53 protein-coding genes, 1 tRNA gene and 1 riboswitch (2 of these 55 running past the window's edge) are annotated in these 56,080 nt (G+C 71.4%); of the genes, 30 read left to right on the top strand and 24 right to left on the bottom strand.

Annotated elements, in window-relative coordinates; translation table 11 throughout:
* The 3 genes from J1M46_RS08395 to J1M46_RS08385 form a co-directional block, all read left to right on the top strand.
* Nucleotides 1-220, top strand: the final stretch of a protein-coding gene (locus tag J1M46_RS08395; RefSeq protein ID WP_206447401.1) for a DNA polymerase III subunit delta'. The gene continues 929 nt to the left of window position 1, outside the view; only the last 220 of its 1,149 coding nucleotides appear in the window; the start codon falls outside the window, past its left edge; the stop codon is at nt 218-220.
* Nucleotides 221-269: 49 nt separating this feature from the next.
* Nucleotides 270-1,835: an alpha/beta hydrolase gene (locus J1M46_RS08390; protein WP_206447400.1), complete on the top strand. Its 1,566-nt coding sequence runs from the start codon at nt 270-272 to the stop codon at nt 1,833-1,835.
* Nucleotides 1,836-1,993: 158 nt separating this feature from the next.
* The gene (locus J1M46_RS08385) at nt 1,994-3,796 is read left to right on the top strand and encodes a DUF222 domain-containing protein (protein ID WP_206447399.1); all 1,803 of its coding nucleotides are present in this window, start codon (nt 1,994-1,996) and stop codon (nt 3,794-3,796) included.
* A gap of 40 nt (nt 3,797-3,836) precedes the next feature.
* Here the strand turns inward: J1M46_RS08385 and J1M46_RS08380 are convergent, their stop codons facing one another.
* On the bottom strand, nt 3,837-6,251 hold the full coding sequence (locus J1M46_RS08380; protein WP_206447398.1) for a phosphoketolase family protein: 2,415 nt from the start codon (nt 6,249-6,251) through the stop codon (nt 3,837-3,839).
* A 139-nt stretch (nt 6,252-6,390) separates the two neighbouring features.
* Between J1M46_RS08380 and J1M46_RS08375 the strand changes: the two genes are divergently transcribed.
* The 4 genes from J1M46_RS08375 (at nt 6,391) to J1M46_RS08360 (ending at nt 11,000) form a co-directional block, all read left to right on the top strand.
* Nucleotides 6,391-6,463, top strand: a tRNA-Thr gene (locus J1M46_RS08375).
* Between the two features lie 121 nt (nt 6,464-6,584).
* Nucleotides 6,585-7,157: an isochorismatase family protein gene (locus J1M46_RS08370; RefSeq protein ID WP_206447397.1), complete on the top strand. Its 573-nt coding sequence runs from the start codon at nt 6,585-6,587 to the stop codon at nt 7,155-7,157.
* Nucleotides 7,158-7,259: 102 nt separating this feature from the next.
* Nucleotides 7,260-9,443, top strand: coding sequence for an MMPL family transporter (locus J1M46_RS08365; protein ID WP_206447396.1), 2,184 nt, complete (start codon nt 7,260-7,262; stop codon nt 9,441-9,443).
* 87 nt (nt 9,444-9,530) lie between these two features.
* Entirely contained in the window at nt 9,531-11,000 is a 1,470-nt protein-coding gene (locus J1M46_RS08360) for an NAD-dependent succinate-semialdehyde dehydrogenase (protein ID WP_206447395.1), read from the top strand.
* Between the two features lie 112 nt (nt 11,001-11,112).
* Here the strand turns inward: J1M46_RS08360 and J1M46_RS08355 are convergent, their stop codons facing one another.
* From J1M46_RS08355 to J1M46_RS08345, 3 genes are read right to left on the bottom strand one after another with little or no spacing between them, the layout of a single operon-like run.
* Entirely contained in the window at nt 11,113-12,018 is a 906-nt protein-coding gene (locus J1M46_RS08355; RefSeq protein WP_206447394.1) for an NADP-dependent oxidoreductase, read from the bottom strand.
* Nucleotides 12,019-12,044: 26 nt separating this feature from the next.
* A complete protein-coding gene (locus J1M46_RS08350; RefSeq protein ID WP_206447393.1) occupies nt 12,045-13,829 on the bottom strand; it encodes an ABC transporter ATP-binding protein in 1,785 nt (594 codons plus the stop codon).
* Nucleotides 13,830-13,877: 48 nt separating this feature from the next.
* Complete coding sequence (locus J1M46_RS08345; RefSeq protein WP_206447392.1) at nt 13,878-14,081, bottom strand: AsnC family protein; 204 nt, start codon at nt 14,079-14,081, stop codon at nt 13,878-13,880.
* A gap of 92 nt (nt 14,082-14,173) precedes the next feature.
* Between J1M46_RS08345 and J1M46_RS08340 the strand changes: the two genes are divergently transcribed.
* From J1M46_RS08340 to surE, 5 genes are read left to right on the top strand one after another with little or no spacing between them, the layout of a single operon-like run.
* Nucleotides 14,174-15,100 (top strand): ATP-binding cassette domain-containing protein, encoded by a 927-nt coding sequence (locus J1M46_RS08340; RefSeq protein ID WP_206447391.1) that lies wholly within the window; start codon nt 14,174-14,176, stop codon nt 15,098-15,100.
* The gene (locus J1M46_RS08335) at nt 15,097-15,954 is read left to right on the top strand and encodes an ABC transporter permease (protein ID WP_206447390.1); all 858 of its coding nucleotides are present in this window, start codon (nt 15,097-15,099) and stop codon (nt 15,952-15,954) included. The genes J1M46_RS08340 and J1M46_RS08335 overlap by 4 nt, the downstream gene beginning before the upstream one ends.
* 23 nt (nt 15,955-15,977) lie before the next feature.
* Nucleotides 15,978-16,802 (top strand): ABC transporter permease, encoded by an 825-nt coding sequence (locus tag J1M46_RS08330; protein WP_446698590.1) that lies wholly within the window; start codon nt 15,978-15,980, stop codon nt 16,800-16,802.
* A gap of 30 nt (nt 16,803-16,832) precedes the next feature.
* Complete coding sequence (locus J1M46_RS08325) at nt 16,833-17,783, top strand: 1-phosphofructokinase family hexose kinase (protein ID WP_206447389.1); 951 nt, start codon at nt 16,833-16,835, stop codon at nt 17,781-17,783.
* Complete coding sequence (gene surE / locus J1M46_RS08320) at nt 17,783-18,541, top strand: 5'/3'-nucleotidase SurE (RefSeq protein WP_241249066.1); 759 nt, start codon at nt 17,783-17,785, stop codon at nt 18,539-18,541. The genes J1M46_RS08325 and surE overlap by 1 nt, the downstream gene beginning before the upstream one ends.
* 55 nt (nt 18,542-18,596) lie before the next feature.
* Here surE and J1M46_RS08315 read toward each other — a convergent pair whose 3' ends face one another.
* From J1M46_RS08315 to ribD, 5 genes are all read right to left on the bottom strand, one after another.
* On the bottom strand, nt 18,597-19,958 hold the full coding sequence (locus J1M46_RS08315) for an MFS transporter (RefSeq protein WP_206447388.1): 1,362 nt from the start codon (nt 19,956-19,958) through the stop codon (nt 18,597-18,599).
* A gap of 256 nt (nt 19,959-20,214) precedes the next feature.
* Nucleotides 20,215-20,715, bottom strand: coding sequence for a 6,7-dimethyl-8-ribityllumazine synthase (gene ribH / locus J1M46_RS08310; protein WP_206447387.1), 501 nt, complete (start codon nt 20,713-20,715; stop codon nt 20,215-20,217).
* 3 nt (nt 20,716-20,718) lie between these two features.
* Nucleotides 20,719-21,987 (bottom strand): 3,4-dihydroxy-2-butanone-4-phosphate synthase, encoded by a 1,269-nt coding sequence (gene ribB, locus J1M46_RS08305; protein ID WP_206447386.1) that lies wholly within the window; start codon nt 21,985-21,987, stop codon nt 20,719-20,721.
* Nucleotides 21,984-22,598, bottom strand: a complete 615-nt coding sequence (locus J1M46_RS08300; RefSeq protein WP_206447385.1) for a riboflavin synthase — start codon at nt 22,596-22,598, stop codon at nt 21,984-21,986. Before J1M46_RS08300 ends, ribB begins: the two co-directional genes overlap by 4 nt.
* Nucleotides 22,598-23,614 carry a bifunctional diaminohydroxyphosphoribosylaminopyrimidine deaminase/5-amino-6-(5-phosphoribosylamino)uracil reductase RibD gene (ribD, locus tag J1M46_RS08295; protein WP_206447384.1) on the bottom strand — a complete coding sequence of 339 codons (1,017 nt, stop codon included), beginning with the start codon at nt 23,612-23,614 and terminating at the stop codon, nt 22,598-22,600. Before ribD ends, J1M46_RS08300 begins: the two co-directional genes overlap by 1 nt.
* Before the next feature lie 49 nt (nt 23,615-23,663).
* Nucleotides 23,664-23,805, bottom strand: a riboswitch (FMN riboswitch).
* A 104-nt stretch (nt 23,806-23,909) separates the two neighbouring features.
* Here ribD and J1M46_RS08290 point away from each other — a divergent pair.
* Nucleotides 23,910-24,140 (top strand): ribbon-helix-helix domain-containing protein, encoded by a 231-nt coding sequence (locus J1M46_RS08290; protein WP_206447383.1) that lies wholly within the window; start codon nt 23,910-23,912, stop codon nt 24,138-24,140.
* Nucleotides 24,127-24,474, top strand: coding sequence for a type II toxin-antitoxin system PemK/MazF family toxin (locus tag J1M46_RS08285; RefSeq protein ID WP_206447382.1), 348 nt, complete (start codon nt 24,127-24,129; stop codon nt 24,472-24,474). The genes J1M46_RS08290 and J1M46_RS08285 overlap by 14 nt, the downstream gene beginning before the upstream one ends.
* 5 nt (nt 24,475-24,479) lie before the next feature.
* Here the strand turns inward: J1M46_RS08285 and J1M46_RS08280 are convergent, their stop codons facing one another.
* The 4 genes from J1M46_RS08280 to J1M46_RS08265 form a co-directional block, all read right to left on the bottom strand.
* Nucleotides 24,480-25,064, bottom strand: a complete 585-nt coding sequence (locus tag J1M46_RS08280) for a GNAT family N-acetyltransferase (RefSeq protein WP_206447381.1) — start codon at nt 25,062-25,064, stop codon at nt 24,480-24,482.
* The gene (gene trpS, locus J1M46_RS08275; RefSeq protein WP_206447380.1) at nt 25,061-26,056 is read right to left on the bottom strand and encodes a tryptophan--tRNA ligase; all 996 of its coding nucleotides are present in this window, start codon (nt 26,054-26,056) and stop codon (nt 25,061-25,063) included. The genes J1M46_RS08280 and trpS overlap by 4 nt, the downstream gene beginning before the upstream one ends.
* Before the next feature lie 7 nt (nt 26,057-26,063).
* Nucleotides 26,064-26,891, bottom strand: a complete 828-nt coding sequence (locus tag J1M46_RS08270) for an exodeoxyribonuclease III (RefSeq protein WP_206447379.1) — start codon at nt 26,889-26,891, stop codon at nt 26,064-26,066.
* Nucleotides 26,892-26,984: 93 nt separating this feature from the next.
* On the bottom strand, nt 26,985-27,950 hold the full coding sequence (locus J1M46_RS08265; protein WP_206447378.1) for a YihY/virulence factor BrkB family protein: 966 nt from the start codon (nt 27,948-27,950) through the stop codon (nt 26,985-26,987).
* A gap of 55 nt (nt 27,951-28,005) precedes the next feature.
* Here J1M46_RS08265 and ptsP point away from each other — a divergent pair, with 55 nt between their 5' ends.
* Complete coding sequence (gene ptsP, locus J1M46_RS08260) at nt 28,006-29,652, top strand: phosphoenolpyruvate--protein phosphotransferase (RefSeq protein WP_206447377.1); 1,647 nt, start codon at nt 28,006-28,008, stop codon at nt 29,650-29,652.
* Between the two features lie 47 nt (nt 29,653-29,699).
* Here the strand turns inward: ptsP and J1M46_RS08255 are convergent, their stop codons facing one another.
* From J1M46_RS08255 to J1M46_RS08245, 3 genes are all read right to left on the bottom strand, one after another.
* The gene (locus J1M46_RS08255; RefSeq protein WP_206447376.1) at nt 29,700-31,319 is read right to left on the bottom strand and encodes a GTPase family protein; all 1,620 of its coding nucleotides are present in this window, start codon (nt 31,317-31,319) and stop codon (nt 29,700-29,702) included.
* Nucleotides 31,316-33,193, bottom strand: coding sequence for a dynamin family protein (locus J1M46_RS08250; protein WP_206447375.1), 1,878 nt, complete (start codon nt 33,191-33,193; stop codon nt 31,316-31,318). Before J1M46_RS08250 ends, J1M46_RS08255 begins: the two co-directional genes overlap by 4 nt.
* 69 nt (nt 33,194-33,262) lie before the next feature.
* Nucleotides 33,263-33,745, bottom strand: coding sequence for a hypothetical protein (locus tag J1M46_RS08245; protein ID WP_206447374.1), 483 nt, complete (start codon nt 33,743-33,745; stop codon nt 33,263-33,265).
* Between the two features lie 98 nt (nt 33,746-33,843).
* On the opposite strand from J1M46_RS08245, the gene J1M46_RS08240 reads away from it, so the two are divergent.
* Both J1M46_RS08240 and J1M46_RS08235 read left to right on the top strand, forming a co-directional pair.
* Nucleotides 33,844-34,038: a helix-turn-helix transcriptional regulator gene (locus tag J1M46_RS08240; protein WP_206447373.1), complete on the top strand. Its 195-nt coding sequence runs from the start codon at nt 33,844-33,846 to the stop codon at nt 34,036-34,038.
* Nucleotides 34,025-34,432, top strand: coding sequence for a hypothetical protein (locus tag J1M46_RS08235; RefSeq protein WP_206447372.1), 408 nt, complete (start codon nt 34,025-34,027; stop codon nt 34,430-34,432). The genes J1M46_RS08240 and J1M46_RS08235 overlap by 14 nt, the downstream gene beginning before the upstream one ends.
* 66 nt (nt 34,433-34,498) lie before the next feature.
* Here J1M46_RS08235 and J1M46_RS08230 read toward each other — a convergent pair whose 3' ends face one another.
* The 5 genes from J1M46_RS08230 to J1M46_RS08210 all read right to left on the bottom strand — a co-directional run bounded on the left by J1M46_RS08230 (nt 34,499) and on the right by J1M46_RS08210 (nt 39,254).
* The gene (locus J1M46_RS08230) at nt 34,499-35,317 is read right to left on the bottom strand and encodes a succinate dehydrogenase iron-sulfur subunit (protein ID WP_206447371.1); all 819 of its coding nucleotides are present in this window, start codon (nt 35,315-35,317) and stop codon (nt 34,499-34,501) included.
* A complete protein-coding gene (gene sdhA, locus J1M46_RS08225; protein ID WP_206447370.1) occupies nt 35,317-37,104 on the bottom strand; it encodes a succinate dehydrogenase flavoprotein subunit in 1,788 nt (595 codons plus the stop codon). The genes J1M46_RS08230 and sdhA overlap by 1 nt, the downstream gene beginning before the upstream one ends.
* A gap of 24 nt (nt 37,105-37,128) precedes the next feature.
* The gene (locus J1M46_RS08220; RefSeq protein WP_206447369.1) at nt 37,129-37,587 is read right to left on the bottom strand and encodes a succinate dehydrogenase hydrophobic membrane anchor subunit; all 459 of its coding nucleotides are present in this window, start codon (nt 37,585-37,587) and stop codon (nt 37,129-37,131) included.
* Nucleotides 37,587-38,021, bottom strand: coding sequence for a succinate dehydrogenase, cytochrome b556 subunit (gene sdhC / locus J1M46_RS08215; RefSeq protein ID WP_206447368.1), 435 nt, complete (start codon nt 38,019-38,021; stop codon nt 37,587-37,589). The genes J1M46_RS08220 and sdhC overlap by 1 nt, the downstream gene beginning before the upstream one ends.
* 81 nt (nt 38,022-38,102) lie before the next feature.
* Nucleotides 38,103-39,254: a glycosyltransferase gene (locus J1M46_RS08210; protein WP_206447367.1), complete on the bottom strand. Its 1,152-nt coding sequence runs from the start codon at nt 39,252-39,254 to the stop codon at nt 38,103-38,105.
* Nucleotides 39,255-39,359: 105 nt separating this feature from the next.
* Between J1M46_RS08210 and J1M46_RS08205 the strand changes: the two genes are divergently transcribed.
* The 11 genes from J1M46_RS08205 (at nt 39,360) to J1M46_RS08155 (ending at nt 50,959) form a co-directional block, all read left to right on the top strand.
* Nucleotides 39,360-40,472, top strand: a complete 1,113-nt coding sequence (locus J1M46_RS08205) for a sugar phosphate nucleotidyltransferase (protein ID WP_206447366.1) — start codon at nt 39,360-39,362, stop codon at nt 40,470-40,472.
* Nucleotides 40,473-40,557: 85 nt separating this feature from the next.
* The gene (locus J1M46_RS08200) at nt 40,558-41,628 is read left to right on the top strand and encodes a BMP family lipoprotein (RefSeq protein ID WP_241249065.1); all 1,071 of its coding nucleotides are present in this window, start codon (nt 40,558-40,560) and stop codon (nt 41,626-41,628) included.
* Between the two features lie 135 nt (nt 41,629-41,763).
* The gene (locus J1M46_RS08195) at nt 41,764-42,870 is read left to right on the top strand and encodes a BMP family lipoprotein (protein ID WP_241249064.1); all 1,107 of its coding nucleotides are present in this window, start codon (nt 41,764-41,766) and stop codon (nt 42,868-42,870) included.
* A gap of 129 nt (nt 42,871-42,999) precedes the next feature.
* Nucleotides 43,000-44,535, top strand: a complete 1,536-nt coding sequence (locus J1M46_RS08190; protein WP_206447364.1) for an ABC transporter ATP-binding protein — start codon at nt 43,000-43,002, stop codon at nt 44,533-44,535.
* Nucleotides 44,532-45,941, top strand: coding sequence for an ABC transporter permease (locus J1M46_RS08185; RefSeq protein WP_342384323.1), 1,410 nt, complete (start codon nt 44,532-44,534; stop codon nt 45,939-45,941). Before J1M46_RS08190 ends, J1M46_RS08185 begins: the two co-directional genes overlap by 4 nt.
* The gene (locus J1M46_RS08180; RefSeq protein ID WP_342384322.1) at nt 45,938-47,230 is read left to right on the top strand and encodes an ABC transporter permease; all 1,293 of its coding nucleotides are present in this window, start codon (nt 45,938-45,940) and stop codon (nt 47,228-47,230) included. The genes J1M46_RS08185 and J1M46_RS08180 overlap by 4 nt, the downstream gene beginning before the upstream one ends.
* On the top strand, nt 47,227-47,652 hold the full coding sequence (locus tag J1M46_RS08175; RefSeq protein WP_206447363.1) for a cytidine deaminase: 426 nt from the start codon (nt 47,227-47,229) through the stop codon (nt 47,650-47,652). The genes J1M46_RS08180 and J1M46_RS08175 overlap by 4 nt, the downstream gene beginning before the upstream one ends.
* Nucleotides 47,588-48,934 (top strand): thymidine phosphorylase, encoded by a 1,347-nt coding sequence (locus tag J1M46_RS08170; protein WP_206447362.1) that lies wholly within the window; start codon nt 47,588-47,590, stop codon nt 48,932-48,934. Before J1M46_RS08175 ends, J1M46_RS08170 begins: the two co-directional genes overlap by 65 nt.
* An 89-nt stretch (nt 48,935-49,023) precedes the next feature.
* Complete coding sequence (locus J1M46_RS08165) at nt 49,024-49,350, top strand: DUF4190 domain-containing protein (RefSeq protein ID WP_241249063.1); 327 nt, start codon at nt 49,024-49,026, stop codon at nt 49,348-49,350.
* Nucleotides 49,351-49,418: 68 nt separating this feature from the next.
* Nucleotides 49,419-50,525, top strand: a complete 1,107-nt coding sequence (locus J1M46_RS08160; protein ID WP_206447361.1) for an adenosine deaminase — start codon at nt 49,419-49,421, stop codon at nt 50,523-50,525.
* Entirely contained in the window at nt 50,522-50,959 is a 438-nt protein-coding gene (locus tag J1M46_RS08155; protein ID WP_206447360.1) for a PTS sugar transporter subunit IIA, read from the top strand. The genes J1M46_RS08160 and J1M46_RS08155 overlap by 4 nt, the downstream gene beginning before the upstream one ends.
* A 74-nt stretch (nt 50,960-51,033) precedes the next feature.
* On the opposite strand, the gene J1M46_RS08150 is transcribed toward J1M46_RS08155, so the two are convergent.
* Together J1M46_RS08150 and J1M46_RS08145 are read right to left on the bottom strand one after the other, a co-directional pair.
* Nucleotides 51,034-52,695, bottom strand: a complete 1,662-nt coding sequence (locus J1M46_RS08150; RefSeq protein WP_206447359.1) for a phospho-sugar mutase — start codon at nt 52,693-52,695, stop codon at nt 51,034-51,036.
* Nucleotides 52,692-53,522, bottom strand: coding sequence for a purine-nucleoside phosphorylase (locus J1M46_RS08145; protein WP_206447358.1), 831 nt, complete (start codon nt 53,520-53,522; stop codon nt 52,692-52,694). The genes J1M46_RS08150 and J1M46_RS08145 overlap by 4 nt, the downstream gene beginning before the upstream one ends.
* A gap of 33 nt (nt 53,523-53,555) precedes the next feature.
* Here J1M46_RS08145 and J1M46_RS08140 point away from each other — a divergent pair, with 33 nt between their 5' ends.
* Together J1M46_RS08140 and J1M46_RS08135 are read left to right on the top strand one after the other, a co-directional pair.
* Nucleotides 53,556-54,095 carry a YaeQ family protein gene (locus tag J1M46_RS08140; protein ID WP_206447357.1) on the top strand — a complete coding sequence of 180 codons (540 nt, stop codon included), beginning with the start codon at nt 53,556-53,558 and terminating at the stop codon, nt 54,093-54,095.
* Between the two features lie 49 nt (nt 54,096-54,144).
* Nucleotides 54,145-55,587 carry an NAD(P)H-quinone dehydrogenase gene (locus J1M46_RS08135; protein ID WP_206447356.1) on the top strand — a complete coding sequence of 481 codons (1,443 nt, stop codon included), beginning with the start codon at nt 54,145-54,147 and terminating at the stop codon, nt 55,585-55,587.
* 157 nt (nt 55,588-55,744) lie between these two features.
* Here J1M46_RS08135 and J1M46_RS08130 read toward each other — a convergent pair whose 3' ends face one another.
* Nucleotides 55,745-56,080 carry the 3' portion of an acetyl/propionyl/methylcrotonyl-CoA carboxylase subunit alpha gene (locus J1M46_RS08130; RefSeq protein WP_206447355.1) on the bottom strand. It continues 1,428 nt past the right edge of the window, so the window shows 336 of its 1,764 coding nt (coding positions 1,429-1,764); the start codon falls outside the window, past its right edge; its stop codon occupies nt 55,745-55,747.

Genomic DNA, 56,080 nt, shown 5'->3' with positions numbered 1-56,080 from the left:
CGACATCCTCATGACGCAACTGGGCGTGGGCCGAGAACTCGTGAACCAGGCGATGCAGCCGACCGTGCAGGCCGCCGCCGACTACCTCGCCCGCGCGGCCGTGATCGACGTGCTCGACGCCATCCGCCTCGCCCGCGAGCGCATCGAGGCGAACGTGCCGCCGCTGCTCGCGCTCGAGGCGATGCTCGTGCAGGCGGCCCGCGCCGCGCAGCGCCGCTGACGGCGGCGGCGCTCGCCGCGCGCATAGCGACGCCCCATACGCTGAATGCATGCATCGCACCCGTCGCGGCTTGGCCGCGCTCGCCGCCATCGCCGTGTCGACCCTCGCGCTGACGGGATGCATCCTGCCGCCGCCGCTGCCCGGTGAGCCGCAGACTCCCGGGCAGGCGACCGGCGAGCCGCAGTGGACCCCCACGGGCGAGCAGGTCGCGCCGGAGCTCGAGCAGTTCTATGGCCAACAGGTCGACTGGAGCGACTGCGGCACCCTGTGGTGCGGCACCGTCACGGCCCCGATGAACTGGGACGACCCATCCGCTGACACCATCGAGCTCGCCGTGACCGTCGCCCCCGCCACCGGCGAGCGGCAGGGCGCGATCCTCTACAACCCCGGCGGGCCCGGCGCATCGGGCGTCGAGTACGTGCGCGACTACGGCGACTACCTGCTGCCCCCCGAGGTGCGCGAGGGCTACGACTTGGTGGGCTTCGATCCCCGCGGCGTCGGCGGTTCGACGCCCATCAGCTGCTACGACGACCCGGCAGAGCTCTACGACTGGCTGTGGGAGATGCCGCCCGGCCCCGCACCCGAGCCGCTCAGCGATGCCGACCTCGAGCAGCAGCTCGAATCTGCGCAGTGGTTCGCCGACGCCTGCCTCGAGCAGACCGGCCCCTATCTCGAGTTCGTCGGCACCGAGCAGGTCGCGAGCGACATGGACCTGCTGCGGGCGCTGTTCGGCCAGCAGCAGCTCAACTACCTGGGCGTCTCGTACGGCACGCTGATCGGCTCGACGTACGCCGACCTGTTCCCCGAGAACGTCGGTCGCATGGTGCTCGACGCCGCCGTCGCTCCCGACGCCACCGACTTCGAGGGCACCCTGCACCAGGCCGCCGGCTTCGAGCTCGCGTACGGCAACTTCGTGGCCGACTGCCTCCAGCAGAGCGATTGCACCTTCGAAGGCGACAAGGCGGATGCGCTGGCGCAGACCCGCGAGCTCATCGACCGGCTCGATGCGAACCCCATCACGGTGAACGACGGCCGGCAGCTCGGCTCGGGTGCGCTGTTCATCGCGATCGCCGCCAATCTCTACAGCGACTTCCAGTGGCCGACGCTGCGCCAGATCCTCGCCGACGTGGAGGGCGGCAGCGGCGAATCGGCGTACGCCGCGGCCGACGAGTACTACGGCGTCAACCCCGACGGCACCTTCAGCGACAACTCGCTCGAGGCGCTCATCGCGGTGAACTGCCTCGATCAGCCCGCTGTGACCGACTTCGACGAGATCCGTGCGAACGCCGAGCAGATCATGGCCGCCGCGCCCACGCTCGGCCCCGACTTCGTCGGCGTCGGCTCGTGCGCCGCATGGCCGTTCGAGGCGACGCGGCAGCCGCACGAGATCACGGCGCCCGGTGCCGAGCCGATCATCGTCATCGGTGGGCTGAACGACCCTGCAACCTCCTACCAGCAGGCGGTCGAACTGGCAGGGATGCTCGAGTCGGGCGTGCTCATCTCGGTCGACGCAGAGGGGCACAGCCAGTACAACAACGGCAACGCATGTGTCGATCGGCCCGTCAACGACTACTTCCTGACGGGCACGGCGCCGACGGGCGACCTCGACTGCTGAGCAGCGTGGCCATGCTTCTGGTCTGAGGGCCGAGTTCTCCACAGCCTGCCGCTCTGCCCGCACCCGTGTGGGTGCCTTCGTCTAGCCTTGTTCGAACAGGCATTCGAGGGTCGTGTGGGTAGCCGCATCTACTCTCGTCGCAACGGACGGAGTCGATGGTGACTGAGCAGCAGATGGGCGTAGCGGTGGATGCCGCGCGTGCCGTGCTCGATCGTGTCGATGCGCTCGCGATGGCGCCGGTGACGGTGGTCGAGGATGCGCTGGCCGGCACGGCGGCGCTGTCGCGGATCGTGGATGCGCTGCAGGTGCGGCTTGCGGGCCTGATTGAGGAGCGCTCCCAGGGGCCGGCCGATCAGAGGCTCTGTCGCGCGATGGGGAGTCGGAGCGCGAAGGAGGCGGTCGCGCAGTCGTTCGGCATCCGCGGCCGCGACGCGCACCAGCTGCTCGCGTTGGCGGCGATGGTCAGCCCGGGGATGTCGCTCACCGGCGGCGACATCGCGGTCAAGTACCCGCGAGTGTCTGCCGCGATCGACGCGGGCGCCCTGTCGCTGGAGCAGGCGCGCACGATCGTCGGCACCTTGGAGCCGGCGGCGCCGCGCGCGGATCTGGAGCGGCTGGCGTGGGCCGAGGGTCTGCTGGTCGATGCCGCCACCGATCCCGACTTCCCGCTGGTGCCCGAGCTGCTGGCCGACCAGGCGCGCGTGTATGTCGCGGCGATCGACCCGGACGGGGTGCTGCCGGCAGACGAGCGGCAGCGCACCGAGCGGTCGTTCCGCATCTGGCGGGAGCGCGGCGGCTGGGGCTGGCGCGGCTGGTCGCCGGCGGAGGATGGCTCCTCGCTGAAGGCCGTGGTCGACGCGCACGAAGGCCCGCGGGTGAAGGTCGCCTTCCGCGACACCGGCCACGACGGCTGCAGCGACGCGTGCGGCGACGACTGCGACGCCGGCCGGGACGTGGACCTCAACGGCAACCCGGCAGGCGACGACTCGGGCGTGGTCGATGACCGCACGCGCGAGCAGAAGCGGCACGACATCCTCATCGGCTTGGTCCGCGCGCACGCCGCCTCCGGCGACGCGCCGATCGCCGGCGGCGAAGCGCCCACGCTCGTGTTCACCGGCACCATCGACGCCTACAACGCCTACCTGCACGACCGCCCCTCGCCCGATCGGACGCTGACTATTGAGCACACCGGTGATCTGGTGCCGATCGAGTACGTTGCCCGGCTCGCGTGCGATGCGACCATCCACCACGCGGTCGTCAACGGCGTCGGCCAGGTGCTGAACCTCGGCAGGACCGAGCGGCTGTTCAACCGTGCGCAGCGGCGCGCGCTGGCCGCCCGCGACAAGGGCTGCCGGGTACCCGGCTGCGGCCTGCCCGCCTCCTGGTGCGAGGCCCACCACATCACCCCCTGGGAGGCCGACGGCCCCACCGACATCACCAACGGCATCCTCGTCTGCGTCTACCACCACCACGAGATCCACGCCGGCCGCCTCCGCGTCGAAGCCGCAGGACCAGAGCCCGGCAACTGGCGCATCGTGCCCCAGTTGCGCACCACCGACCGCTACGCACGCACCAGCCGCACGGGCGCGACCCGCGAGGCCGCCGTGAGCGAGAGCGCACGCGCCGCGATCGCGTCGATCGGCAGCACCGGTGCCACCGGCACCGGAGCCGGAAGCGGCAGCACCGTCGCTGACGCCGGTGCCGGTAGCGCCAGCCCCGGCAGCCTCGCGGCCGCCGCGCCGCCTGCTCTCGCGGTGCGGGTCCCGGCCGCCATGGCGGCGACCCTGGCTCCCGTCGCAGGGCGGCCTCAGGCGACTCGACGGCCGCACCGCCGATCGCGCGAACGGGCGCGTGGCGTCGAGCCTCGCCTCCGCGCGCTACTGGATCAACAGTTCGGTCGCGCCGCGCGCGCCCCAGCGGTCGATCTGCATCCGCCGCCGCACATCGTGATGCGCACCTGAGCGACGAACCCCGTTCTGCTCCGCGCCCCTGCGCGCCCTGTCACCTGCCCGTTGCGTCTCCCGCCCAGACCCAATCCGCCACCTCCGGGATGTCGGCGCCGTGCTCCCGCGTGTACGCCTTGGCGCGGTCGCGCGCGTCGACGAGCGCGCGCCGCACCTCAGCGTGCGACTCGGCGAAACCTGCCCGGTCGATCACATCGACCGCGAGCGTGTAGCGGTCGAGCTCGTTGAGCATCACCATGTCGAACGGCGTCGTCGTGGTGCCGCGCTCGAGGAAGCCGTGCACGTGCAGCTGGTCATGGCCGGCGCGCTTGTACGTGAGCCGATGGATGAGCCACGGATAGCCGTGATAGGCGAAGATCACCGGCTTGTCGCGTGTGAAGATGCGGTCGTACTCGGCGTCGGGCAGGCCGTGCGGGTGCTGGTGCTCCTGCTGCAGGCGAGCGAGGTCGACGACGTTCACGACCCGCAGCGAGAGCTCCGGGATCGCTGCGCGCAGCAGCGACGTGGCCGCGAGCATCTCGAGCGTCGGCACGTCCCCGGCTGCCGCCAGCACCGCATCCGCCGGCCGGTCCTCGGCCTCGGTGCCCGCCCAGGGCAGGATGCCGAGCCCGCGCGTGCAGTGCTCGATCGCCTCCTCCATCGTCAGCCACTGCGGCTGCGGCTGCTTGCCGGCGACGATCACGTTGACGTAGCCGGTCGAGCGCAGGCAGTGGTCGGCGGTCGACAGCAGCGTGTTCGCGTCGAAGGGCAGGTAGACGCGCACCACGTCGGCGCTCTTGTTCAGCGCCACGTCGATGAAGCCCGGATCCTGATGGCTGAAGCCGTTGTGATCCTGCCGCCAGACGTGGCTCGAGAGCAGGTAGTTGAGGCTCGCGATCGGCGCGCGCCACTCGATCTTGCCGGCGGACTCGAGCCACTTCGCGTGCTGGTTGAACATCGAGTCGACGATGTGCACGAAGGCCTCGTAGGTGTTGAACAGCCCGTGGCGGCCGGTGAGCAGATAGCCCTCGAGCAGCCCCTGGCACAGGTGCTCGCTCAGCACCTCGATCACGCGCCCGGTCGGCGCCAGGTGCTCGTCGACCGGCAGCGTCTCGGCGTTCCACTGCTTGTCGGTCACCTCGTAGACGGCCGGTGCGAGGCGATTGGATGCGGTCTCGTCAGGCCCGAAGATGCGGAAGGTGTCGGGATTGTCGCGCAGCACCGCCGCCAGCCACTCGCCCAGCACGGCGGTCGAGCCGGTGCTGCGAGCGCCGCGGTCGGCCGGATCGACCTGCTGCGCCTCGGCGCGGAAGTCGGCGAGCGCCAGCGCGCGCCGCAGCTCGCCGCCGTTGGCCACCGGCGTCGCGCTCATCCGCAGCTCGCCCGCCGGTGCGGCGCCGGTCACGACCGGCCGCGGGGCGCCCTGCTCGTCGAAGAGCTCCTCCGGGCGATAGCTGCGCAGCCACTGCTCGAGCAGCCGCCGGTGCGCTTCGTTCTCGCGCACCTCCTCGAGCGGCACCTGATGCGCGCGCCAGGTGCCCTCGATGGCCTTGCCGTCCACCTCGTCGGGGCAGGTCCAGCCCTTCGGGCTGCGCAGCACGATCATCGGCCAGGCGGGCCGCTGCTCGAGTGCGCCGGCCGCCGCATCCGCCTTGATCCGTGCGATGCGGTCGAGCGCGTCGTCCAGCGCCTCGGCGAAGCGGGCATGCGCATCCATCGGGTCCTCGCCGTCGGCGCCGACGGTGACGATGAGCGGCTCGTGCCCGTAGCCGCGCATCAGCGCGACGAGCTCGGCCTCGGGGATGCGCGCGAGCAGCGTCGGGTTCGCGATCTTCCAGCCGTTGAGGTGCAGGATCGGCAGCACGACCCCGTCGGCAGCGGGGTTGAGCAGCTTGTTCGCGTGCCAGGAGCCGGCGAGCGGTCCGGTCTCCGCCTCGCCGTCGCCGATCACGCACGCGACCAGCAGCTCGGGGTCGTCGAGCGCTGCGCCGTAGGCGTGCGCGAGCGAGTAGCCGAGCTCGCCGCCCTCGTTGATCGAGCCGGGCGTCTCGGGTGCCGCATGGCTCGGGATGCCGCCGGGGAAGGAGAATTGCCGGAACAGGCGCTGCATCCCCTGCTCGTCCCGCCCGATGTCCGGGAAGCGCTCGGTGTAGGTGCCCTCGAGCCAGGCGCACGCGACGCCGCTCGGCCCGCCGTGGCCCGGGCCCATCACGAACAGGGTGCGCTGCGCGCGATGGCGGATGGCGCGGTTCAGGTGCCCGTAGACGAAGTTCAGCCCGGGCGTCGTGCCCCAGTGGCCGAGCAGGCGCCGCTTGATGTGCTCGGGCTGCAGCGGCTCGCGCAGCAGCGGGTTCTGCTGCAGGTAGATCTGGCCGATGCTCAGGTAGTTCGCCGCCCGCCACCACGCGTCGACGTGCTCGAGCTCGGTCGTGCTCGCCGGTGCGCTCCGGCGCTGCCATGCGGTCGCGGTCATGCCTCCGAGCCTGTTGGAGGCGGTGGAAGGCGTCAAGGGCGGATGCGTCCAGGTCGCCCGAAAGCGGGCTCGGCGGGAGCGCGGTGACGGCGGGGCCTGCGCAGTCGATGCGCTATGATTGTTGATCGTGCCCAGGCACGCCGCCTTAGCTCAGTCGGCAGAGCGATTCACTCGTAATGAATAGGTCGGGAGTTCGATTCTCCCAGGCGGCACAAGCGCGATCGGCCCCGCTCCGGCGGGGCCTTCGTCATGCTGGCGGCACGCACGTGGCTCGGCTGAGGGGTGCACGTGCACGTCGACGCTGTCGGCAGGCGTCGGCAATATCCTGGGCGCATGACTCGCGGGATCCTGATCGTCGACGTGCAGAACGACTTCACCGAGGGCGGCGCGCTCGGCACCGAGGGCGGTGCCGCCGCGGCGGCTGCCATCACCGAGCACCTGCGCACCCACGCCTACGCACTGGTGGTGGCCAGTCGCGACTGGCACGACGCCGACGGTGACAACGGCGGCCACTTCGCGAGCGGCGAACCCGACTACGTCGACACCTGGCCGGTGCACTGCGTCGCCAGCACCCAAGGCGCCGAGTATCACGCGGCCCTTGATGCTCTCGCGATCGACGTGCACATCAAGAAGGGCCAGGGGGAGCCCGCCTACTCGGCCTTCGAGGGCACGACCGACGAGGGCGAGACGCTCGCCGAGGTGCTGGAGGAGCAGGACATCGACGAGCTCGACGTCGTCGGCATCGCGACCGACTACTGCGTGAAGGCGTCTGCCCTGGACGCGGCGCTCGCGGGCCTCAAGGTCCGCGTGATCGACGGTCTCACGAGCGCCGTCTCGGCGGAGACGCGCGCCACTGCGCTGGACGAGCTGCGCGATGCGGGCGTGCAGGTCGTGGCAACCGCCTGAGGGCACTCGATAGGTAGATCCTCTACATGTAGCGTGTCTGTATTCAGCTCCCGGCGAGCGGGAGCGGTTTTATATAGCCGAACTAACAGATAGGCTGGCTAAGTGTCATCGCGCAATCGCTCCCGCAGCGGGGTCCCCACCTGGCTCCGCATCCTCCTGCCCGTCGTCCTGATCCTCGGCTGGCTCGCAGCCGCTGGGCTCGGCGGCCCCACCTTCGGCAAGCTCTCCTCGGTCGTCTCCAACGATCAGACGAGCTTCCTGCCCTCGAGCGCCGAGTCGACCGCGGTGCAGGATGCGCTGCCCGACTTCCTCGGCGACGACGAGGTGCCGGCGATCGTCGTCGCCGCGGGCGAGGGCGAGCTCGATGCCGATGCGCTCGAGCGCCTCGAGGCCCTGCAGCAGCAGGTCGCCGAGCTCGAAGGCGTGGTCGAGACCTCTCCGCTCATCCCGAGCGAGGATGGCCGCGCCGCGCAGTTCGTCGCGCTGCTCGACAGCTCGGGCGACTCGGGCGAGGTGTCAGACATCGTCGAGACGCTGCGTGCAGAGGTCGCGGATGCGTCGGCCGACACCGGCCTGCAGGCGGCGGTCACCGGGCCGGCCGGCTTCAGCGCCGACATCGTGGAGGCGTTCGGCGGCATCGACGGGCTGCTGCTGCTGGTGGCCTTCGGGGCGGTCTTCCTCATCCTCATGGTGGTCTACCGCTCGCCGATCCTGCCGGTGCTGGTGCTGCTCACGTCGGTCTCGGCACTCTGTCTGGCGATCCTGATCGTGTTCGAGCTCGCGAAGGCCGACGTGCTGACCCTCAGCGGCCAGACCCAGGGCATCCTCTTCATCCTGGTCGTGGGCGCCGCCACCGACTACGCACTGCTGTACACGGCGCGATTCCGCGAGGCGCTCGGCGAGGTCGACTCCCGCTGGCAGGCGACGGTGCGCGCGCTCAAGGGCTCGTTCGAGCCGATCATCGCCTCCGGCGGCACCGTGATCGCCGGCCTGCTGTGCCTGCTGCTGAGCGACCTGGTCTCCAACCAGCAGCTCGGCCCGGTCGCGGCGATCGGCATCGCGACGTCGATCCTGGCCGGTCTGACGATGCTGCCCGCGCTGCTGCTCGCCTTCGGCCGGGTCGCCTTCTGGCCCTTCGCGCCCACGCCGGGCCGCCCCCGCACGAAGCCCGAGGGCAAGGGCTTGTGGAGCGCCGTCTCGCGCCTTGTCGACCGCCGCACCCGCACCGTCTGGATCGCGACCGCGCTCGTGCTCGGCATCGGCGCGGTCGGCGCGACGCAGCTGCAGGCCGAGGGCGTGCCCTCGAGCGACTTCGTGGTCGGCGAGTCGCAGGCCCGCGACGGCCAGGCGCTGCTCTCCGCGCACTTCCCCGGTGGCTCCGGCGCGCCCACGCAGGTGCTCGCGCCCGAGACCGACCTCGATGCGGTGGCGGATGCGGTGGCCGGCGTCGAGGGCGTCGAGAGCGTCGCGGTGGTCAGCGAGGATTCGCCCTCGGGCTCCATCCCGCTCCCGGTCGACCCGGCATCTCCCTTCGGCGACGCGCAGCCGACGGTGGTCGACGGGCAGGTGCTGCTGCAGGCGACCCTCGTCGACGCGCCAGACTCCGACGAGGCGCAGGCGGTGGTGCGCGAGCTGCGCGATGTCGTGCACGAGGTCTCGCCCGAGGTGCGCGTCGGCGGCACGACCGCGACCGCGATCGACACCAACGACGCATCCGATCGCGACCGGGCGCTCATCATCCCGATCGTGCTGCTGGTGATCTCGCTCATCCTGATGCTGCTGCTGCGCTCGATCGTCGCCGCGGTCGTGCTGCTGACGACCACGGTGCTGTCGTACTTCACGGCGCTGGGCGTCGGCGCGGTCATCCTGGGCTGGATGGGCATCCCGGCGATGGATCCGGCGGTGCCGCTGTTCGCGTTCGTCTTCCTCGTGGCGCTGGGCGTGGACTACAACATCTTCCTGATGACGCGCGTGCGCGAGGAGGTCGCCGAGCGCGGCCACCGCGAGGGCGTGCTGCGCGGCCTGCGCGTCACCGGCGGCGTCATCACCTCAGCCGGCGTCGTGCTGGCGGCCACCTTCGCGGCGCTGGGCGTGATCCCGGTGCTGTTCCTGCTGCAGCTGGCGATCATCGTGGCGCTCGGCGTGCTGATCGACACGACGCTCGTGCGCTCGCTGCTGGTGCCGGCGCTCGCGCTCGAGATCGGGCCGAAGACCTGGTGGCCGTCGAAGCTGGCGCGCGAGCGCTCGGAGTCGGCACGCACGGTTTCCGCACCCGCCGGGTCGTAGGCTGGGGGAGCGACCAGACCCATCCTGGCGCGCCGTGCCAGCGATCGTATACGATCGTCGCAATTCCCCTCGACGAAGGAGTCCCTCATGAGCGCGACCACCGAGAGCCAGGTGCTCGACAGCGTCCACGGCCAGCTGTTCATCGGCGGCGAGTGGATCGACGGCGAGCAGGGCACGATCGACGTGCGCGACCCCGCCACCGGCGAGGTCATCAAACAGATCGCGAACGGCTCGGTCGAGGACGGCGTGCGCGCGCTCGACGCCGCCGTCGACGCGCAGGAGGCCTGGGGCCGCACGCCCGCTCGCGTGCGCGGCGAGATCCTGCGGAAGGCCTTCGACCTGCTGCAGGAGCGCAAGGAGGAGTTCGCGCTCCTCATGACCATGGAGATGGGCAAGCCGCTCGCCGAGGCGCGCGGCGAGGTCGCCTACGGCGGCGAGTTCCTGCGCTGGTTCTCGGAGGAGGCCGTGCGCATCGACGGCCGCTACACGATGACACCCGAGGGCACCGGCCAGATGATCGTCACGCACCGCCCGGTCGGCCCGTGCTTCCTCATCACGCCCTGGAACTTCCCGCTCGCGATGGCCACCCGCAAGCTCGGGCCTGCGCTCGCCGCTGGCTGCACCGCGGTCGTCAAGCCCGCAACCCTGACGCCGCTGACGACGCTCGCGCTCGTCGGCCTGCTCGAGGAGGCCGGTCTGCCGAAGGGCGTCGTCAACGTCATCACGACGAAGTCGACCGGCGCGCTCTCCGAGCAGCTGCTCGCCGACCCGCGCCTGCGCAAGGTCTCGTTCACGGGCTCGACGCCGGTGGGCGTCAACCTGCTGAAGCAGGCGGCGAACAACGTGCTGAAGGCGTCGATGGAGCTCGGCGGCAACGCACCCTTCGTGGTGTTCGACGACGCGGACCTGGACAAGGCCGTCGAGGGTGCACTGCTGGCGAAGTTCCGCAACATCGGCCAGGCCTGCACCGCCGCGAACCGCTTCATCGTGCACGAGTCGGTCGCCGACGAGTTCGCCCAGCGCATCGGCGACGCCGTCAAGCAGATGAAGGTCGGCCGCGGCACCGAGGAGGGCGTCAACATCGGCCCGCTCGTCGAGGACAAGGCCGTCGACAACGCCGTGCGCCTGGTGGATGCCGCCGTCGCCGACGGCGCGACGCTGGTCGCCGGCGGCAAGGCCATCGACGGCCCCGGCTCGTTCTTCGAGCCCACCGTGCTCGACGGCGTCAACGCCGACATGGCGGTCTCAATCGAGGAGATCTTCGGCCCGGTCGTCGCCATCCAGCGCTTCAGCACCGAGGAGGACGCCGTCCGCCTCGCGAACGCCACCGAGTACGGCCTGGTCGGCTACGTCTTCACCGAGGACACCAAGCGCGGCCAGCGCATGATCGAGCTGATCGACACCGGCATGATGGGCCTCAACGTGGGCGTCGTCTCGAACGCGGCCGGTCCCTTCGGCGGCGTGAAGCAGTCGGGCCTGGGCCGCGAGGGCGGCGCCGAGGGCATCCACGAGTACCTCGAGACGAAGTACACGCTGATGCCGAACCCGTTCGCCTGAGCGGTGGAGCTCTGGGGCGACGGCCTTTTCGGGCCGTCGCCGCGACCCCAGCTCGGGGGCCTGTCCCAGGCCCCCGCCGCCAGCTCTCAGCGACGGTGATCCGGAGGGCGGGTCAGCCCAGGTCGACGATGAGCTTGCCGCGCACGTGGCCGTCCATCAGGTGCTCGTACGCTTCGCGGAACCGCTCGAGCGGGTAGCGCGCCTCGACCGGCACGAGCAGGTCACCGGATGCGGCCAGTGCCGCGAGCTCGTCGAGGGCGCCGGTGCGCTCCAGGTCGCCGGCGACGCCCCGTGCGCCGTGCGCACCCTTGACGGCGATCGCGATGCAGCGCTCGATCGGCACGCCGACCTCGAGCGCTGCGGCGACGCCGTCGGCCCCTTGGCAGTCGAAGCACGCGTCGATCGGCAGCATCGCCTCCAGGCGCTCTGCGAGCCCCTCGCCGTACGCCACCGGCTCCGCGCCGAGGGAGCGCAGGAAGTCGGCGTTGCGCTCGCTCGCCGAGCCGATCACGCGCGCTCCCTTGCGCTCGGCGAGCTGCACGGCGAGCTGACCGACACCGCCAGCACCACCGTTGATGAAGATGGTCTCGCCGCCGCGCTCGATCAGCTGCTCGACGCCGTCCCACGCGGTGCGGCCGGCGACCACGAGGCTCGCGGCGACTCCGGCGTCGAGGCCCGCGGGGATGCGGGCGAGGCGCTCACGCTCGGGCGTTACGGTCGTCCAGTCCTGGAGCGCCCGTGTGCGGGCCGAGCCGAACACGCGGTCGCCCACGACCCATCCGTCGACGCCGTCGCCGATCTCGTCGATCGTGCCGGCGATGTCGTTGCCGACGCCCATGGGCGGCTCGAGGCCGCGGCGCTCGGCGCCCGGGCCGGTGAAGATCTTCCAGTCGACGGGATTGAGCGCCGCAGACTCGACGCGGATGCGCACCTCGCCGGGGCCCGCATGCGGCTCCTCCACCTCGCGCAGCTCGAGCACCTCTGGCCCGCCGAACCGGTCGTGCATCACGCGTCGCATGCGGCCCACGCTACCCATCTGAAAGGTCAGGGAGCTGGCGCGAGCAGCTGGTGGGCGGCGAGCTCGCGGTAGAGCGGCGACGACTCCAGCAGCTCGGTATGCGTGCCGGTGGCGAGCACCCGCCCGCCGTCGAGCACCACGATCTGGTCGGCGTCGACGACCGTCGCGAGCCGGTGCGCGATCACGAGCGTGGTGCGGCCCTCGCTCGCCACGTCGAGCGCCACCTTCAGCGCGGCCTCGTTGCGGGCGTCGAGATTGGCGGTCGACTCGTCCAGCAGCAGGATCGGCGTCGAGGCGAGCAGCGCGCGGGCGATCGCCAGCCGCTGCCGCTCGCCGCCCGAGAGCAGCACGCCGCCCTCGCCGACCTCGGCGCTCAGCCCCTTCGCCGCACGGCTCACGAGCGAGCCCAGGTTCACCGAGTCGAGCGCCGCCAGCAGCTGCTCGTCATTGGCATCGGGGGCGCCCAGCCGCAGGTTGTCGCGCAGGGTGCCGGCGAGCACCGGCGCATCCTGCTCGACGTAGCCGATGCGAGCACGCAAGCTCTCGCGGTCGACCTCGCGCACGTCGACGCCCCCGACCAGCACCCGGCCGGCCGTCACGTCGTAGAAGCGCTCGACCAGTGCGAAGGTCGTCGACTTGCCCGCCCCGGATGGGCCGACGAGGGCCGTGCGCGATCCGGCAGGCACCTGGAACGAGATCTCCTCGAGCACGACGCGCTCATCCTCGGCTGCCGGATACGCGAAGGAGACGCCCTCGAACGCGACCATGGGCGCGCCCGGCCGCACGGTCAGCGCCGTGCCGGCATCCGCATCCGCCTCACCGGGCAGGCGCACGATCTCCTGGATGCGGCCGAGCGCGCCGAGGGCGACGCTGACCGCCGCGATGGCGCCGGCGAGCTGGCCCAGCGGCATCACCATCAGGAACAGGAACAGCAGGAAGCCCACCAGCTGCGAGATCTCGATCTCGCCGGTTGCCACGCGCAGGCCGCCGACACCGAGCACCACCAGGAACGACACGTTCACCGCGACGCCCAGGATCGGCACGACGAACGCCGAGATGCGCGCCACCCGCACGCCCGACTGGAAGGCGTCGCCAGCGCGCGCGCCGATGCCCTCGACCTCGCGCTCGGTGGCACCGGCAGCGCGCACGGTGCGCACGGCGCTGATCGCCCGCTCGAGCGCGCTGGTGAGATGGCCGACCTGTTCCTGCGCCTTGCCGGAGGCGCGGCTGAGCCGCGGCATGACGACGAGCATCGCCGCGATCGCGACCGCGAGCACCGCCACGGTCAGGCCCAGCAGCAGCGGGTCGATGATGAGCATGGCGATGATCGCCCCGACGAGCGTGAGCACGCCGCCGATCGACTCCACCAGCCCCTGCGTCAGCACCGCGCGCAGCAGCGTGGTGTCGCTGCCGACGCGGCTGACGAGGTCGCCGACCCGGCGGGCGTCGAACTCGCTGATCGGCAGCCGCAGCATGCGCGTCACGAGCGTGCGCCGCGTGAGCAGCACCACGTGCTCGCCCAGCACCTGCAGCAGGAAGTGCTGGAACCCGTCGCTGAGCGCCCCCACCACCACGACCACCACGAGCAGCCACGGCAGCCACTCGAGCGGCTGCTTCTCCTCGACCCGCGCGATGACCTCCTGCACCAGCACCGGCTGCGCGAGCGCGAAGGCCGCGCCCAGCACCGACAGCACGATCGCCGCCGTCAGCAGCCCCTTCTTCGGGAACAGGTAGGGCAGCAGCTCCCGCACGCTCGCCCGCGGGCCGTCGTCGCTGCGCCGTCTGCCGAACATCCCTCGTCGCTCGCTCATCCCGCGCTTCCTCGGCGCATGCGCCGCGTCGTCTGCTGCGTCCACCGGCTATCGTCTGCCGTGCTTCTTGTGGACCGCCTGGCGCGAGACGCCGAGCGCGTCGGCGATCGCCTGCCAGGCGAACCCCTCCATTCTTGCGCGTCTGACGAGCGCAGATTCCTCCCGCTCGATCTCGCGGCGGGCCTCGGCCGCCTGCGCCAGCTGCTCGAGGGTGCCGAGGGGCCGCTCGCCCGATGCGGTGAACCTCTCCATCTGTTAATGATGGTTGACACCGACGGATGCGTCAACCCAGGTTGACAACGTTGGGTGCCGCCTGTCGGTGGCAGGCAGTAGCGTGAGTGTCCGTGCCAGCACCTGTCATCGAAGCCACGGGCCTCACCAAGCGCTACGGCGGCTTCACCGCCGTCGACGGCATCGACTTCGCGATCCAGCCGGGCGAGGCGTTCGGCTTCCTGGGTCCGAACGGCGCCGGCAAGTCGACGACCATGCGCATGATCGCCGCGACCTCCACGCGCACCTCTGGCGAGCTCAGCGTGCTCGGCTTCGACCCTGCCGATCACGGGCCCGAGATCCGTGCGCAGCTGGGCATCGTGCCGCAGGCCGACCAGCTCGACGAGGAGCTGCGGGTGATCGACAACCTCATCATCTACGGCCGCTACTTCGGCCTGCCGCTGCCCTACGTGAAGCGCCGCGCCGAGGAGCTGCTGGAGTTCGCGCAGCTGACCGAGAAGCGCAAGTCCCGCGTCGACGGCCTCTCGGGCGGCATGAAGCGACGGCTCACCATCGCCCGCGGCCTCATCAACAGCCCGAAGGCGATGCTGCTCGACGAGCCCACCACCGGCCTCGACCCGCAGGCACGGCACGTGCTGTGGGATCGCCTCTTCCGCTTGAAGGAGGAGGGCACCACGCTCGTGCTCACCACGCACTACATGGATGAGGCCGAGCAGCTCTGCGACCGGCTCGTGGTGGTCGACAAGGGCACCATCGTCGCCGAGGGCAGCCCCTCCTCGCTCATCCGGCAGTACTCCACCCGCGAGGTGCTCGAGGTGCGCTTCGGCTCCGCCCGCAACGAGGAGGCGGCGAAGGCGATCGCGGGCATCGGCTCCCGCATCGAGGTGCTGCCCGATCGGGTGCTCGTGTACGACGACGACGGCGAGGCGGCGATGTCGGCGGTGCACGAGCGCGGGCTGAGCCCCATCACCTCGCTCGTGCGCCGCTCGAGCCTCGAGGACGTCTTCCTGCGGCTCACCGGAAGGTCGCTGATCGAATGACCGCGATCACGCAGCACGGGGGCATGGCGGATGCGGGTGCCGTCGACCACGCCGTCGTCGCACGCCGCGCGCGTGCCTGGGGCTGGTGGTTCGTGGCCGAGCACCGCATCCGGGCGATGCGCTCCTACGTGGCCTCCTGGATCGCCATCAGCGTCGGCTCCCCGTTCCTGTTCCTGCTCGGCCTCGGCCTGGGCCTCGGCCTGCTGGTCGACGCCAACCAGGGGGCCCAGGGCGTCGACGGCGTGCCCTACCTGGTGTTCATCGCGCCCGCGCTCGCGATGGCGACGGCCATGCAGACGGCTGCGCAGGAGAACACCTACGGCGTGTTCGGCGGCTTCAAATGGTTCCCGATGTTCTTCGCCATGAACGGCACGCCGATCGGCGCCGCCCACATCGTGGTCGGCTTCCAGGTATCGGTGCTCGTGCGGGTGCTGCTGCCGCTCGTGGCGTTCTCGCTCGTGATGGTGGTCTTCGGCATCGGCAGCCCGATCGGTGCGCTGCTGCTGCTGCCGATCGGTCTGCTGCTCGCCACCGCCGTCGGCTTCGCGGTGATGGCGTGGGTGTCGACCCAGACCGAGGACCGCGGGCAGCTCTCGTTCGTCGAGCGCTTCGTGGTCGTGCCGCTCACGCTCTTCTCGGGCACCTACTTCCCCCTCGAGACGCTGCCGGCCTTCCTGCACTGGATCGGCTGGATCTCGCCGCTCTGGCATGCGGCTGAGCTGGGCCGCGCGGCGCTCTACGACGCAGCGCTGTCGCCGCTCATGGCGCTGGTGCACATCGGCTACCTGGTGCTGCTCGCCAGTCTGACGTGCTGGCTCTCCGTCCGCACCTTCCGACGGAGGCTCGACAAGTGACCGGGCAGCGCCCGACCGAGCTGCTGCCGACCGAGCTGCTCCAGGCTCCCGCACCCACCGTTCGCGGCCCGCTGCGCGGCATCTACGCGGGCAACACCCGCTCGGTCGTGGCGCGCGGCCTGCAGGTGATGGCGCGCACGAACTGGGTGGTGGTGCTGACGGGCTTCTTCGAGCCGGTCTTCTACCTGCTCTCGATGGGCGTCGGGCTCGGCGCCCTGATCGGCACCGTCGAGTTCTACGGCGTCGACGTGGAGTACGCCGCGTACATCGCGCCCGCACTGATGGCGGTGAGCGCGATGAACGGCGCCGTCTACGACTCGACGATGAACGTCTTCTTCAAGATGAACTTCGCCAAGCTCTACCAGCAGATGCTCTCCACCTCGCTCGGCCCGCTCGACGTGGCGCTGGGCGAGATCCTGCTGGCGCTGTTCCGCGGCCTGCTCTACGCCTGCGGCTTCATGGTCGTCACCACCCTCATGGGGCTCAACCTGTCGTGGACGGCGGTGCTGGCGATCCCCGCCGCGCTGATCGTCGCCTTCGGCTTCGCTTCGTTCGGCATGGCCATCACCAGCTACATGAAGACGTTCCAGCACCTCGACTACGTGTTCTTCCTGATGATGCCGATGTTCCTGCTCTCGGCCACGTTCTTCCCCATCGAGGTCTACCCGCAGGGGTTCCAGTGGGTGATCCAGGCGATGCCGCTGTGGCACGGGGTCGACATGATCCGGCAGCTGACGACCGGGCTCATCCAGCCCTCGATCTGGTTGCACGTGCTGTACTTCGGGGTGATGATCGTGCTCGGCCTGTGGTTCACGACCGCACGGCTGCGCGCGCTGTTCCTGCGCTGACGTCCAGCCGGCGCGCCTACAGTTGCGGGCATGGCGCGCGTCGTGATCTTCGCCCCCGCACCGATGCTGACGGTGACCGTCGAGGAACTGCGCGGCGAGGCCGACGTGCATCTCCACGTCGGCGGGCAGGGCGTGTGGCAGGCACGGATGCTCGCCTCGCTCGGCGTCGACGTCGTGCTCGTGTGCACGCTCACCGGGGAGGCGGGGCGGGTCTCGCGCCACCTGCTCGACGAGGAGGGCTTCCGCGTCGAGGCGATCCAGCACGAGGGCATCAGCCCCGCCTACATCCACGACCGTCGCGGCGGCGAGCGCGTCGCCGTCGTGGAGGCTGAGGGCGAGCGGATCCCGCGCCACGCGCTCGACTCGCTGTACTCCGCGATGCTGCGCGAGGCGGCGGATGCCGATCTCGTCATCCTCTCGGGGCCGGACGGCGAGCGGACGCTCGACGCCGACGTCTACCGGCGGCTCGCGAGCGACATGCGGCAGCTCGGCAAGCCGGTGCTCGTCGACCTCGCCGGCGATCGCATGGCGGCAGCGCTGGAGGGCGGCGTGGACGTGCTGAAGGTGAGCCACGAGGAGCTCGTCGAGGACGGCCGGGTCGATGACGGCGACGACGAGTCGCAGCTGCTCGCGGCGGCGCGCAGGCTGGCCGCCGACGGCATCGCGCTGGTCGCCGTCACGCGCGCCGAGGCGGGCTCGATCGTGGTGGGGGAGCAGGGCGCGTGGCGCGTCGTGGCCCCCGAGCTCGAGCCGGTCGACCCGCGTGGCGCTGGCGACTCCTACACCGCGGGCCTCGCGGCCGTGCTCGCTGCCGGGGGCGACCACGCGCAGGCGGTGAGGACGGGGGCCGCGGCCGGTGCGGTCAACGCGACGCGGCGGGGCCTCGGCACGGGCGACGCGGAGGCCATCCGCGCGATCGCCGAGCAGGTCGAGCTGCAGGAGCTCGGCGCGGACGACGACGACGATCCAGAGGAGTGCTGATGCGGGCACTGATCACCAACGACGACGGGATCGACTCGCCAGGGCTCGTGGCACTGGCGGGAGCCGCTGCGGCAGCGGGCCTCGAGGTGGTGATCGCGGCCCCGGCGCATGAGCACTCCGGCGCCAGCGCCTCCATCATCGCCACGCAGGGCTCTGCGGTGACTGCGGCCGGGGGCAAGGGCACGGTGCGCTCCGAGCGGCGCAGTTTGCCGGGTATCGACGGGGACGCCTACGCCGTGCACGCCGCACCCGCTCTCATCACGCTGCTCGCGCTGCACGGCTCGTTCGGAGGCAAGCCCGACGTGGTGCTCAGCGGCATCAACCGGGGCGCGAACGTCGGCGGCGCCATCATGCACTCCGGCACCGTCGGTGCGGCGCTCACCGCCGGGCAGGGCGGCGTGCGGGCGCTCGCCGTCTCGCTCGACGTCGGCCTGGTCGAGCAGCACGAGCAGCACTGGGCGAGCGCCGCGACCGTGGCGGGCGGCGCGCTGGCGCGGCTGCTGGGCGCGCCCGCCGGCACGGTGCTGAACCTGAACGTGCCCAACGTCGCCGACGCGGCCGGGCTGGAGCTGGTGGAGGCGCCGCTGGCGCCGTTCGGCATCGTGCAGACCACGCTCACCGAGCTCGCCGGCGACGAGGTGCGGCTGTCCATCCGCGAGCATCGGGCAGACGATGCGCCGGGCAGCGACATGGAGCGGCTGGCGGCCGGCTTCGCGACCATCACGGCGGTGCAGACGATCGCCGAGCGGGGGGCATGAGCGCGGCCGGCCACCCTCCCGGGCGGCCGGCCGAACGCATCCGCTCTCTCGCGCGTCAGCGCTCCATGTCGACGTCCTTCGTCTCCTTCGAGAGCAGCAGCGCGACGAGCGTCAGCGCGCCCGCCGCGGACAGGTAGACGCCCACCCAGAACGGGCTGCCGCCGCCGGCCGTCCACAGCGCCACCGCGATGAACGGGGCGACCGCTGCGCCGAGGATCGACGAGACGTTGTAGCTCACGCCCGAGCCGGTGTAGCGCACGTTGGTGGGGAACAGCTCGGGCAGCAGCGCGCCCATCGGGCCGAAGGTGAAGCCCATCAGCGACATGCCGATGATCAGCCACATGATGACGCCGAAGAAGCCACCGCCGGTCAGCGGCACCCACAGCAGCCCGAAGGCGATGATCGCGAGCGTCACCCAGATGAGCAGCTTCCGCCGGCCGAAGCGGTCGGCGAGCGGGCCGGAGACGAGCGTGAAGATGCCGAAGAACACCACGCCCACGATGAGCATCAGCACGAAGGTGTTGTACGAGTAGCCCAGGCCCGGCACCTCGGCGTCCACCGGCGCGCGGCCGTAGGTGAGCGAGAACGCGGTCATCAGGTAGAAGAGCACGTAGGTGGCGAGCATGAAGAAGGTGCCCAGGATGAGCTCCCTCCAGTGGTCGCGGAACACGGTCGCCAGCGGCAGGCGCTGGATGGTGCCGGTGGTCTTCGCCTTCTCGAACGAGGTCGACTCGACCAGCTTCAGCCGCACCCACAGGCCGACGATGACCATGACGGCCGAGAACAGGAAGGGGATGCGCCAGCCCCACTCGAGGAACGCATCCGACGGCATCGAGGGGTCGTCGCTCGGCAGCGCCGCAGCGATGATGAGGAAGAGCCCGTTGGCGATGATGAAGCCGATCGGCGCGCCCAGCTGCGGGAAGGTGCCGTACCAGGCGCGCTTGCCGGCAGGGGCGTTCTCGGTCGCGACCAGCGCCGCACCCGACCACTCGCCGCCGAGGGCGAAGCCCTGCGCGAGGCGCATGAGCACCAGCAGCGCGGCGGCGAACCAGCCGATCTGGCCGTAGGTGGGCAGCAGGCCGATCAGGAAGGTGGCGATCCCCATCGTCAGCAGCGCCCCGACCAGCGTGAGCTTGCGCCCGTGCTTGTCGCCCAGATGGCCGAAGACGACCGAGCCGATGGGGCGCGCGACCATCGCGGCGCCGAACGCGGCGAAGGAGGCCAGCAGCGCCGTGGTGTCGTCGCCGGTGGGGAAGAAGAGGTGCGGGAACACCAGCACGGCAGCCGTCGCGTAGACGTAGAAGTCGTAGAACTCGATCGTGGTGCCGATGAGGCTGGCGAAGAGGACGCGGCCGCGCGAGTTTGCCGGCTGCTGCTGCGACGACACCGCGGTCGCCTGAGATGCGGAGATGGACATGCGTGCTTCCTGAATGCGGTTCGCGCGCGATCGAGTGCGGGTGTGCAGCGCGCGGGGGAGCGGTCCGCTCGTGGCGGGCCGGTCGCGTCGGAGACACCCTCGGCTCCGCTGGGACGACACTCGAGTGTAACGGCTGTGGAGCGGGACGGTCGCGCTCAATGCAGCCCGTCGCGACGCATCCGCCCGCCGGCGGAACGGAGCCCCGGGCCCGAGACGGGCCCGGGCGCTGGGGTCGCGGCTGAGGCCCGAAAGGGCCTCAGCCCATAGCTCCACCGCGCAGCGAGCGCAGCGCCAGGGCCGCCTCGACGACCGCCTCGGCGGCCTCGCGGCCCTTGTCCTCCTTGGAGCCGGGGAGGCCGGCGCGGTCGATCCCCTGCTGCTCGTCGTCGAGCGTGAGCACGCCGAAGCCGACCGGCTTGCCGGTGCGCACGGCCACCTCGGTGAGGCCCATCGTCGCGGCCTCGGAGACGTACTCGAAGTGCGGCGTGCCGCCGCGGATGATGACGCCGAGCGCCACGGCCCCGTCGAAGCCGGCCTCGAGCGCCGCCTGCGCCACGACCGGCAGCTCGAACGAGCCCGGCACCGGCAGCTCGGTCACCTCGGCCCCCATCTCGGCGAGCGCGCGGCGCGAGCCCTCCAGCAGTCCGGTGGCGATCTGCTCGTGCCAGCGGCCGTGCACGATCGCGATCCTCAGCCCGCTCGCATCCAGCCCCGTCGCATCGGGCCCGGCGCCGTCGGGACGTCCTTCTCCAGCCATGGCTCAGCCCTCTCCCTGCTCGTCGTTCTGCGTGATGACCTCCGGCAGCCGGTGACCCATGCGGTCGCGCTTGGCCTCGAGGTAGTGCTCGTTGTGGGCGCCGACGCCCACCAGCAGCGGCACGAGCTCCTGCACCTCGACGCCGTGCTGCTCGAGCGCCTCTCGCTTGAGCGGGTTGTTCGAGAGCAGCCGCACCGACGCCACGCCCTGCTGCCGGATGATCGCCGCGGCCGCGCCGTACTCGCGCGCATCGGCGGGCAGGCCGAGCGCCAGGTTGGCGTCGAGCGTGTCGAGGCCCTCCTCCTGCAGCTTGTAGGCGCGCAGCTTGTTGATCAGGCCGATGCCGCGCCCCTCCTGGCCGCGCAGGTAGACGACCATGCCGCCGCCGTTCTGCTGGATCTGCTGCATGGCGTCGTCGAGCTGCGGCCCGCACTCGCACTTGAGCGAGTGCAGCGCCTCGCCGGTGAGGCACTCGGAGTGCACGCGCACGAGCGCGCCGTCGCCGAGCTGGTCGCCGGAGATGATTGCCAGGTGGTCGGCGCCCGTCTGCCGGTCGCGGTAGGCGGCGATGCGGAAGGTGCCGAAGCGCGTCGGCACGTTCGTCTCCACCTCGAAGGAGACGCGCGCCGACTCCTCGTTCGCGCCGCCGCAGGCCGTGGGGATGCCGCCGGCGTCGAGGTAGCCGATCAGATCGGCGATGGTGATCACCGGCAGGTCGTGCTCCTCGCCGAAGGCGATCAGCGAGGGCAGCCGGCGCATCTCGCCGGCATCCTCGACCAGCTCGCCGATCACGCCGACCGGGGAGAGGCCGGCAAGCTGCATCAGCTCGACCGCCGCCTCGGTGTGGCCGGGGCGCGCGCGCACGCCGCCCTCGACGGCGCGCAGCGGCACGATGTGGCCGGGGCGGCGCAGGCTCGACGCGTCGGAGTCGGGGTCGGCGAGCACGCGCAGGGTGTGCGCGCGGTCGTCCGCCGAGATGCCGGTCGACGAGCGATCGGCGGCGTCGACCGTGATCGTGTACGCCGTCTGCCGCTCGTCCTCGTTCTCGAGCACCATCAGCGGCAACCCCAGCTCGTCGGCCCGCTCGGCCGTCAGCGGCGCGCACAGGTAGCCGGAGGTGTGGCGCACCATGAAGGCGATCCACTCGGCGGTCGCCAGCTGCGCCGACATGATCAGGTCGCCCTCGTTCTCGCGACCCTCGTCGTCGACGACGATGACGGGCTTGCGCTCGCGGAGCGCCTTCAGCGCGACGTCGATGGTGGTGATGCTCATCGCTTTCCCTCCAGCTGCAGCATGCGCTCGACGTGCCGAGCGACGATATCGGTCTCGATGTTGACGCGCTCGCCCACGGCGCGGAAGCCGAGCGTGGTCGTCTCGAGCGTCTCGGGGATGAGCGAGACCTCGAACCACTGCTCGGCCTGGTCGGCATCGCTGATGCCCGAGACCGTCAGCGAGATGCCGTCGATCGCGATCGAGCCCTTGGTGGTCACCAGCCGCGCGTGCTCGCCGTCGAGCGAGCACCGCACGGTGCGCTGGCCGTCGCCCTCGGTGATCGCGAGCACGGTGGCGGTGCCGTCGATGTGACCCTGCACGATGTGGCCGCCGAGGCGGTCGCCGACCGCAGCCGCGCGCTCCAGGTTGACGCGGTCGCCGGGGCTGCGGTCGCCCAGTGTGGACATGTCGACCGAGACCTGCATGACGTCGGCGGTGAACGCATCCGTCGTCTGGTCGACGACGGTGAGGCACAGGCCGTTCACCGCGATCGAGTCGCCGTGGGATGCGTCGCTGACGGCCAGCGGGCCGCGCACGGTGAGGCGCCAGGCCGCTCCGTTGGGCTCGAACGAGACGATCTCGCCGAGCTCCTCGATGATGCCGGTGAACATCAGTGCTCGCCTTCTGTCGTGGCCTCGACCAGGAGGTCGCGGCCGAGCTGCTCGAGCCGTGTCACCGTGAGGCGGCGCTGCTCGTCGATGGTGCCGACGCCGATGGCGTCGATGGCGGTGCGCGGTCCCCCGAGGAGGGTCGGCGCGATGTAGACGGTGAGGCGGTCGGCGAGGCCGGCGCGGATGAAGGCGCTCGCGAGCGTCGGCCCGCCCTCGACGTAGAGGGACTGGAGCCCCGAGGCGGCGAGGGCGGCGAGCTCGCGCTCGAGGTCGTGCCCGGCCGTGCGATGGCCGCGCGGGTGGTTGCGGACGGCAGCTTCGTCGGGGATGGCGCGCTCGCCGAAGACGACGGGGACGGGCTGCGGGGGGTGCTCGACCCCGTCGATGCGGGCGGTGAGCCTCGGGTCGTCGGCGAGCACCGTGCCGGTGCCGACGGCGATCGCGTCGTGCGCGCTGCGCTCGCGATGCACGTGGGCGCGCGCCTCCGGGCCGGTGATCCACCGACTGGTGCCATCGGCGGCTGCGGCGCGACCGTCGAGCGACTGTGCCCACTTGATCGTCACGCGCGGGCGGCCGGTGCGCTGCACGAACAGCCAGTCGGCGATCAGGGCGTCTGCCTCCGGCACGTCGAGCCGATCGATCTCGACGCCTGCCTCGCGCAGGCGCGTGGCGCCGTGGCTCGACTCGTCGCCGGGGTCGGAGGCGCCGTAGACGACGCGGGCGATGCCGGCATCGATGAGCGCGATGGCACACGGGCCGGTGCGGCCGGTGTGGTTGCAGGGCTCGAGGGTCACGATCGCGGTCGCGCCGGCGGCCTCGTCGGGGGCGAGCTGCGAGAGCGCATCGACCTCGGCGTGCGGGCTGCCGGTGCCGCGGTGGAAGCCCTCGGCGAGGGTGCGGCCGTCGGCGGCAAGGATGACGGCGCCCACCTGCGGGTTGGTGCTGCGCGGTCCCTGCAGCGCGAGCACGCGCGCGCGAGCCATCGCGTCGCGCTCTGCTGCGGTGATTCCCGACATCCGTCCCTCTCCGAACGAGCACGGGGAACGGAGGGTCGGCGGTCGACCCTGCGTGCGCCTCCCCTCCGGACTCTCACCGTCGGTGCTGGAATTCCACCAGCTCAGCCGATCGCCCCGCTCGTCTGGACGCAGGTCGCTCGGGTCGCGGACTCTCACCGCCGGTTCAGACTTGCACTGACCCCGGGCACGTTGCACTGCCACCCTACAACTCACGCGCGCGGCCGCCCATTCCCGTCGTGGCGCAATGCCGCACACCGCTCTCGCACCGGCAGTCCTACCACGGTAGGATGCCGGTATGAAGATCAGCATCAGCCTTCCCGACGAGGACGTCGAGGCGCTGGACGAGTTTGCGCGCGCCGCTGGCCTGCCGTCGCGCTCAGCGGCGCTGCAGCACGCCGTCCGCATGCTTCGCATGCCGGAGCTCGAGGACGACTACGAGGCGGCCTGGGCACAGTGGGAGGAGTCCGGCGATCGCGCAGCCTGGGAGTCGGTCACCGGCGACGGGGTCGGCGTTGCGCCGCGGTGAGATCCGGCTCGTCGATCTCGAGCCGGTGGTCGGCAGCGAGGCGAGCAAGCGTCGCCCGGCGGTGATCGTGAGCAACGACCGTGCGAACGCGGTCGCTGCGCGCCTCGGGCGTGGTGTGGTCACGGTTGTGCCGATCACGAGCTCGACAGCGCGAGTCTTCCCGTTCCAGGCGCTGCTGCCGGCGGCCCCGACCGGTCTCGGGCAGGATTCCAAGGCGCAAGCCGAGCAGGTGCGGTCGGTCGCGGTCGAGCGCATCGGCGTCGCGGTCGGTCATGTGCCGGTTGCACTGATGCGAGAGGTCGACGAGGCACTGCGCCTCCACCTGCAGCTCTAGAACGCTCAGTCGAGGGTCGGCCAGGGGCGCGCACCCGCCGGCATGCCGCTCGAGACCCGCACGGCGCGGTGCTGCAGCCGCGGCTCGCCCCGCTGCGTGCCCTCGCGGGCACCGAGGTAGGTGAAGCCGGCGGCCTTCGCGACCCGCATCGAGCCGAGGTTGCCGTCGTAGCAGCTCCAGTGCACCTCCGGCCAGGTCAGGCAGCCCTCCGCATGCCCGACCACGGTGCGCAGCGCATCCGCCATCAGGCCCCTGCCCTGCGCTGCCGGGTGCAGCCAGAACCCCACCTCGCCCTCGAGCGTGCGCAGGCCGATGACGCCGGCGAGCGGGCCGCGCAGCGATTCGCGGATCGCCCAGACGCGCTCCTCGTGCTCGCCGCGCCAGCCGGCCGGCGCGAACTCGCGCACGAATCCCTCGGCGTCTGCGGGCGCATACGGCCAGGGGGTCTCGAGCCAGCGCCGCGCCTGCTCGGTCGTGCAGGCCTCGAGCACGCGGTCGATGTCGCCCTCGCGCAGCGCGGTGAGCACGATCTTGCCGCCCATCACCGGCAGCATCGGGCCGGCCAGGCGCGCATCAGCGGGTGCGGTCATCGCAGCCCCATGGCCTCCAGCGCGCGGCCGAGGGTCGCGTCGGCCACCTCGGCGGCGCGGTCGGCGTTGACGGCCAGCAGTCGGTCGAGCTCCGCCGGGTCGGCCAGCAGCTCGAGCGTGCGCTCCCGCACCGGTGCGAGCTCGGCGACCACCGCATCCGCCACCGCCGTCTTGAACACGCCGTAGCCCTGGCCGGAGAACTCGGCCTCGAGCGATGCCACCGGGGTGCCGGTCATCGCGCTGAGGATGTCGAGGAGGTTCGTCACGCCGGGCTTGGCGGCCTTGTCGGCGCGGATCGAGCCCTCGGTGTCGGTCACCGCCGAGCGGATCTTCTTCGCCGTCTTCGCCGGATCGTCGAGCAGCCAGACGATGCCCTTGTCGTTGTCGGCCGACTTCGACATCTTCGACTCCGGGCTCTGGAGGTCGTAGATGCGGGCGCCGTCGGCGAGGATCTGCGGCTTGGGCACCGTGAAGGTCGTCCCGAAGCGCTTGTTGAAGCGCTCGGCGAGGTCGCGGGTGAGCTCGACGTGCTGCTTCTGGTCGTCGCCCACCGGCACCAGGTCGGCGTCGTAGAGCAGGATGTCGGCCGCCATCAGGATCGGGTAGGTGAACAGTCCCACCGACGCCGCCTCCTGCCCGCCCCTTGCGGTCTTGTCCTTGAACTGCGTCATCCGGCTGGCCTCGCCGAAGCCGGTGATCGTGCCCAGCAGCCAGGCCAGCTGCGCGTGCGCCGCGACGTGCGACTGCACGTAGAGGCAGGAGCTGTCGGGGTCGATGCCGCCGGCGATGTACTGCGCGGCGAGCGTGCGCACCTGCTCGCGCAGCACCGCAGGCGACTGCGGCACGGTGATCGCGTGCAGGTCGACGATCGAGAAGAAGGCGTCGTAGCCCTCCTGCATCTGCCGCCACTGCTGCAGCGCGCCGATGTAGTTGCCGAGGTGGAGCGAGCCCGAGGAGGGCTGCATCCCCGAGTAGAGGCGGGGCTGTGCCATGAGGCTCCTAGAGGTTGTAGTCGACGACGACGGGGGCGTGGTCGGACCAGCGGGTGTCGTATGAGGGGTAGCGGTCGACGCGGTACTCGCTCGCGACGGCCGCGAGCGCGGGCGATGCCATCTGGTAGTCGATGCGCCAGCCGGTGTCGGTGTCGAACGCCTTGCCGCGCTGCGACCACCAGGTGTAGGGGCCGTCGACCTCGGGGTGCGCCGCCCTGCCCACGTCGACCCATCCGTGGCCGCGGCCGCGCACGCCGTCGACGCCGGTGACCATGCCGCTGCCGAAGAAGCGGTCGAAGTAGGAGCGCTCCTGGGGCAGGAAGCCGGCGCTCTTCTGGTTGCCGCGCCAGTTCTTGATGTCGAGCGGCGTGTGGCCGACATTGAGATCGCCCATCACCGCGACGTGGTCGGTGTGCTTCCGCAGCTGCGGCAGGCGCTTGGCCATCGAGTCGAGGAAGCGCATCTTGGCGTCCTGCTTGGGCGTGCCGACCTCGCCGGAGTGCACGTAGGCCGAGACGACCGTGAGCAGCGTCTCGCCGATCAGGAAGTCGGCCTCGAGCCAGCGGCCCTTGGTGTCGAAGGTCTTCAGGCCGATGTCGGTGCGGTGCGCGATCGAGGGCTCGCGCGAGAGCACGGCGACGCCGGCGCGGCCCTTCGCGGTGGCGGGATCGTGCAGCATGTGCCAGCCGGGCACGAGCGGCAGCAGATCCTCATCCTGCGCCCGCACCTCCTGCAGCGCGACGATGTCGAAGCCACCGGCCTCGAGCCAGTCGCCCATGCCCTTGCGGAACGCGGCGCGGACGCCGTTGACGTTGACGGAGGCGATGCGGACCATGCCCTCGAGCCTACCGACCGCCGCCGACACGCTCGCGCCCTGCGGACGACGACGGATGCGTTCCGTGACGCCGTGCGGTCCGGCCCGGTCGCGTCAGCGGCTGCGCTTGGAGAGCCGCCGGTGGGCACGCACCGCGTCGAGCCGCGGCGCCTTGCCCTCCTCGAGCCGGTCGAGCAGTCCCTGCGCCTCCTCAGGGGTCAGCCGGCCGTCGATGCCGCCCGACTCCACCAGCCGCGTGTAGCCGCGCCCGGTCGGCGTGACCGCGATGAACGCCAGCGCGATGAGCAGGATCTGCATGATGAAGCCGAGCCAGATCAGCATGATCACCGGCGCCGCGACACCGGCGAGCAGCGGGTTGTTCTCGACCGACCCGAAGAGCATCGAGGCGACGAGCTTGAGCCCGAAGAACGCCACCGCGCAGGCGGCGGCCGCCGGCACCATGTACTTCGCCGGCAGCCGCAGCCGGCCGCCGAATCGGTACAGCAGCAGCACGATCGAGGTGTCGAGCAGCAGCTGGCTGACGACGCCGAGCGCCTGGGTGGTCCAGCCCAGGCCGAGCGCCTCGGCGAAGCCCTCGGTGACCACCAGCAGGCCCGCGGAGACCACCACGAGCAGGCCGATGCCGACGGCAACGCCGAGGTCGCGCAGCTTCAGCACGACGACGTTCATCGATGGCGAGCCGAGGTCGAACATGGCGCGGAACCCCTCGCGGCTCACGGCGACCCACGAGATCGCGGTGAAGAGGATCACCACGGCACCGATGGCGCCGGCCCAGCCCGAGATGCTGAGGCTCAGCAGATCCTCGGTCGTGATCGCGCCGTTCTCGCCGAGCAGACCGGGGATCGACGAGCTGATCGAATCGATCACCGCGCGCCGCAGGCCGACGTTGCCGCCCAGCACCGCCGTGAAGATGGCGAAGGCGACGAACAGCGCCGCGAACAGCGACAGGAACGCCTGGAGCGTCATGCCCTGCGCCAGCACCGGTCCGCGCATCTCGCCGTACCGCTGCCAGGCGCGCACCGGCCAGGACCGCATGATCCGCTCGATCAGCTGCTGCATCACGGCCCCTCTCGCTTCGCTCGCGATGGTCGGGTGGCCAGCGTAGTGTGGCCGCATGAGTGCGCTCTCAGGAGTCGGAGTCGGTCGCGGTGTCGCAGTCGCGAAGGTGCTGAAGATGCCGGAGCCGCTGGCGCCGCCCAGCGACGAGCCGCTGGCGGCCGACGCCGACGGCGAGCACCAGCGCGTGCAGACGGCGCTGACCGAGGTCGCCGCCGACCTGAACGCGCGCGCCGCCGCCGCCGGGGGCGAGGCTCGGCAGGTGCTGGAGGCGGCGGCACTGATGGCGCAGGATCCGGCGATCCTCGACGACGTGCGCGCCCGCCTGGACGGCGGCGCGAACGCCGAGAAGGCGACCTGGGATGCGTACGCGGCCTTCCGCGAGATGCTCACGGAGATGGGCGGCTACATGGCAGAGCGCGCCACCGACCTCGACGACGTCGCCCAGCGAGTCGTGGCCCGGCTGCGCGGGGTGCCCGCGCCCGGGGTGCCCGCCTCGGACGAGCCCTTCATCCTGGTCGCACGCGATCTCGCTCCGGCCGACACGGCCACGCTCGACCTGGAGAAGACGCTCGCGCTCGTCACGCAGGACGGCGGGCCCACCTCGCACACCGCGATCCTCGCCCGCTCCAAGTCGCTGCCGGCGGTCGTGGGCGTGGTCGGTGCGCTCGACGCGATGGCCGACGGGCAGCTCGCGATCGTGGACGCGCGGGCCGGCACCGTCGTGCTCGACCCTGACGACGCATCCGTCACCGCCGCCCGCGCTGAGCGGGAGAGCCGGCTGGCCGCCGCCACCGCGCCGATCACCGACGGGGCGCTGGCCGACGGCACGAAGGTGCCGCTGCTGGCGAACGTCGGCTCGGCGAAGGATGCGCCGGGCGCGGTCGAGCTGGGCGCCGAGGGCGTCGGGCTGTTCCGCACCGAGTTCCTCTTCCTGGGCGCCACCTCCGCGCCGACGGTCGAGGAGCAGACCAGGGCCTACACCGATGTGCTGCAGGCCTTCCCCGGCAAGAAGGTGGTCGTGCGCGTGCTCGACGCGGGCGCCGACAAGCCGCTGTCGTTCCTGAACGACGCGCACGAGGAGAACCCGGCGCTCGGCCTGCGCGGCATCCGCGCGCTGCGGGCGAGCGAGCAGATCCTGCGCGACCAGCTGACGGCGCTCGCCAACGCACAGGCGGCGACCGAGGCCGAGCTGCACGTGATGGCGCCGATGATCGCCGATCGCGAGGAGGCCGAGTACTTCGTCTCGCTCGGCAAGGAGCTCGGGCTCGAGCGGGTGGGCGCGATGGCCGAGGTGCCGTCGATCGCGGTGCTCGCCGACCAGGTGCTCGAGGTGGCCGACTTCGTCTCCATCGGCACGAACGACCTGACCCAGTACACGATGGCCGCCGACCGGCAGCTCGGCAGCGTCTCCGCCATGCAGGATCCGTGGCACCCGGCGGTGCTGCGGCTGGTGAAGCTGCTGGGGGATGCGGGCAGCGCGGCGGGCAAGCAGGTGGGCGTGTGCGGCGAGGCCGCCGCCGACCCCGCGCTGGCGGTCGTGCTGGTGGGGCTGGGCGTGACCTCGCTGTCGATGAGCGCATCCGCGATCGCCGACGTGCGCGCGGAGCTGCTGACGGTCACGCTCGAGGAGGCGAAGGCGCGGGCGGCACGGGCGCTCGCCGCGACCTCGGCGGCCGGCGCGCGGCAGGCCGCCGCCGCGTAGGTCGAGGAGCGCTGCGCGGAGCGCGACGCGTCACGAGGCCGGAGCCGCTATCGCTTCCGCCCCGCGGCCCGCGCGAGCGCGACCGCGAACTCGCGCGCCCGCTCGCGCTCGCCCTCGATCGGCAGCACGACGCTCTCGCGCGCCACGGCGCCGACCTGCTTGCGCAGCCGCCGCCGCGCTCGCGAACGGCGCGCGGCTCCGACGGCACCGCCGACGGCCGCCCCGATCAGGCCCAGCACGATGCCCACCAGCACGCCGCCGAGCAGCCCGACGAACGGGATCGGCCAGCCGTCGAGCCAGGTCTCGGTCCCCTCGGCCTGCGGGATCACCGGCGCCACCATGCCCCACAGCGGCAGCAGGATGGGCAGCAGCAGCCAGACGCCGCCGATGACCGCCGTGATCAGGGCGAGCCACTGGATCGCCGCCAGCAGCGGCCACCACCAGGAGGCGCGCGCGCCGAGATCCGTGCGGGCGACCGCCCGGTCGAGCTCCGACGGCAGCGACTCGAGCGCATCCGCCGCATGCTCGTGGATCGCGGCGGCCCAGCCGGCGCCGAGCCCCGCCGCCGCCGAATCGGCGTAGGCGCGCACCGCGAGCCCCGCCTGGGCGCGCTGCGCGGCGTTCATCGGCGGCATGCCGGTCCGGTGCACCTCGGCGTCGCGCCCGCGCTCGCGGCCGAACGCCAGGTGCAGTCGCCGCAGCGGGTCGGGGGCCAGCCGCAGCAGCCAGGCGGTCACCGGCCATCCGGTGACCTGCCCGGCGCGCTTGCGGTACGAGCCCGCCACCGCCCGCGCGACAGCGTCGACGTTCGCCGCGCGCGAGAGGCCGCGCTCGAGCTCCTGCACATCGGCGCCGCGCAGCTTCCCCGGCACGCCTGCTGCCTCAAGACGCCGGGCGATGGACTGCACGTCTGCCGCGAGCCGCTGCGACGCCGCCTTGCGCTCCGCGGCGAAGCGCGCGATCAGTGCGCGCAGCGCGTCGATGCCGGTGCCCTCGGTCGCCGACACCGGCAGCACCTGCGCCCGCTCGAGCCCGTCGCGCCGCAGCAGCCCGCGCAGCGAGTCGACGACCTGCCCGACCTCGCCGGCCGGCAGGCGGTCGACCTGGTTGAGCACGGCGGCGGTGACGGATGCGTGCGTGGCCAGCGGCGCGATGAAGTCGCGGTGGATGACGGCGTCGGCATACTTCTGCGGGTCGACCACCCAGACGAGCACGTCGACCTGGCCGGCGAGTCGCTCGGCGATCGCCCGGTGCTCGAGCGCGACGGAGTCGAAGTCTGGCAGGTCGAGCAGGATGAGCGAGAGGTCCTGACCGGCGACGAACGGCTGCTCCATCACACGCCGCTCGCTGACCTGCAGCCAGTCGAGCAGGGCGGATGCGCCACGCGCGTTCCACACGGCCGCGAGCGGCACCGAGGTGGTCGGCCGCCGCACGTGCGTGCGCGCGATCGGCTCGCCCGCCAGCGCGTTCATCAGCGAGGACTTGCCGGAGCCGGTGGCGCCGAAGAATCCCACCACCGTGTGCTCGCTCGAGAGCGCGCGTCGCTCGCCCGCGCGCTCGGCGACGCGCCGCGCCTGCTCGAGCTCGTCGGTGGGCACGCGACCGGCGCCCAGCTCCGCCGCCTCGGAGAGCGCCCCGAGCAGCTGGTCGATGCTCGTCTCGCTCATCGGTCCGCCTCGCCCGGGCCGAGCTCGCGGATCTGGGTCGCCTCGCCCTCGATCGGCGACTCGGCCTCGTCGTCGAGCGCCTCCGCCTCGACCAGGTCGCTCGGCAGCAACGAGCGCGAGTGCTGCTCAGCCGGCGCGCCGACGGCGGCCATCGCGGTCTGCAGCCAGGTGGCGGCATCGCGCAGCGCGTCGCCGTCGGCGCCCTCCTCCACCGGGGCGAGCAGCGCATCCCAGCGGGCGGCCTCGCCATCCATCAGCACGTGCACGCGTGCCTCGAGGTCCTGGCGCGCCTGCGCGGCCAGGCGACGCACCGCATCCTCGCCGAAGATCGTCTCGAGCAGCTTCTGCCCGACGACCGCCGAGCCGCCGGCGATCGCGAGCTCGCCGCCGGTGAGCCCGCCGGTGGAGGCGAACACGACCACCATGAGCGCGACCGTGATGACGTTGAGCCCCAGCGACATCACGCGGGCCTTGGTGCGCTTGCCGGCGGCCTGCTCGGTGATCAGCTCGATGAGCGCCTGCTGCCAGTCGCGCACGAGCCGCGACGCCCGCTCGGCCAGCTCGGGCGAGGGATGCGCGAGGTCGGCGCCGCTCGTGAGCTGCCTGCCGACGGCGCTCTGCCGCACGCGCGTCCACGCCTCGGACGCCGCGCGGCCCGCCTCGTCGACCATGACGGCGTGCAGCCCCGACTCGATCTCGTGCTCCACCTCGATCGCGGGCGCCGGCCGGCCCTGGAACCAGGCGGTGACCGTGTCGCGGGTGCGGGAGAACCAGGACTCGAGCGTGCGGAAGACGTCGGAGGTGCCGACGAAGTCCTGCCAGCGCGCGAGCACCTCGCCGCGCAGCAGCACCCCGTCGCGAGTCGCGTCGCCGACGCGCTCCGCGGCATCGTGGTGGACGGTGGCGATGGTCTCGCGCAGGTCCTTCGCGACCACGATCTGCTCGTCCCTCGCCTCGGCGACGGCGCGCGCGGTGACCCCGAGCCGCTCGACCGTGCCGGCGAGCGTGCGCCCGGCGATGCGAGCGCGCTCGGCGCGGTCGCCGGCGATCGCGGTGAGCCAGCCGCGGATGCCGGCCACCGCCTGCTCGGGCAGCATGCCGCGGTCGTCCAGGGCCGACTCGGCGACGACGAACACCGGCGCAGTGCCGAGCCCGCGCAGCCCCAGCATCTGGCGCAGGTCGGCCTCGACCTCGGCCTCGGCCCCTGGCGGCACCCGGTTCAGCACGACGCCGACGGTGATGTCGCGCGCGGCGGCGTCGTCGAGCAGCTTCCACGGCACGGCGTCGGCGTAGCGGTTGGCGGTGGTGGCGAACAGCCACAGGTCGGCCGCGGCGAGCAGCTGGGCGGCGAGCTCGCGATTCTCGTCGGCGATCGAGTCGACATCGGGCGCGTCGAGGATCGCCAGGTCCCGCGGCACCCGCTCGTCGGCGACCAGCACCACCGAGCCGATCTGCGCGGCATCGGGCTCCTCGCCCGCCTCGTTCGAGGGCGCCTCGCGCACCGTGCCGGTGACGCGGGCGAGGCCGGGCAGGATGCGCGTGGAGGCGAACCAGGCGGCGTCGGCAGGGGAGTGCAGCAGGATCGGCTGCCGGGTCGTCGGGCGGATGACCCCCGTGCGGGTGACGGGGATGCCCACGAGCGCGTTCACGAGCGTCGACTTGCCCGCACCGGTGGAGCCGCCGACGACCGCCAGCAGCGGTGCCTCGAGGTTGCTCAGTCGCGGCTGGATGTAGTCGTCGATCTGCCGCACCGCCGACCTGCGCGCATCCCGCGCGGCATCGGCGCCGGCGACCGACAGCGGCAGCGCCACGCCGTCGAGCTCGCTGCGCAGGGCGCCGAGCCGGTCGAGTGCGGCGATCGTCGTGTCGTTCACGCGGCCAGTCTGCCCCACATCGCACCCGGCGCCGCGTCCGCGCCGCCGACCCAGGTGGCCCGCCGCCGACTATCGGAGCGCGAGCAGCTCGACACCGCCGAGCGCCAGCAGGCCGAAGGCCACGCCCCAGACGACGATCGAGATGCACTGCCACAGGATGACGGCGTTGCGCGAGGCGCCGAAGGAGACCATCGCGCCCGAGGTGATCTGGCTCGGCAGCAGCGTCTGGCCCAGTAGGCTCACGCCCGGGACGCCGAAGCGGTCGAACATGCGCTTGAGCCGCTGCCGCCGCGGTGAGGCCTCCTCGGGCGTCTCGCGACGATCCAGCACCTTCCTGCGGGTCGCGTCCGCGGCGAGCACGAACCCGAGCATCGAGATCGCGTTGCCGGCGATGGCGGCGACGATCGCGACGACGGGGTGGAGGCCGACCAGGATGCCGATGACCGAGCCGAAGTAGCTCTCGACGAAGGGGATCGCGCTGATGAGCATGATCCCGAGCCACTGGGCCCAGCCGGGCAGGCCTGCGGTGAAGTCGGAAAGGGCTTCGAGCACGGGTGGTTCCTCCGATCGGCGGGACTCGCCAGGTGACAAGTCGGCTTGACATGACAAGTGTGCTTGTCATCGACGGATGTGTCAAGTACGCTTTCCATATGGAGAGTCGCGTCCGAGAGCTCAGGCTCCAGCAGTCGCTGTCGCAGCAGGCGCTCGCGACCGCCATGGGCGTCTCGCGCCAGACCATCAACGCGATCGAGACCGGCCGCTACGACCCCTCGCTCACCCTCGCCGTGCACCTGGCCCGGCACTTCGAGACCACCGTGGAGGAGCTGTTCGATGTCGACGCATAAGCGACTGGGGATGTCCTGGTGGAATGCCGTGCTGACCGCGGTGGCGCTCGCGGCCGCCGTGCTGTTCGCGGTGCTCGCGCAGTGGGGCGTCGCGATCATCTTCCTCGCCGCCGCCGTGGTCATCGCGGCGAGCGCGATCTACGCGCGATCCGGTCGCGCGAGCGACATCCACCGCCTGAATGCGATCGAGTACGTCGACGAGCGCGACCGGGCGATCGGCGCGCAGGCCTTCGCCATCCTGGGCGTGTGCGCGATGGTGATCGCGATCGGCGTCTTCATCGCGGCCATGCTGCTGACACCCTCGGGGCCCATGTTCTGGGTGGCGTGGGCGCAGATCATCCTGCTCACCATCGCGTGGGCAGTGGCGAACGTCGTCGCCGTGCGTCGCTCGTAGCGTCGCCGGCGCAGACGACGAAGGCCGGATCCCCGCAGGGTCCGGCCTCCGTCGATGCAGGTCAGCTCAGAGCTTGACGCCCGTCATCATGGCCTGCTTGACCTCTGCGATGGCCTTGGTGACCTGGATGCCGCGCGGGCACGCATCCGTGCAGTTGAAGGTCGTGCGGCAGCGCCACACGCCCTCCCTGTCGTTGAGGATGTCGAGGCGCACCTGGCTCGCCTCGTCGCGCGAGTCGAAGATGAAGCGGTGCGCGTTCACGATCGCGGCGGGGCCGAAGTACTGGCCGTCGGTCCAGAACACCGGGCACGAGGTGGTGCACGCGGCGCACAGGATGCACTTGGTGGTGTCGTCGAAGCGCTCGCGCTGCGCGATCGTCTGGTGGCGCTCCTTCTCGGGCTTGCCGGTGGCCTGCAGGAACGGCTGGATCTCGCGGAAGGAGTCGAAGAACGGCTCCATGTCGACGATCAGGTCCTTCTCGAGCGGCAGACCCTTGATCGCCTCGACGTAGATGGGCTTCGAGGTGTCGAAGTCCTTCACCAGCGCCTTGCAGGCGAGCCGGTTCTTGCCGTTGATGCGCATGGCGTCCGAGCCGCACACGCCGTGGGCGCACGAGCGGCGGAAGGCGAGCGAGGGGTCCTGCTCCCACTTGATGCGGTGCAGGGCGTCGAGGATGCGCTCGGTGGCGAACATCTGCACGTCGTAGTCGACCCAGCGCGGCTCGTCGTCGATCTCGGGGTCGTAGCGGCGCACGATGACGGTGACGGGGAAGCTCTGGGGTTCCTCGATCGCGTCTGCTGCCTGCACCTGGCGGTCAGCGGCCTCGGCGGCCGAGTCCACCGGCTCGGGGGTGGTGTCGTTGTCGGTGATCTGCGTCGCAGCCATCAGTACTTCCTCTCCTGCGGCTCGTAGTGCGTGAAGCGCACGGGCTTCCAGTCCAGCCGGATCTCCTGCGGCAGACCGATGTCGCCCGCCGTGCGGTAGGCCATGGTGTGCTGCATGTAGTTCTCGTCATCGCGCGTCGGGTAGTCGTCGCGCATGTGGGCGCCGCGCGACTCCTTGCGATTGATCGCCGAGACGACGACGATCTCGGCCAGGTCGAGCAGGAAGCCCAGCTCGACCGCCTCGAGCAGATCGGTGTTGAAACGACGGCCGCGGTCGTGGATGCGCACGTTCGGGTAGCGCGTCCGGAGCACCGCGATGTCGGCGAGGGCCGTCTGCAGCGTCTCGTCGGTGCGGAACACCTGGGCGTTGCGGTCCATCGTCTCCTGCAGCGCCTTGCGGATCTCGGCGACGTTCTCGGTGCCGGTGCCCTCGCGCAGCTGCGCGAGCAGCTTCACGACGCCGTCGGCGGCGTCCGCGGGCAGGTCGACGAAGTCGGCCGTCTGCGCGTACGCGACGGCGTTGTTCCCGGCGCGCTTGCCGAACACGTTGATGTCGAGCAGCGAGTTCGTGCCCAGGCGGTTGGCGCCGTGCACGGAGACGCACGCGCACTCGCCGGCGGCGTACAGGCCCGGGACCACGGTCTCGTTGTCGGCCAGCACCTCGGCGTCGTTGTTCGTCGGGATGCCGCCCATCGCGTAGTGCGCGGTCGGGTAGACCGGCACGCGCTCGGTCACCGGGTCGACGCCCAGGTAGGTGCGGGCGAACTCGGTGATGTCGGGCAGCTTCGTCTCGAGCACCTCGGCGCCCAGGTGGGTGCAGTCGAGGTAGACGTAGTCCTTGTGCGGGCCGGCGCCGCGGCCGTCGAGCACCTCCTGCACCATCGAGCGGGCGACGATGTCGCGCGGCGCGAGGTCCTTGATGGTCGGGGCGTAGCGCTCCATGAAGCGCTCGCCCGAGGCGTTGCGCAGGATCGCGCCCTCGCCGCGAGCGCCCTCGGTGAGGAGGATGCCGAGGCCGGCCAGGCCCGTCGGGTGGAACTGGTAGAACTCCATGTCCTCGAGCGGCAGGCCCTTGCGCCAGACGATGCCGACGCCGTCGCCCGTGAGCGTGTGGGCGTTCGAGGTGGTCTTGTAGATCTTGCCGAAGCCGCCGGTCGCGAAGATGACCGACTTGCCCTGGAAGACGTGGATCTCGCCGGTCGCGAGCTCGTAGGCGACGACGCCGGAGACGCGCTTGACGCCGTCGATCTCCGCCATCACGAGATCGAGCACGTAGAACTCGTTGAAGAACTGCACGCCGTGCTTGACGCAGTTCTGGTACAGCGTCTGCAGGATCATGTGGCCGGTGCGGTCGGCCGCGTAGCAGGCGCGGCGCACCGGCGCCTTGCCGTGGTCGCGCGTGTGCCCGCCGAAGCGGCGCTGATCGATCTTGCCCTCGGGCGTGCGGTTGAACGGCAGGCCCATGTTCTCGAGATCGTAGACCGCGTCGATCGCCTCGCGCGTCAGGATCTCAGCGGAGTCCTGATCGGTGAGGTAGTCGCCGCCCTTGACGGTGTCGTAGGTGTGCCACTCGTTGCTGTCCTCCTCCACGTTGGCGAGCGCTGCGGCCATGCCGCCCTGCGCCGCACCCGTGTGGGAGCGCGTCGGGTAGAGCTTCGTGATGACCGCGGTCGAGGCCTTCGGGGCCGACTCGATCGCGGCGCGCATGCCGGCGCCGCCGGCACCCACGATGACGACGTCGTGCTGGTGGTAGTGGATGCCGTCGGTGACGGAACTCTGATCAGCCATGTACTGGGGATCTCCGAATCGTGCTTAGAGCTCTGCGCAGAACGAAGGCAGCAGCGAGAGGTCCGCGCCCTCGGGGCACGGGTTGAACGTGAACGTGATGAGGGTGCCGAGGATGATCAGCACCGCGGCTGCGATGCCGATCGCCCACAGGGCGACGGTGCGGATCATCGGCTTGTGCACGTAGTCGTTGACGATCGTGCGCATGCCGTTCGAGCCGTGCAGGATCGCCAGCCACAGCATCAGCACGTCCCACCACTGCCAGAACGGCTGCGCGAGCTTGCCGCCCACGAAGCCGAAGTCGACCGCGCGGATGCCGCCGGGGGTCCAGAGCAGGTTGAACGCCAGGTGGCCGAAGATCAGCACGATCAGCACGACGCCGGAGGCGCGCATGAAGATCCAGCCGGCCTTCTCGAGGTTCGGGCCGCGACGCCCGGCCGAGCGGGCCGGGTAGGCGTAGTTCGGATTCTCGATCGTGGCGGTCATCACGCGCCTCCTTCGGGCGAGAACACGTTGATCAGGTGCGTCGGCGTGAAGTACAGCATCAGCACGGCGACCAGTCCCATCACGATCCAGAACAGCAGGCGCTGGTGCTTCGTCGCCCACGGCCACGCGTCGACCAGGATGATGCGCAGGCCGTTCATGGCGTGCAGCACGACCGCGCCGACCAGCACGACCTCGCCGAGCCCCATGATCGGGTTCTTGTACGTCGCCATCACTGCGTTGTACGCCTCTGGACTCACGCGGATGAGCGCGGTGTCGAGCACGTGCACAAGCAGGAAGAAGTAGATCGCCACACCGGTGATGCGGTGGAGCACCCACGACCACATGCCCTCGTTGCCGCGATACAGCGTGCCGCTGAACGTGGTCTTCCGAGGACTGGGGTCGGGGAGGGTGAGGCTGCTCGATGTCTCAGACACGCGCGTTCCCTCCGTTGTTCGACCGGGCAAGGTTCTTCCATCCTATGCCTCTGGCGAACACCGCCAGGGACGGTCCGCCGCTTACGCGTCGACGAGGTCGTCCACGCCGCGCAGTGCGCGACGGGCTGCGCCCTCGTAATGGCCGATCAGCTCGTCGACCACCGCTCCCCACGACCGGCCGAGCACGCGACGGCGGCCGGCCTCGCCCATCCGCGCCCGCATGCCGGGGTCGACGACGAGCCGCTCGACCGCGTGACGAAGGTCGGATGCGTCGTCGGTCGTGAAGAGGAACCCGGTCGTCCCGTGGTCCACCAGGTCGATCGGGCCGCCGGCACGCGGGGCCACGACGGGCAGGCCGCTGGCCGCCGCCTCCTGCAACGTCTGGCCGAAGGTCTCCTCGGCGCCGGTGTGCACGAAGACGTCCATCGCGGCGTAGGCGGCGCGCAGCGAGGAGCCGCCGAGCTGGCCGAGGAAGACGGGCTTGAGGTCGGCGAGCTGCCTGCGGGTCTCGGTCATGCCGGGGCCGTCGCCGACGATCGCGAGCCGGATGCCGGGCATGCCCGCGAGCGCGCGCAGCCGGTCGAGCCCCTTCTCGGGGGCCACGCGGCCGACGTAGCCGACCACCGTCTCACCTCCGGGCGCGATGCGTCTGCGCAGGTTCGCGGCAGCCGGGCCCTGGCGGTTGTCGGGGTGGAAGCCGTCGAGGTCGACGCCGCGGGTCCACCGGTGCACGCGCTTGACGCCCGCGGCCGCAAGGTCGTCGATCGCGGCGCTCGAGGGGGCGAGCGTGCGGTCGGCGCTGTTGTGGATGAGCCGGATGATCTGCCAGGCGAAGGCGGAGCCGGCGCCGAGCCGGTTGCGACGCGCGAAGCCGGCGACATCGGTCTGGTAGATCGCCACGCTCGGCAGCCCGATGCGCGCCGCCTCGGCGATCGCCTGACCGCCGAGCATGAACGGGCTCGCCGCATGCAGGATGTCGGGCTGGAAGCGCGCGAGCAGGGCTGCCACCTGCGGGCTGGGCAGGCCGACGGGGAAGCGCCGATAGGCGAAGGAGGGCACCTCGTGCACGGGCACGCCGCGGTAGTGCACCGGTGCGCCGCAGCGGGGCGTGATGACGACGGCCTCGCGGCCGGTGTCGACCAGGTGGTCGAGCACCCGGCAGACGGAGGTGGTCACGCCGTTGACGGTCGGCAGGAAGCTCTCGGTCACGATCGCGACTCGCTCGATGCTCACGGCTCCACGGTAGGACGCCCGCGTGGACGCAGCCGGGAGCGGCCGGTGAACGGCCGGTGAACGAGCGGTGGGGATCGGCTGGGTGCGGCTGGCTAGGCTCGCACCGTGGCGACTCTCGACGACTTCTACAGCATCATCCCTGCGGGCGGCACCGGTTCGCGCCTCTGGCCGCTCTCGCGCGCGGACGCGCCCAAGTTCCTCCACGACCTCACCGGCAGCGGCAAGACGCTGCTGCGCGCGACCTACGACCGGTTGAGCCCGCTGTCGGGCCCCGGCCGCACGATGGTGGTCACCGGGCGCGCGCACCGGGCAGCCGTCGAGGCGCAGATCCCCGAGCTCGAGGACGCGAACATCGTGCTCGAGGCCGATCCGCGCGACTCGACCGTGGCGGTGGCGCTCGCGGCGGCGATCCTGCGCCGGCGCGAGCCCGACGTGATCGTCGGCTCGTTCGCCGCCGACCACGTGATCGACGACGAGCGCGCGTTCCGCCGGGTGACGGCCGAGGCCGTCGCAGCCGCGCGCGCGGGCTACATCGCCACGATCGGCATCACGCCGACCGAGCCGGCCATCGGCTTCGGCTACATCCGCGCCGGCGACAGCGTCGGCGTCGCGGACGCACCGCGCGCGGCGATCGTGCGGGAGTTCGTCGAGAAGCCGTCCGCCCAGGTCGCCCAGCGGTACCTCGACGAGGGCGACTACCTCTGGAACGCCGGCATGTTCATCGCCCGTGCCGACGTGCTGCTCGCGGAGCTCGCCTCGGAGGAGCCGGAGCTCGCCGCGCAGATCGAGGAGCTGGCCGAGGCCTGGGACGAGCCGGCCAGGCGCGGCCCCGCCGTCGACCGCATCTGGCCGCAGCTGCAGAAGATCGCCATCGACTACTCGGTGGCGGAGCCCGCGGCCGCCCGCGGCCGCATGGTGGTCGTGCCAGGCGACTTCGACTGGGACGACGTCGGCGACTTCTCGGCCGTCGCGAAGCTGCACAACAACGGCCGGCGCGGGCGGCTCGCGATCCTCGGCACCGAGGGGACGGTGCTCGCCGACTCGGCGAGCGGCATCGTGGTCTCGCAGTCGAAGCGCATCGTCTCCGTGGTGGGCATCCACGACGTGGTGGTCGTCGACACCCCGGATGCGCTGCTGGTCACCACGACCGACAACGCGCAGCGCGTGAAGCAGGTCGTCGACGCGGTGCGGCGCTCGGGCAACACCGACGCGCTCTGACGAGTGCAGCCCTCCGCCGCGGCGCGTGCGCCGACGGCGTACGCGCCGCCGGTTACGATTGCGCCACCGCACGAAGGAGTCGCCCTTGTCCCGCACGCTCGCTGTCCCTGCGCTCGCCGCCCTCATCCTGCTCGCAGGCTGCGCCGCGCCCCCGCCCGCTGGATCGGGCGCTTCGGCCGATCCCGGTGCCGAGCGGTCGCTCGAGTGCGCACAGATGGTCACGAACTCCGGCGGTCTCAACGACCGCTCGTTCAACGAGACCAGTTGGGCAGGCATGGAGCGCGCGCAGCAGGAGCTCGGCGTCGAGGTCAACGCGCTCGTCTCCACCAGTGAGAGCGATCTGGCCCCCAATGTGGCGGCCGCCGTCGAGACCGGCTGCGGCTTCGTGCTGACGGTGGGCTACGAGCTCGTCGCGGCGACGGGGGAGCAGGCAGCGGCCAATCCCGAGGTGCAGTTCGCCATCGTCGACGAGTTCGTCGAAGGCCCCAACGTGCGCTCGATCGTCTTCGACACCGCGCAGGCGGCCTACCTCGCCGGCTACACCGCCGCATCCGTCACCGAGACCGGCATCGTCGCCACCTTCGGCGGCGGCAATCAGCCGCCGGTGACGCTGTTCATGGACGGCTTCGCGGCCGGCATCGACGCCTACAACGAGGCGAAGGGCGCCGAGGTCGAGCTGCTCGGCTGGGACCCGGACTCGCAGGACGGCACCTTCACCGGCGACTTCGAGAACGTCAGCCTCGGCCAGACCCAGACGCAGGCGTTCATCGCACAGGGCGCCGACGTGATCCTGCCGGTCGCCGGTCAGGTCGGCGAGGGCGCCTTCCGCGCCTCGCTCGACGCCGGCGGCGAGGCGCTGGTGATCTGGGTCGACAACGACGGCTACGACACGCTGCCGGCCGAGTTCCGGCCGCTGCTGCTCACCAGCATCCTGAAGAACACGGAGGATGCCGTGGTCGGCGCCGTCGCGGACGCCGTCGACGGCACGATCTCGGACGAGCCCATCATCGGCACGCTCGAGAACGGCGGCGTCGACATCGCACCCTTCCACGACCTCGACTCGCGCGTCAGCGACGAGACGACGGCGGAGCTCGATGCGCTGCGGCAGCAGATCATCGCCGGCGAGATCACGGTGGAGTCGCCCTCGAGCCCCTGAGCGCGACTCAGCGATTGCAACGATTGCGTTGCGGTGTAACCGGCACGGCGCGCACGGGGCGAGCGCGGCTCTATGCTCGACCCAACATGCGCTACGCCGCGCCGCGGCGAGCATCCTTTGCACTGGAGGAATCCCTTGAGGAAGACCACTCGATCCGCCCTCCGCGGCGGCGCGATCGCGCTCGGCGCGTCGCTGCTGCTCGCCGGCTGCGCCGCTGCGCCGGAGGCACCCGCTGAGTCCGAGCCGACGGGCTCGGAGCCCGCCGCCACGGCCGACATCACGCCCTGCATCGTCTCCGACTCGGGCGGCTTCGACGACCGCTCCTTCAACCAGCTCGGGCTCGAGGGCCTCGAGGCCGCAGCAGAGTCGCTCGGCGTCGAGCCGATCTCGGTCGAGTCGCAGTCCGCTGCCGACTACGCGCCCAACCTCTCGAGCGTCATCGACCAGGGCTGCAACATGATCGTCTCGGTCGGCTTCTCGCTCGCCGAGGCGACCGCCGCGTCGGCTGAGGCCAACCCCGACCTCAACTACGCGATCATCGACGACAGCTCGATCGACCTGCCCAACGTGCAGCCCATCGTGTACGACACGGCGCAGGCGGCCTTCCTCGCCGGCTACGCCGCCGCCTCCTACACCGAGACGGGCATCATCGCGACGTGGGGCGGCCTGCCGATCCCGCCGGTGACGATCTTCATGGATGGCTTCTACGAGGGCGCCATGTACTTCAACGAGCAGAACGGCACGGACGTGCAGGTGCTCGGCTGGGACCCGGAGGCGCAGGACGGCTCGTTCACGGGCGGCTTCGAGGCCGGCGTCGAGGCCAAGTCGATGGCCCAGACCTTCATCGGCCAGAACGCTGACGTGCTGCTGCCCGTCGGTGGCCCGATCTTCCTGTCGGCCGCAGAGGCGATCCGCGACGCGGGTGACGACTCGGGCATCGTGCTGGTGGGCGTCGACGCCGACCTCTACGAGACCTCGACCGAGAACGCCGACCTCTTCCTGACCTCGATCCTCAAGGGCATGGCGACCGGCGTCGAGACGGTCGTGAACCAGGCCGCTGCCGGCGAGTTCTCGAGCGAGCCGTACGTCGGCACGCTCGAGAACGAGGGCGTCGCGCTTGCGCCGTTCCACGACTTCGAGGGCGCTGTCGACCCGGAGCTGCAGGGTCAGCTCGACGAGATCACGGCCGGCATCATCGCCGGTGACATCGTGGTCGAGTCGCCGTCCAGCCCGCAGCAGTAGGCGCACATCGCGCGTGGGGGTCGGCGCCTGCCGGCCCCCACACGCGTGAGCGGCACCGGGCCCGTCTGCGCGCTCGCGCGCACACCCACTAGATTCACTTGCGTCGTCACCGTCGTCGAAGGAAGGCACATGACCCTCGAGCTCAAGGGCATCACGAAGCGCTTCGGCGCGCTCACCGCCAACGATCACATCGACCTCGAGGTGAACGCGGGTGAGATCCACTGCCTGCTGGGTGAGAACGGCGCCGGCAAGTCCACCCTCATGAACGTGCTCTACGGCCTGTACCAGGCCGACGAGGGCCAGATCCTGCTCGATGGCGAGGTGCAGCGCTTCTCAGGCCCCGGCGACGCCATGCGCGCCGGCATCGGCATGGTGCACCAGCACTTCATGCTGATCCCGGTCTTCACCGTCGCCGAGAACGTGCTGCTCGGGCACGAGAAGGCGCTCGGCGGGCTCGCCGGCGCCAAGCAGAAGGTGCGTGAGATCTCCGACCGCTTCGGCTTCCACATCGACCCGGATGCGAAGATCGAGGATCTGCCCGTCGGTGTGCAGCAGCGCGTCGAGATCATCAAGGCGCTGTCGCAGGATGCGAAGGTGCTCGTGTTCGACGAGCCCACCGCCGTGCTGACGCCGCGGGAGACCGATGAGCTGATGGCGATCATGCAGCAGCTCCGCGACGAGGGCACGGCCATCGTCTTCATCACCCACAAGCTGCGCGAGGTGCGCGCGATCGCCGACCGCATCACGGTCATCCGCCTGGGCAAGGTGGTCGGCGAGGCGAGCCGCGAGGACTCCAGCAACGAGCTGGCCTCCATGATGGTCGGCCGCGCAGTAGAGCTGACCGTGCAGAAGAGCCCGCCGGTGCTCACCGACAACGTGGTCGAGATCCGCGGGCTCACCGTGCTGGACGCCATCGGCCAGAAGGTCGTCAACGACGTCTCCTTCGATGTTCGCGGCGGCGAGGTGCTCTGCATCGCCGGCGTGCAGGGCAACGGTCAGACCGAGCTGACCGAGGCGATCATCGGGATGCAGCCGCGCGCGACCGGGTCCATCACGCTCAACGGGCTCGAGCTGCAGGGGAAGTCGGTGCGCGAGGTGCTCGACTCGGGCGTCGGCTTCGTGCCGGAGGACAGGACGGTCGACGGCCTCGTCGGCGACTTCACGATCGCCGAGAACCTCATGCTCGATCGCTACCGGGGCGAGCCGTTCGTCAAGGCCGGGTCGATCGACCGGGCCGTGCGCGATGCGTTCGCGACCGAGAAGCTGGGTGCCTTCGACATCCGCGCACAGGGCATCGACACGCGTGTCGGCACGCTCTCCGGCGGCAACCAGCAGAAGGTGGTGCTCGCTCGCGAGCTGGGTCGCCCGCTGGCGCTGTTCGTCGCCTCGCAGCCCACCCGCGGCCTCGATGTCGGCTCGATCGAGTTCGTGCACAGCCAGGTCATCGCCAGCCGCGACGCGGGCATCCCCGTCATCGTCGTCTCGACCGAGCTCGACGAGGTGGTCGGGCTGGCCGACCGCATCGCGGTGATGTATCGCGGCGGCGTCGTGGGCGTCGTGCCAGCGGACACCAGCCGGGACACGCTCGGCCTGATGATGGCCGGCGAGCCTCCCGCGGGTGCGCCCGCAGACCCGACCGACCCGAGCGAAGGAGCGGCAGCGTGAACGACACGCCTCGTGACGCCGACGATCCCATCGAGCCCGTCGAGCGAGGCCGACCCGGCGGCTCGCCCGATTCCGGCGTGCAGCCGACGGTGGTGCACGCGCCGCAGACGGCCGCGGTCGCCCCGGCGGCTCCGACCCCTGGCGCCTCCGACGACCGCACCGTCGAGGACGACGATCCCTGGGGCAGTGCCTTCCGGCGCATCATGGGCGGCAACCTGATCATGGCGCTGCTGGCCATCGTCGCCTCGCTCGTCGTCGGCGGCATCCTGATCGCCGCGACGGACGAGCGCGTGCAGGCCGCCAGCGGCTACTTCTTCGCTCGCCCCGGCGACATGCTGGGTGCGATCTGGGAGGCCGTCTTCGGCGCCTACTCGGCACTCTTCCAGGGCTCGATCCTCAACTTCTCGCGCCCTGAAGCCGGCTTCGCCACCATGATCAAGCCGCTCACGGACACGCTGAACTTCGCCACCCCGCTGATCGCCGCGGGCCTGGGCGTCGCGATCGCCTTCCGCGTCGGCCTGTTCAACATCGGTGGCCGCGGCCAGATGCTGTGGGCCGCTGCCGCAGCCGGCTGGGTCGGCTTCAGCTTCCAGCTGCCGCCCGTGCTGCACGTGCTGGTCGCCATCGCGGTCGGCATCGTGGCCGGCGCGATCTGGGGTGCCGTTGCTGGTGCGCTCAAGGCCTTCACCGGCGCGCACGAGGTGATCGTGACGATCATGCTCAACTTCGTCGCGCTCTGGTTCATCACCTGGATGCTGCGCACGCCCGGCCTGCTGCAGAATCCCGCGAGCAACAACCCGATCTCTCCACCCATGCCGGATTCGGCGACGCTGCCATCCATCTTCGGACCGCCGTTCATCCTGCACTGGGGCTTCGTGCTGTCGGTCGCGGCAGTGATCTTCTGCTCCTGGCTCATCAACCGCTCGAGCCTGGGCTTCCAGTTCCGGGCCGTCGGCTACAACAAGAGCGCCGCGCTGAACGCCGGTATGGACGTCAAGCGGCTGACCGTGCTCGCGATGGCCTTCGCGGGTGGCTTCATGGGTCTCGCCGGCGCGCAGCAGGTGACGGGGGCGGTCACGACCGGCTTCACCTCCGGCATCGACGCCGGCATCGGCTTCGACGGCATCACCGTGGCGCTGCTGGGCGGCTCCACCCCGTGGGGCACCTTCTTCGCCGGTCTGCTCTTCGGCGCGTTCAAGGCCGGCGGCTTCCGCATGCAGGCGGCCGAGGGCGTGCCGATCGACATCATTCTCGTCGTGCAGTCGTTCATCGTGCTGTTCATCGCCGCGCCGCCGCTGGTGCGAGCGATGTTCGGGCTGCCGCAGCCGGGCAAGAAGTCGCGCAGGCAGCGTCGTGACGAGGCCGCGCTGAAGGCGATGACGCAGCAGAAGGGAGTGCAGTCGTGACCACGCAGCAGCCTGCAGAGGTGCAGCCGTCCGCCGACGAGCGCATCGATCTGGAGCGGGCCGTCGTCAAGCACTGGAAGGCGCCGATCTCCTACGCCGTCCTGACGGTCGTCTCGTTCATCCTGATGGTCCTGCTCGCCCGCGATGGCCTCGCGCGCCTGCGCCTGGCCTCCGGCGGCGACTTCTTCCAGATCCCGGATGCGCTGCTGCCGGTGCGTGCCACGGGCATCGTCGTCGTGGTGGTGCTGGCGCTGCTGACCGCCTTCTCCTTCTGGGCGGCCGCGACGGTGCGGAAGGTCGGCGCCTGGCTGCCGGTCGTCTTCGGCATCGTGTTCGTGGTGGGCTTCCTCGTCTGGGCCGGCGCCGGTGCGATGATCCCGATCCCGGGACTGCTCTTCGCCACCGTCGGGCTCTCCGTGCCGCTGATCTTCGGCGCCATGGGCGGCGTGATCTCCGAGCGAGCCGGTGTCGTGAACATCGCCATCGAGGCGCAGCTGCTCGGCGGCGCCTTCACCGGCGCCGTGGTCGCCTCGGCGACCGGTTCGACGATCGTGGGCGTGGTCGCGGCCATGGTCGCAGCGGTGCTGGTGTCGATGGTGCTGGCGGTGTTCGCGATCCGCTACTTCGTCGAGCAGATCATCGTGGGCGTGGTGCTCAACGTGCTGATCGCCGGGCTGACCAACTTCTTCTACTCCTCGGTGCTCACCGACAACCCAGCGCTCAACTCGCCCGATCGCCTGCCGCGGATCAACATCCCGGTGCTCGAGAACATCCCGCTCATCGGCCCGGCGCTGTTCAACCAGACGGTGATCGTCTACGCGATGTACATCATCGTGCCGCTCATCGCCTGGGGTCTGTTCAAGACCACCTGGGGCCTGCGGCTGCGCGCGATCGGCGAGCACCCGCTGGCGGCCGACACGGTCGGCATCAACGTGCCCCGGCTGCGGTTCTGGAACGTGTCGCTGGCGGGAGCCGTCGCCGGCCTCGGCGGCGCCTACTTCACGCTCGACTCGAACGGCGCCTTCACGCGCGAGATGACGGCGGGCCTGGGCTACATCGCGCTCGCTGCGGTCATCTTCGGCCAGTGGCACCCGATCAAGGCGACCGGGGCAGCGCTGCTGTTCGGCTTCGCCTCCGCGCTGCAGCAGACGCTCGGCGCGATCGGCTCGCCGGTGCCGAGCGAGTTCATGCTGATGCTCCCGTACGTGATCACCATCCTCGCGGTGGCCGGCTTCATCGGGCAGTCGAGACCGCCCGCCGCGAGCGGCAAGCCGTACAGGAAGCAATGACCGCGATCGATTGGGAGTCGCTGCACGCCCGCGCGGTGGAGGCGAGCGCGAAGGCCTACGTGCCCTACTCGCGCTTCCCCGTCGGGGCGGCGGCGCTCGTCGACGACGGCCGCGTGGTCGCCGGTGCGAACATCGAGAACGCCGCCTACGGCGTCACCCTGTGCGCGGAGTGCTCGCTCGTGAGCGAGATGGTGATGGGCGGCGGCGGCAAGCTCGTCGCCTTCGCGTGCGTGAACGGCTCCGGCGAGCGGCTGATGCCGTGCGGCCGCTGCCGGCAGCTGCTCTTCGAGCACGCGGCACCGGGCATGCTGCTCGACACCGTCAGCGGCATCCGCACGATCGACGAGGTGCTGCCGGATGCCTTCGGTCCCCGGCAACTGGACGAGTACGCAGCGCAGAGGGAGGCCGGGCACCGTGGCTGAGGCATTCGACGCCGTCGACATCATCCGGGTCAAGCGCGACAAGGGAGCGCTCTCGACCGCGCAGATCGACTGGCTGATCGACGCCTACACGCGCGGCTACGTCGACGACCCGCAGATGGCGGCGCTGGCGATGGCGATCCTGCTCAACGGCATGGACCGCCGCGAGATCCACGACCTGACGATGGCGATGATCGCCTCCGGCGAGCGGATGGACTTCTCCTCGCTCGACGCGCCGACGGTCGACAAGCACTCCACCGGCGGCGTCGGCGACAAGATCACCCTGCCGCTCATGCCCCTGGTGGCCGCCTTCGGCGCTGCCGTGCCGCAGCTGTCGGGCCGCGGCCTCGGGCACACCGGCGGCACGCTCGACAAGCTCGAGTCGATCCCCGGCTGGCGCGCCGAGCTCACGAACGACGAGATGCTCGAGCAGCTGCGCACCGTCGGCGGCGTGGTCTGCGCCGCGGGCGCCGGCCTGGCGCCGGCCGACAAGCGGCTCTATGCGCTGCGCGACATCACCGGCACCGTCGAGGCCATCCCGCTCATCGCATCCTCGATCATGTCGAAGAAGATCGCCGAGGGCACCGGCGCGCTCGTGCTCGACGTGAAGTTCGGCTCCGGCGCGTTCATGCAGGAGTTCGAGCGGGCGCGCGAGCTGGCCATGACGATGGTCGAGCTGGGCCGCGACGCGGGCGTCGAGACGCGAGCGCTGCTGACCACCATGGACACGCCGCTGGGTCTCGCGATCGGCAACGCCAACGAGGTGCGCGAGTCGGTCGAGGTGCTCGCCGGCGGCGGCCCCGCCGACGTGGTGGAGCTGACCGTCGCCCTGGCGCGGGAGATGCTGGATGCGGTGGGCCAGCCCGATGCGGACGTCGAGGCGGCGCTCGCCGACGGCCGGGCGATGGACGTCTGGCGGAGGTTCGTCATCGCGCAGGACGGCGACCCCGACGCGGCGCTGCCGGAGCCGCGCGAGACGCACACCGTGGTCGCGGAGGCCGACGGCATGCTGGCTCGGCAGGATGCGCTGCCGTTCGGCATCGCCGCGTGGCGCCTCGGCGCGGGCCGGGCGCGGGCGAGCGACCCGGTGGTGCACGCGGCGGGCATCGACCTGCACGTGAAGCCCGGCGACGCCGTGCGCAAGGGCGACCCGCTGTGGACGATCTCGGCCGACGATGCCACGCGCATCCCGCGCGCGCTCGAGGCGCTCGAGGGCGCCTGGGAGCTCGCCGCGCCCGGCACGACCATCGAGGTGCCGTCGATCGTGCGCGAGCGCATCGCCTGATCTGCGTCCAGGAACCCTCCAGCAGACTTCCAGGTTCGCGGTGCGGGTCACTGCTTGACTGAGTACCCCCACCCGCGAGGAGATGCGCCATGTCCGACTACCAGAGCCCCTACCAGCCGGGTGCTCCCGCCGAGCGGCTGCAACCCGGTGGCTACGCGTCGGCCGAGCCGAAGACGCTCTCGATCGTCAGCCTCGCCATCGGCATCGTCTCCCTCTTCCTGGGCTTCACCTTCCTCATCCCCATCGCCGGCCTCATCGTTGGCATCATGGCGAAGGGCCGCGAGCCCGCGGGCCGCACGATGGCCAACTGGGGCATCGCGCTGAACATCGTCGCGCTCGTGCTCGGCCTGCTGCTCGTGCTGCTGTTCGGCGGGATCGTGCTGGCAGCGCTGGGCATGGCGGGCTTCGCCGCCTGACCCGCGCGCAGATCCGCGTCGCGGGCCGCTACGATCGAGGTTCCAGGCACCCGGACGACGGAGGCGGCATGAGCCGGTACGAGGTCGATGGCGTCGATATCCAGACGCTGCCGAAAGTCAGCCTCCACGACCATCTCGACGGCGGGCTGCGGCCGCAGACCATCCTCGAGCTCGGCGACGAGATCGGGCTCGAGCTGCCCGCCGATGATGCCGAGTCGCTGGCCGCGTGGTTCGCGGCGCAGTCGAACTCCGGCTCGCTGCCGGAGTACCTGCAGACGTTCGACATCACGACGGCCGTCATGCAGACCGAGCACGGCCTGCACCGGGTGGCGAAGGAGTTCGTGCTCGACCTCGCCGAGGACGGCGTCGTCTACGGCGAGATCCGCTGGGCCCCGGAGCAGCACCTGCTGCGCGGCCTCACGCTCGATCAGACGGTAGAGGCCGTGCAGGCGGGCATCGAGGAGGCCATCGGCCTGGTTGCCAGCCACGGCGGCCGCATCCGCGTCGGCCAGCTGGTCAGCGCTATGCGCCACCTCGACCGCGCCGACGAGATCGCGCAGCTCGCCCTCCGCCACCGCCACACGGGTGCCGTCGGCTTCGACATCGCCGGGCCGGAGGACGGTTTTCCCGCCTCGCGCCTGCAGTCCGCGTTCGACACGCTCGCGAAGGCGCACTTCCCGGCCACCGTGCACGCCGGCGAAGGGGCGGGCATCGACTCGATCGCCGACGCGCTCTTCAGCGGACGGGCGCTGCGGCTGGGCCACGGCACCCGCATCGCCGAGGACATCGTGGTCGAGGAGGAGACCGACGACGCGGTCGTCGTGCGGCTGGGAGAGATCGCCGAATGGGTGAAGGACCGCCAGATCGCGCTCGAGGTCAGCCCCTCCTCCAACCTGCAGACCGGCACGATCGCGCAGTGGGGCTCGGCGCTCACCGACCACCCGATCGACCTGCTGCACCAGCTGGGCTTCTGCGTCACCGTCAACCCCGACAACCGGCTGCAGTCGGGCACGACGCTCACGCGCGAGCTCGGCCTGCTGGTCGACGCGTTCGACTGGGGCCTCGACGACCTCGAGCAGGTGACCCAGAACGCCGCGGCTAGCGCGTTCTGCAGCTTCGACGACTTCGAGCAGCTCGCGGACGAGATCGCCGACGGGTACGACGCCGCACGATGACGCTTCCGCTCGACCAGGCGACGTTCTCGCCAGGGGTCCACGCCGCCGACTGGCGTGCCGCCGTGCGCGCCGCCGGGGTCGATCTGGTGACCGCCGGTGCGGTCGGGCGCGCCTACGTGGACGAGCTCGTGCAGCAGATCGAGCAGTCGGGCCCCTATTGCGTGGTCGCGCCCGGCGTCGCGGTGCCGCACGCGAAGGCCAGCGCCGTGGTGCGCCGCGACGCGCTCGCGGTGGTCGTGCTCGACGAGCCGGTCGCCTTCGGCCACGCGCACCACGACCCCGTCCGGGTCGTCATCGGCCTCGCCGCGACCAGCCCCAAGCGCCACCTGCAGATGCTGGCCGAGCTCGCCAACGCCCTCGACGCATCCGGGGTCATCGACCGCCTCACGACCGCGGCCACCCGCGACGAGGCGATCGCCGCGCTGCGCGCCTGACTGCGCGCCTGACCGCGCCGGGCTGCGCGACCGGGGCTGCGCGCGCGTGATGGTGCCGGGCGGCGCCGCGCCGGCTACGCGAGCAGCGGGCGCATCGCCTCGGCCAGCGCCTCGACGCGTGCCCGGGCAGAGCGGATGCGCTGCGCAGGCGGGCCGTCGGCGCTCGTCGCGTCGATGTAGACCTTGACCTTCGGCTCGGTGCCGCTGGGCCGCACCATGACGCGCGAGCCCTCATCGAGCGTGAAGCGCAAGATGTCGCCGATCTCGCCGTGCTCGGGCAGCGCCAGGTCGTCGGCGGCGGTCACCCGGGCACCGGCGAGCTCGGTGGGCGGCTGCGCGCGCAGCGCCGCCATGATCGCGGGGATGCGCGCGAGATCGGTGACGCGCACGCTCACCTGGCCCGACTCGAAGGCGCCGAACTCGCCGGCGAGCGCCAGCAGCTCCTCCGACAGCGACGAGCCGCGCTCGTGCAGCTCGCTCGCGAGGGTCAGCAGCCGCACGAGCGCCGAGACACCGTCCTTGTCGCGCACCGTGCCGGGGTTGACGAGGTAGCCGAGCGCCTCCTCGTAGCCGAAGGTCAGGCCCGGCACGCGCGAGACCCACTTGAAGCCGGTGAGCGTCTGCACGAACGCGAGCCCGTGCACCTCGGCGATGACGCCGAGTCCGGGGGAGGAGACGATGGAGGCGGCGAGCACGCCCTGCCCGCGCGCCGAGCGGGCGGCGTCCCAGCCCAGCAGCAGCCCGACCTCGTTGCCGGTGAGCATGCGCCAGCCGGTCGCGCCGTCGTCGGGCACCGCGACCGCGAGCCGGTCGGCGTCGGGGTCGTTCGCGACGATCAGCTCAGCACCCTCCGCGGTGGCGAGCGCCATCGCGAGATCGAGCGCGCCGGGCTCCTCCGGGTTGGGGAAGTCGACGGTGGGGAAGGCGCCGTCGGGCTGCGCCTGCTCGGGCACCACGATCACCGGCGGGAAGCCCGCCTCCGCGAGCACCGCCTCGACCGTCTCGAGGCCCACGCCGTGCATCGGCGTGTAGACCACCTTCGGCCCGCTGGCACCCTGCATGCCCTGATCCGCCTGGCCGACGGCCGCGGTGGCCTCGACGTAGGCCCGCCAGACACCCTCGCCCGCCACCTCCGCCTCGCCGCGCGGGTAGTCGGCGACCGGCGTGGCGGCGGCCCGCTCGATGTGGACGGCGATCGCACCGTCCACCGGCGGCACGATCTGGCTGCCCTCGTCGTCGCCGCCGAGGTAGACCTTGTAGCCGTTGTCGGCCGGCGGGTTGTGGCTGGCGGTCACCATCACGCCTGCGCTGGCGCCCAGGTGCCGCACCGCGAAGGCGGTGACCGGCGTCGGCAGCAGCCGCGGCAGCAGGATCGCCCGCACGCCCCGCCCGGCGAACACCGCTGCGGCGTCGCGCGCGAAGCGCTCCGAGCCGAGCCGGCCGTCCCAGCCGATGACGACGGACGGATGCGGTTCCCGGCCCGTGAGGAAGTCGGCCAGGCCCGCAGAGGCCTGCTGCACGACGACGCGGTTCATGCGGTTCGGCCCCGGGCCCATCCTGCCCCGCAGCCCGGCCGTGCCGAACTGCAGTCGCCCGCTGAACGCATCCGCCACCTCGGCCTGCGCGGCCTGGTCGCCCGCCTCGGCGGCCGTGATCGTCGCCTCCAGCGCCGCGCGGGTCTCGCCATCGGGGTCGCCTGCCGCCCAGGCGCGGGCCTGCTCGAGCGCGGTGCTCATGCCTCGTTGCCGATCGCCGCCACGACGTCGGCGAGCAGGCGGCCGAGACGCCCCTCGGCCTCGCGGCCCGCCTCGATGACCTCCTGGTGCGACAGCGGCGTCGTCTGGATGCCGGCGGCGAGGTTGGTGATGAGGCTCAGCCCCAGCACCTCCATGCCGGCCTCGCGGGCGGCGATCGCCTCGAGCGCGGTCGACATGCCGCAGATGTGGCCGCCGATCGCCTTCGCCATCTGCACCTCGGCGGGCGTCTCGTAGTGGGGGCCGCGGAACTGCACGTACACGCCCTCCTCGAGCGAGGCATCGACCGTGCGCGCCACGTCGCGCAGGCGCGGGGAGTACAGGTCGGTGAGGTCGACGAAGGTGGCGCCCTCGAGGGGGGAGTCGGCGGTGAGGTTGAGGTGGTCGCTGATGAGCACCGGCTGGCCGGGCTTCCAGTGCGGCTTGATGCCGCCGGCGCCGTTCGTGAGCACCATGACGGATGCGCCTGCCGCGGCCGCGGTGCGCACCGAGTGCACCACGCGGCGCACACCGTGGCCCTCGTAGTAGTGGGTGCGGGCGCCGATCACGAGCGCGCGCCGGCCGCCATCGGTCAGCAAGGATCGAATCGTGCCCACGTGCCCCTCCAGCGCGGGCTTCGAGAAGCCGGTCACCTCGGTGGCGGGGATCGTGTGGGTGGTCTCGCCGATCAGGTCGGCGGCCTTCGCCCAGCCCGAGCCCAGCGTGAGGGCGATGTCGTGCTGGTCGACGCCGGTGATGCGGCGGATGTCGGCGGCGGCCTGCTGGGCCACCTCACGCGGGTCTGCTGGCGGGTCGAGCGGGTGCGTCATGGCGCCCACTCTAGGGCGCTTAGGCTCGGGAGCATGGCTATGGGCGCGACGATCCACACGTTCGACGTGCAGCTCTCGGACGTCGATCGCGGCGTGTACGAGCAGTTGTCGCTGCGGGTCGCGCAGCACCCCTCGGAGACGATGGCCTTCATGGCCACGCGCCTGCTCGCGCTGTGCCTCGAGCACGAGGAGGGCATCGCGTTCGGCTCGGGCATCTCGGGGGCGGACGAGCCGGCGGTGCTGGCGCGCGACCTCACCGGTGCGCTCACGGCGTGGATCGAGGTGGGCGCGCCGGAGGCCGAGCGCGTGCACCGCGGCAGCATGGCCGCCGAGCGCACCGCCGTCTACACGCACCGCGACCCCGAGAAGCTCGCCGCCCGCTGGTCGGGCAAGCGCATCCACCGGGCAGAGGAGGTGCGGCTGGTCTGGTTCGACGACGGGTTCGTCGACGCCGTCGCCGGGGCCATCGCGCGGCGGACGACCATGTCGGTCTCGGTGATGGAGCGGATGCTCTACGTCGAGGTGAACGGCACGAGCCTGTCCTCGACCGTCCACGAGCGGCGCGCGGGCTAGCGCGGAGCCTCGGGCGGCCGTGCGCGGCCGCACCTGAGTTTGCGGGATGATGGAGCGCGTGAGTGCATTCGAGCGCAAGCAGCGCGTAGTGATCATCGGCGGCGGGCCCGGCGGCTATGAGGCCGCGCTGGCGGGCGCGCAGCTGGGCGCGAAGGTGACGCTCATCGAGCGCACCGGCGTCGGCGGCAGCGCCATCCTCACCGACGTGGTGCCCTCCAAGTCGCTCATCGCGACGGCGGAATCGGCCGCGGCCATCCGCGACGCCAACCAGCTGGGCGTGCAGTTCTCGGTGCGCGGCGATTCCGGTCGACCGCAGAAGCCCGAGGTCGCCGTCAACCTGCGTGCGGTCAATCGTCGACTGCTCTCGCTGGCCGCGAAGCAGTCGCTCGACATGAAGGCCGACCTCGAGAAGGTCGGTGTCACGATCGTGCAGGGCGAGGGGCGCCTGGACGGCCCCGGCCGGGTGGTCGTCTCGACCGGCAAGCAGGGCGCCGACTTCGACGAGTTCGAGGCCGACACGATCGTCGTCTCGGTCGGCGCGACGCCGCGACAGCTGCCCTCGGCGATGCCCGATGGCGAGCGCATCCTCACCTGGACACAGCTGTACTCGCTCGACGAGGTGCCCGAGCACCTGATCGTCGTCGGCTCCGGCGTCACGGGCGCCGAGTTCGCGAGTGCCTACAGCCACATCGGTGCAACGGTCTCGCTGGTCTCCAGCCGCGAGCAGGTGCTGCCGGGCGAGGACGCCGACGCGGCGGGCGTCATCGAGGATGTCTTCCGCAGGCAGGGCATGCACGTGCTCTCGAAGTCGCGTGCCGAGAAGGTGGAGCGCACCGAGACCGGCGTCATCGTGACGCTCACGGACGGCCGCACCGTCGAGGGATCGCACTGCCTCATGGCCGTCGGGTCGGTGCCGAACACCGCGGGCATCGGGCTCGAGGATGCGGGCATCGAGACGGCCGAGTCTGGGCACATCGTCGTCAATCGCGTCGCGCGCACGAACCTGCCGAACGTCTACGCGGTCGGTGACTGCGCCGACGTGCTGCCGCTGGCGTCGGTCGCCTCGATGCAGGGGCGCACGGCGATGTTCCACGCGCTCGGCGACGCCGTGACCCCGATCTCGATGCGCACGGTCGCCTCGAACATCTTCACGCAGCCCGAGATCGCGACCGTCGGCTGGACGCAGAAGCAGATCGAGGACGGCGTCGCCCAGGGCGAGGTCTACCGCATCGACCTCTCGACCAACGCGCGCGCGAAGATGATGGGCATCGAGGACGGCTTCGTGAAGCTCTTCGCCCGCACCGGCTCCGGCACGGTCATCGGCGGCGTCATCGTCGCCCCGAAGGCCTCGGAGCTGATCTTCCCGGTGACGATGGCGATGGAGCATCGCCTGACCGTCGACCAGCTCGCGCGGGTCTTCCCGGTGTTCCCGTCGCTGACGGGCTCGATCACCGATGCCGCCAGGGCGATGCACCGCTTCGACGCCGGCTGACTGCGGCGTCGCCGCCAGTCGGCGCAGGAATGAGCGGTTGCTGCACGAATGATGCATCACTCGTGCAACATCCCAGCACTCCTCGGCCGGCGGCTTGGGCGGGCGGATGCGCTGAGGCGCGCGGGCGGGCGGATGCGCTGAGGCGCGTGGGCGGGCGCTACGCGTCGGGCGTGATGGTCACCAGGTGGTGGCCCGACGGCACGGTCTTGCCTACCGGCGCATCGATGGCCGCGACGGTGCCATCGATGGGGGAGGACAGCGGCTGCTCCATCTTCATCGCCTCGAGCACGACGAGCAGGTCGCCGGCGACGACCCGGTCGCCCACCTGCACCGGAGCCTTGACGACCGTCGCCTGCATCGGCGAGACGATCGAGCCGGAGCCGGCGCCGCCGTCGAGTGCGCGGCGGGTGCGACGCGGGGCGGGGCCCTTCGCGTCCTTGGCGTCGGAGAAGAGCCGCTGCGGCATCGACACGGCGATGCGCTTGCCGTCGCT

This window comes from Agrococcus sp. KRD186, assembly GCF_017168255.1.
Classification (GTDB): domain Bacteria; phylum Actinomycetota; class Actinomycetes; order Actinomycetales; family Microbacteriaceae; genus Agrococcus.
The sequence above is the reverse complement of the archived record's forward strand: the minus strand, read 5'-3'. Positions and strand labels throughout refer to the sequence as shown.

Bases quoted from the DNA above. Each gene is read 5' to 3' on its own strand.
- surE (WP_241249066.1), top strand. From the start codon at position 17,783: ATGCGGGCACTGATCACCAACGACGACGGGATCGACTCGCCAGGGCTC.
- J1M46_RS08160 (WP_206447361.1), top strand. From the start codon at position 49,419: ATGAGCCGGTACGAGGTCGATGGCGTCGATATCCAGACGCTGCCGAAA.
- ribB (WP_206447386.1), bottom strand. From the start codon at position 21,987: ATGAGCATCACCACCATCGACGTCGCGCTGAAGGCGCTCCGCGAGCGC.
- J1M46_RS08230 (WP_206447371.1), bottom strand. From the start codon at position 35,317: ATGGCTGCGACGCAGATCACCGACAACGACACCACCCCCGAGCCGGTG.
- J1M46_RS08140 (WP_206447357.1), top strand. From the start codon at position 53,556: ATGGCTATGGGCGCGACGATCCACACGTTCGACGTGCAGCTCTCGGAC.
- J1M46_RS08280 (WP_206447381.1), bottom strand. From the start codon at position 25,064: ATGACCGCACCCGCTGATGCGCGCCTGGCCGGCCCGATGCTGCCGGTG.
- J1M46_RS08345 (WP_206447392.1), bottom strand. From the start codon at position 14,081: ATGGAGAGGTTCACCGCATCGGGCGAGCGGCCCCTCGGCACCCTCGAG.
- J1M46_RS08220 (WP_206447369.1), bottom strand. From the start codon at position 37,587: ATGACCGCCACGATCGAGAATCCGAACTACGCCTACCCGGCCCGCTCG.
- trpS (WP_206447380.1), bottom strand. From the start codon at position 26,056: ATGGCACAGCCCCGCCTCTACTCGGGGATGCAGCCCTCCTCGGGCTCG.
- ptsP (WP_206447377.1), top strand. From the start codon at position 28,006: ATGAGTGCGCTCTCAGGAGTCGGAGTCGGTCGCGGTGTCGCAGTCGCG.
- J1M46_RS08235 (WP_206447372.1), top strand. From the start codon at position 34,025: ATGTCGACGCATAAGCGACTGGGGATGTCCTGGTGGAATGCCGTGCTG.
- J1M46_RS08290 (WP_206447383.1), top strand. From the start codon at position 23,910: ATGAAGATCAGCATCAGCCTTCCCGACGAGGACGTCGAGGCGCTGGAC.
- J1M46_RS08170 (WP_206447362.1), top strand. From the start codon at position 47,588: ATGCCTTCGGTCCCCGGCAACTGGACGAGTACGCAGCGCAGAGGGAGG.
- J1M46_RS08325 (WP_206447389.1), top strand. From the start codon at position 16,833: ATGGCGCGCGTCGTGATCTTCGCCCCCGCACCGATGCTGACGGTGACC.
- J1M46_RS08335 (WP_206447390.1), top strand. From the start codon at position 15,097: ATGACCGCGATCACGCAGCACGGGGGCATGGCGGATGCGGGTGCCGTC.
- J1M46_RS08190 (WP_206447364.1), top strand. From the start codon at position 43,000: ATGACCCTCGAGCTCAAGGGCATCACGAAGCGCTTCGGCGCGCTCACC.
- J1M46_RS08380 (WP_206447398.1), bottom strand. From the start codon at position 6,251: ATGACCGCGACCGCATGGCAGCGCCGGAGCGCACCGGCGAGCACGACC.
- J1M46_RS08175 (WP_206447363.1), top strand. From the start codon at position 47,227: ATGACCGCGATCGATTGGGAGTCGCTGCACGCCCGCGCGGTGGAGGCG.
- J1M46_RS08315 (WP_206447388.1), bottom strand. From the start codon at position 19,958: ATGTCCATCTCCGCATCTCAGGCGACCGCGGTGTCGTCGCAGCAGCAG.
- J1M46_RS08270 (WP_206447379.1), bottom strand. From the start codon at position 26,891: ATGGTCCGCATCGCCTCCGTCAACGTCAACGGCGTCCGCGCCGCGTTC.
- J1M46_RS08150 (WP_206447359.1), bottom strand. From the start codon at position 52,695: ATGAGCACCGCGCTCGAGCAGGCCCGCGCCTGGGCGGCAGGCGACCCC.
- J1M46_RS08370 (WP_206447397.1), top strand. From the start codon at position 6,585: ATGACTCGCGGGATCCTGATCGTCGACGTGCAGAACGACTTCACCGAG.
- J1M46_RS08145 (WP_206447358.1), bottom strand. From the start codon at position 53,522: ATGACGCACCCGCTCGACCCGCCAGCAGACCCGCGTGAGGTGGCCCAG.
- J1M46_RS08155 (WP_206447360.1), top strand. From the start codon at position 50,522: ATGACGCTTCCGCTCGACCAGGCGACGTTCTCGCCAGGGGTCCACGCC.
- J1M46_RS08240 (WP_206447373.1), top strand. From the start codon at position 33,844: ATGGAGAGTCGCGTCCGAGAGCTCAGGCTCCAGCAGTCGCTGTCGCAG.
- J1M46_RS08135 (WP_206447356.1), top strand. From the start codon at position 54,145: ATGGAGCGCGTGAGTGCATTCGAGCGCAAGCAGCGCGTAGTGATCATC.
- J1M46_RS08300 (WP_206447385.1), bottom strand. From the start codon at position 22,598: ATGTTCACCGGCATCATCGAGGAGCTCGGCGAGATCGTCTCGTTCGAG.
- J1M46_RS08265 (WP_206447378.1), bottom strand. From the start codon at position 27,950: ATGCAGCAGCTGATCGAGCGGATCATGCGGTCCTGGCCGGTGCGCGCC.
- sdhA (WP_206447370.1), bottom strand. From the start codon at position 37,104: ATGGCTGATCAGAGTTCCGTCACCGACGGCATCCACTACCACCAGCAC.
- J1M46_RS08360 (WP_206447395.1), top strand. From the start codon at position 9,531: ATGAGCGCGACCACCGAGAGCCAGGTGCTCGACAGCGTCCACGGCCAG.
- ribD (WP_206447384.1), bottom strand. From the start codon at position 23,614: ATGTCGGGAATCACCGCAGCAGAGCGCGACGCGATGGCTCGCGCGCGC.
- J1M46_RS08165 (WP_241249063.1), top strand. From the start codon at position 49,024: ATGTCCGACTACCAGAGCCCCTACCAGCCGGGTGCTCCCGCCGAGCGG.
- J1M46_RS08390 (WP_206447400.1), top strand. From the start codon at position 270: ATGCATCGCACCCGTCGCGGCTTGGCCGCGCTCGCCGCCATCGCCGTG.
- J1M46_RS08355 (WP_206447394.1), bottom strand. From the start codon at position 12,018: ATGCGACGCGTGATGCACGACCGGTTCGGCGGGCCAGAGGTGCTCGAG.
- ribH (WP_206447387.1), bottom strand. From the start codon at position 20,715: ATGGCTGGAGAAGGACGTCCCGACGGCGCCGGGCCCGATGCGACGGGG.
- J1M46_RS08350 (WP_206447393.1), bottom strand. From the start codon at position 13,829: ATGAGCGAGCGACGAGGGATGTTCGGCAGACGGCGCAGCGACGACGGC.
- J1M46_RS08255 (WP_206447376.1), bottom strand. From the start codon at position 31,319: ATGAGCGAGACGAGCATCGACCAGCTGCTCGGGGCGCTCTCCGAGGCG.